This window comes from Novosphingobium sp. (assembly GCF_040398825.1).
Lineage (GTDB): Bacteria > Pseudomonadota > Alphaproteobacteria > Sphingomonadales > Sphingomonadaceae > Novosphingobium.
This window is the reverse complement of sequence record NZ_JBBATI010000035.1, coordinates 1-43,784: the sequence shown is the minus strand read 5'-3', so window position 1 is coordinate 43,784 and position 43,784 is coordinate 1. Positions and strand designations below refer to the sequence as shown.

39 protein-coding genes are annotated in these 43,784 nt (G+C 63.8%); 24 read left to right on the top strand and 15 right to left on the bottom strand.

The window, feature by feature from the left end; genetic code table 11:
• Positions 1–268: 268 nt before the first annotated feature.
• Both ABWP89_RS15260 and ABWP89_RS15255 read left to right on the top strand, forming a co-directional pair.
• Entirely contained in the window at positions 269–499 is a 231-nt protein-coding gene (locus ABWP89_RS15260; RefSeq protein ID WP_353230342.1) for a hypothetical protein, read from the top strand.
• On the top strand, positions 496–879 hold the full coding sequence (locus tag ABWP89_RS15255; RefSeq protein WP_353230341.1) for a type II toxin-antitoxin system death-on-curing family toxin: 384 nt from the start codon (positions 496–498) through the stop codon (positions 877–879). Before ABWP89_RS15260 ends, ABWP89_RS15255 begins: the two co-directional genes overlap by 4 nt.
• 86 nt (positions 880–965) lie before the next feature.
• Here ABWP89_RS15255 and ABWP89_RS15250 read toward each other — a convergent pair whose 3' ends face one another.
• The 5 genes from ABWP89_RS15250 to ABWP89_RS15230 all read right to left on the bottom strand — a co-directional run bounded on the left by ABWP89_RS15250 (position 966) and on the right by ABWP89_RS15230 (position 7,731).
• A complete protein-coding gene (locus tag ABWP89_RS15250) occupies positions 966–2,360 on the bottom strand; it encodes a hypothetical protein (RefSeq protein WP_353230339.1) in 1,395 nt (464 codons plus the stop codon).
• A gap of 94 nt (positions 2,361–2,454) precedes the next feature.
• Positions 2,455–3,150 (bottom strand): carboxypeptidase regulatory-like domain-containing protein, encoded by a 696-nt coding sequence (locus ABWP89_RS15245; protein WP_353230338.1) that lies wholly within the window; start codon positions 3,148–3,150, stop codon positions 2,455–2,457.
• A gap of 321 nt (positions 3,151–3,471) precedes the next feature.
• Complete coding sequence (locus ABWP89_RS15240) at positions 3,472–4,455, bottom strand: DUF4238 domain-containing protein (RefSeq protein WP_353230337.1); 984 nt, start codon at positions 4,453–4,455, stop codon at positions 3,472–3,474.
• 130 nt (positions 4,456–4,585) lie between these two features.
• Positions 4,586–6,475 carry an ATP-binding cassette domain-containing protein gene (locus ABWP89_RS15235; RefSeq protein ID WP_353230336.1) on the bottom strand — a complete coding sequence of 630 codons (1,890 nt, stop codon included), beginning with the start codon at positions 6,473–6,475 and terminating at the stop codon, positions 4,586–4,588.
• 233 nt (positions 6,476–6,708) lie between these two features.
• Positions 6,709–7,731 (bottom strand): adenosine deaminase, encoded by a 1,023-nt coding sequence (locus tag ABWP89_RS15230; protein ID WP_353230335.1) that lies wholly within the window; start codon positions 7,729–7,731, stop codon positions 6,709–6,711.
• A gap of 277 nt (positions 7,732–8,008) precedes the next feature.
• Here ABWP89_RS15230 and kdpF point away from each other — a divergent pair, with 277 nt between their 5' ends.
• The 7 genes from kdpF (at position 8,009) to ABWP89_RS15195 (ending at position 16,915) form a co-directional block, all read left to right on the top strand.
• A complete protein-coding gene (gene kdpF, locus ABWP89_RS15225) occupies positions 8,009–8,098 on the top strand; it encodes a K(+)-transporting ATPase subunit F (RefSeq protein WP_353230334.1) in 90 nt (29 codons plus the stop codon).
• Between the two features lie 33 nt (positions 8,099–8,131).
• On the top strand, positions 8,132–9,835 hold the full coding sequence (kdpA, locus tag ABWP89_RS15220; protein WP_353230347.1) for a potassium-transporting ATPase subunit KdpA: 1,704 nt from the start codon (positions 8,132–8,134) through the stop codon (positions 9,833–9,835).
• 139 nt (positions 9,836–9,974) lie between these two features.
• Positions 9,975–11,981 (top strand): potassium-transporting ATPase subunit KdpB, encoded by a 2,007-nt coding sequence (kdpB, locus tag ABWP89_RS15215; RefSeq protein WP_502915303.1) that lies wholly within the window; start codon positions 9,975–9,977, stop codon positions 11,979–11,981.
• Between the two features lie 18 nt (positions 11,982–11,999).
• Positions 12,000–12,581 (top strand): potassium-transporting ATPase subunit KdpC, encoded by a 582-nt coding sequence (kdpC, locus tag ABWP89_RS15210; RefSeq protein ID WP_353230331.1) that lies wholly within the window; start codon positions 12,000–12,002, stop codon positions 12,579–12,581.
• A complete protein-coding gene (locus ABWP89_RS15205; protein WP_353230330.1) occupies positions 12,578–15,301 on the top strand; it encodes a DUF4118 domain-containing protein in 2,724 nt (907 codons plus the stop codon). The genes kdpC and ABWP89_RS15205 overlap by 4 nt, the downstream gene beginning before the upstream one ends.
• The gene (locus ABWP89_RS15200) at positions 15,298–15,978 is read left to right on the top strand and encodes a response regulator (protein WP_353230329.1); all 681 of its coding nucleotides are present in this window, start codon (positions 15,298–15,300) and stop codon (positions 15,976–15,978) included. Before ABWP89_RS15205 ends, ABWP89_RS15200 begins: the two co-directional genes overlap by 4 nt.
• A gap of 316 nt (positions 15,979–16,294) precedes the next feature.
• Complete coding sequence (locus ABWP89_RS15195) at positions 16,295–16,915, top strand: hypothetical protein (RefSeq protein ID WP_353230328.1); 621 nt, start codon at positions 16,295–16,297, stop codon at positions 16,913–16,915.
• Positions 16,916–16,976: 61 nt separating this feature from the next.
• Here ABWP89_RS15195 and ABWP89_RS15190 read toward each other — a convergent pair whose 3' ends face one another.
• Positions 16,977–17,642 (bottom strand): TetR/AcrR family transcriptional regulator, encoded by a 666-nt coding sequence (locus tag ABWP89_RS15190; RefSeq protein ID WP_353230327.1) that lies wholly within the window; start codon positions 17,640–17,642, stop codon positions 16,977–16,979.
• A gap of 143 nt (positions 17,643–17,785) precedes the next feature.
• On the opposite strand from ABWP89_RS15190, the gene ABWP89_RS15185 reads away from it, so the two are divergent.
• From ABWP89_RS15185 to ABWP89_RS15155, 7 genes are read left to right on the top strand one after another with little or no spacing between them, the layout of a single operon-like run.
• Positions 17,786–18,976: an amine dehydrogenase large subunit gene (locus ABWP89_RS15185; RefSeq protein ID WP_353230326.1), complete on the top strand. Its 1,191-nt coding sequence runs from the start codon at positions 17,786–17,788 to the stop codon at positions 18,974–18,976.
• A complete protein-coding gene (locus ABWP89_RS15180) occupies positions 18,976–19,479 on the top strand; it encodes a MauE/DoxX family redox-associated membrane protein (RefSeq protein WP_353230325.1) in 504 nt (167 codons plus the stop codon). Before ABWP89_RS15185 ends, ABWP89_RS15180 begins: the two co-directional genes overlap by 1 nt.
• On the top strand, positions 19,479–20,069 hold the full coding sequence (locus ABWP89_RS15175) for a redoxin family protein (protein ID WP_353230323.1): 591 nt from the start codon (positions 19,479–19,481) through the stop codon (positions 20,067–20,069). Before ABWP89_RS15180 ends, ABWP89_RS15175 begins: the two co-directional genes overlap by 1 nt.
• A gap of 3 nt (positions 20,070–20,072) precedes the next feature.
• On the top strand, positions 20,073–20,621 hold the full coding sequence (locus ABWP89_RS15170; protein WP_353230322.1) for a methylamine dehydrogenase light chain: 549 nt from the start codon (positions 20,073–20,075) through the stop codon (positions 20,619–20,621).
• The gene (locus tag ABWP89_RS15165) at positions 20,618–21,100 is read left to right on the top strand and encodes a c-type cytochrome (RefSeq protein WP_353230321.1); all 483 of its coding nucleotides are present in this window, start codon (positions 20,618–20,620) and stop codon (positions 21,098–21,100) included. The genes ABWP89_RS15170 and ABWP89_RS15165 overlap by 4 nt, the downstream gene beginning before the upstream one ends.
• A gap of 2 nt (positions 21,101–21,102) precedes the next feature.
• Positions 21,103–21,576, top strand: a complete 474-nt coding sequence (locus ABWP89_RS15160; RefSeq protein WP_353230320.1) for a cytochrome C — start codon at positions 21,103–21,105, stop codon at positions 21,574–21,576.
• Between the two features lie 32 nt (positions 21,577–21,608).
• Complete coding sequence (locus tag ABWP89_RS15155; RefSeq protein ID WP_353230346.1) at positions 21,609–23,249, top strand: AMP-binding protein; 1,641 nt, start codon at positions 21,609–21,611, stop codon at positions 23,247–23,249.
• Here ABWP89_RS15155 and ABWP89_RS15150 read toward each other — a convergent pair whose 3' ends face one another.
• Genes ABWP89_RS15150 through ABWP89_RS15140 form a run of 3 tightly spaced genes read right to left on the bottom strand, consistent with a single transcriptional unit; the run spans position 23,250 to position 27,761 of the window.
• Positions 23,250–24,557, bottom strand: coding sequence for an ABC transporter ATP-binding protein (locus ABWP89_RS15150; RefSeq protein ID WP_353230345.1), 1,308 nt, complete (start codon positions 24,555–24,557; stop codon positions 23,250–23,252).
• A 37-nt stretch (positions 24,558–24,594) separates the two neighbouring features.
• Positions 24,595–26,340: an ABC transporter permease gene (locus tag ABWP89_RS15145; protein ID WP_353230319.1), complete on the bottom strand. Its 1,746-nt coding sequence runs from the start codon at positions 26,338–26,340 to the stop codon at positions 24,595–24,597.
• A gap of 47 nt (positions 26,341–26,387) precedes the next feature.
• The gene (locus ABWP89_RS15140; protein ID WP_353230318.1) at positions 26,388–27,761 is read right to left on the bottom strand and encodes a carbohydrate porin; all 1,374 of its coding nucleotides are present in this window, start codon (positions 27,759–27,761) and stop codon (positions 26,388–26,390) included.
• A 518-nt stretch (positions 27,762–28,279) separates the two neighbouring features.
• On the opposite strand from ABWP89_RS15140, the gene ABWP89_RS15135 reads away from it, so the two are divergent.
• The 3 genes from ABWP89_RS15135 to ABWP89_RS15125 are packed head-to-tail and all read left to right on the top strand — an operon-like array spanning position 28,280 to position 32,230.
• Positions 28,280–29,497, top strand: coding sequence for an FAD-binding domain-containing protein (locus ABWP89_RS15135; protein ID WP_353230317.1), 1,218 nt, complete (start codon positions 28,280–28,282; stop codon positions 29,495–29,497).
• Positions 29,497–30,834 carry an ABC1 kinase family protein gene (locus ABWP89_RS15130; RefSeq protein ID WP_353230315.1) on the top strand — a complete coding sequence of 446 codons (1,338 nt, stop codon included), beginning with the start codon at positions 29,497–29,499 and terminating at the stop codon, positions 30,832–30,834. The genes ABWP89_RS15135 and ABWP89_RS15130 overlap by 1 nt, the downstream gene beginning before the upstream one ends.
• A gap of 58 nt (positions 30,835–30,892) precedes the next feature.
• Positions 30,893–32,230, top strand: coding sequence for an amidohydrolase (locus ABWP89_RS15125; protein ID WP_353230314.1), 1,338 nt, complete (start codon positions 30,893–30,895; stop codon positions 32,228–32,230).
• A gap of 22 nt (positions 32,231–32,252) precedes the next feature.
• Here ABWP89_RS15125 and ABWP89_RS15120 read toward each other — a convergent pair whose 3' ends face one another.
• The 3 genes from ABWP89_RS15120 to ABWP89_RS15110 are packed head-to-tail and all read right to left on the bottom strand — an operon-like array spanning position 32,253 to position 34,964.
• Entirely contained in the window at positions 32,253–32,732 is a 480-nt protein-coding gene (locus ABWP89_RS15120) for a M15 family metallopeptidase (RefSeq protein ID WP_353230313.1), read from the bottom strand.
• A gap of 31 nt (positions 32,733–32,763) precedes the next feature.
• Positions 32,764–34,146 carry a deoxyribonuclease II family protein gene (locus ABWP89_RS15115; protein ID WP_353230311.1) on the bottom strand — a complete coding sequence of 461 codons (1,383 nt, stop codon included), beginning with the start codon at positions 34,144–34,146 and terminating at the stop codon, positions 32,764–32,766.
• Positions 34,146–34,964 (bottom strand): hypothetical protein, encoded by an 819-nt coding sequence (locus ABWP89_RS15110; protein ID WP_353230310.1) that lies wholly within the window; start codon positions 34,962–34,964, stop codon positions 34,146–34,148. Before ABWP89_RS15110 ends, ABWP89_RS15115 begins: the two co-directional genes overlap by 1 nt.
• A gap of 602 nt (positions 34,965–35,566) precedes the next feature.
• On the opposite strand from ABWP89_RS15110, the gene ABWP89_RS15105 reads away from it, so the two are divergent.
• A complete protein-coding gene (locus ABWP89_RS15105) occupies positions 35,567–36,034 on the top strand; it encodes a heme NO-binding domain-containing protein (protein WP_353230343.1) in 468 nt (155 codons plus the stop codon).
• Positions 36,004–38,109 (top strand): putative bifunctional diguanylate cyclase/phosphodiesterase, encoded by a 2,106-nt coding sequence (locus tag ABWP89_RS15100; protein ID WP_353230309.1) that lies wholly within the window; start codon positions 36,004–36,006, stop codon positions 38,107–38,109. The genes ABWP89_RS15105 and ABWP89_RS15100 overlap by 31 nt, the downstream gene beginning before the upstream one ends.
• On the opposite strand, the gene ABWP89_RS15095 is transcribed toward ABWP89_RS15100, so the two are convergent.
• The 3 genes from ABWP89_RS15095 to ABWP89_RS15085 form a co-directional block, all read right to left on the bottom strand.
• Complete coding sequence (locus tag ABWP89_RS15095) at positions 38,110–39,039, bottom strand: L-lactate dehydrogenase (protein WP_353230308.1); 930 nt, start codon at positions 39,037–39,039, stop codon at positions 38,110–38,112.
• A gap of 100 nt (positions 39,040–39,139) precedes the next feature.
• Positions 39,140–40,519 carry an L-serine ammonia-lyase gene (locus ABWP89_RS15090; RefSeq protein ID WP_353230307.1) on the bottom strand — a complete coding sequence of 460 codons (1,380 nt, stop codon included), beginning with the start codon at positions 40,517–40,519 and terminating at the stop codon, positions 39,140–39,142.
• 28 nt (positions 40,520–40,547) lie between these two features.
• Entirely contained in the window at positions 40,548–41,057 is a 510-nt protein-coding gene (locus tag ABWP89_RS15085) for a prolyl-tRNA synthetase associated domain-containing protein (RefSeq protein WP_353230306.1), read from the bottom strand.
• 139 nt (positions 41,058–41,196) lie between these two features.
• Between ABWP89_RS15085 and ABWP89_RS15080 the strand changes: the two genes are divergently transcribed.
• The 3 genes from ABWP89_RS15080 (at position 41,197) to ABWP89_RS15070 (ending at position 43,619) form a co-directional block, all read left to right on the top strand.
• Positions 41,197–42,150 carry a LysR family transcriptional regulator gene (locus ABWP89_RS15080; RefSeq protein WP_353230305.1) on the top strand — a complete coding sequence of 318 codons (954 nt, stop codon included), beginning with the start codon at positions 41,197–41,199 and terminating at the stop codon, positions 42,148–42,150.
• Positions 42,151–42,377: 227 nt separating this feature from the next.
• Complete coding sequence (locus ABWP89_RS15075; protein ID WP_353230304.1) at positions 42,378–43,034, top strand: hypothetical protein; 657 nt, start codon at positions 42,378–42,380, stop codon at positions 43,032–43,034.
• Positions 43,035–43,052: 18 nt separating this feature from the next.
• Positions 43,053–43,619, top strand: coding sequence for a DUF4410 domain-containing protein (locus ABWP89_RS15070; RefSeq protein ID WP_353230303.1), 567 nt, complete (start codon positions 43,053–43,055; stop codon positions 43,617–43,619).
• Positions 43,620–43,784: the final 165 nt, after the last annotated feature.

The following is a 43,784-nucleotide window of genomic DNA, read 5'->3' as shown; positions in this document are numbered from 1 at the left end:
CGCGCGACCTCCTCGGAGCCCAACGCAATGTGTGAATCTGCTAGCCCCTGAGGGGAGGGGTTGGGGAGGGGTGTCCCGCGCCCGAAGTGTTGCGCACCATCGCAGCGTCAGACACCCCCACGCGGGCCCTCCCCCTGAGGGGGCGGGCTTTCAGGGCATTACGAACCAGTCCGCAAATGCAGCTTGCGCGCTATTGCGCGCAAATCGGGCCCTTGATCCATCTTGATGCATCATGATATGTCATGATGCATCAAGATGGAGGTATGTCATGGCGTCCCAGCCGCGCGAAAAATTTGCGACCCAGGTCGATACCGAAATCCTGCGCGAGGTCCGCGATCTGGCCAGGTCCGAAGGCCGGCAGATTCAGGCGCTGATCGAAGAAGCGCTGACCGATCTGGTGGAAAAGCGCAAACAGGCGCGCCCCCGCGCGCATGTCATGGCGGCCTATCAGGCCAGCCATGACACTTTTGCGCCGCTGTATAAGAAGCTGGCTGAATGACGGACTATCTGACCGCCGTCGAAGTGCTCACTATCCACGAAGACCAGATCGCGCGCTATGGCGGCGGCCAGGGCGTGCGCGACCACGGCCTGCTGGATGCCGCGCTGTTCCGCCCCCAGACCGGCTATTACGCCGATCTGATCGAGGAAGCGGCGGCGCTGTGGGAAAGCCTGTCGCAAAATCATCCCTTCATCGATGGCAACAAACGCACCGGCTTTGCCGTCACGTACACCTTCCTCGCCATCAACGGCGCGCGCCTGAAGGCAAGCGCAGCGGCCACCGAAACGTTCATGCTCGGCCTTTACACGACCGGCACATTCAACTTTGAAAACCTTGCGCCGTGGTTGCGGGCCCATGTGACATTTGATGCCCAGGCATAGTTCATTGGGCGGCGGGAGTTCATTAAGAGGTTTACGCACCTTTGACGGTAATTCCACCACGGTAATTTCCACGGTAATTCCGGAGCTCAGGTCGATGGCTGTGGCGTTGACGGCGGCAAAGTGGTTGACGGTCGCGCATCTGTGGGGGACCCAAAAACGCCGTCAGGCAGCCACCCTTGCAACAGTTTCTCGGTGATTGACTTGTCCTCCCGAATAACGATGGGCTTGCCTGTCCTCATGTCGCGCATCCCGAGGCCGTCACTGTCCAGGTCCACGCCTCGTCCAAAAACTATGCCATGCCCTGTGGCGAAAGCGTAAGCCCGAGAAATCAACTCATCGCGGCGATGGACGCCAAGCCTCGACTTGACAAGGTTAGCAAGCAACAGCAGCTTTTCTGCTTCGTCAGGGTCGCGGCCGAACTTCTCGCGGAACCCCCCGAAGGCTGCCTTTACGCGTGCGTATTCGGCAACACGTCCTCTGGAGTAGAGGACATCATACACAAAAGCGAAGCCGCGTTCCGACCGAAGGCCGTATTGCGCAGTCACCGCCCGCGCCTTGTCAACCCAAGGCTGCAGATTCTGGAATTGAATGTGTTGGAACGTCGGATTGGACCCGAGTTGGCCAAAGCGCTCATTCCACAGCGCCTTGATGCGGGAAGACGAGCCTGAATCAACTAACTCCCTGTTCGCCATGTCGATTGCGTCTGTACCCGAGGCGGCAATGAGTTTCTCGATAAATGGTAGCCCGTCGCCCATCGCGGCATCAAACTGCGCGCGGTCAGCGTTTCGCATCTGCTGGAGAAGCGTTTGCAATGTGCCACGACGTAGACCCCACCAGCCAATGCCAAATTCAACGTCGGTTTTGCCGAACGAAAGTATGGTGCTAAACGGATCATGATTTCCAAAATCGATTTGGGCGGTCAGCAGGACGGATTTCCACGTCAACGGGTCCGAGGAAAACGCCGCCATGGCTGCCTCAATCTGTGCCACTGAAAAGCCGACCCGATCCGCAGCCGCGGAATTGATGAGACCAAGCGGAGCAGCCTGATTTTGCTCATCAGGACTGAAAGCAGCCAGTTGGAAAAAGGTTGGTGAAGTCGATCGGCTGTGGTGTGGTGCTGTAGCGCGATGCGAAGCGAGGGCCATGACACCTGCCAAGCAAGCGGCATTTTGAAGCATAGTCAAATCACGTGTCCGGATGACATGCATCTCGACATAGTTTCCGGCACCGGAGGGGATATGCTCGCCTTCACCACGCAAGGGGAAAAGCAGCACAACATCAGTTGGATCATAGACCTCAAGCGAGACCGGATCACCCGCTTTCATCCCGCGTGGCAACGGGATGCTGGCATGGCCATGGATCTCGGAGATTCCCGATCCCCCATTCTTTGCGCCTACCGTGACGCCTGGCATCGCTGCGTTGCGCATGCAGTTCTGCACAACAACCGGCAGCATCGTGACCGCCTGCGCATGGGCGCGCATTGGAACGAGAATCGATACAATAAGTGCGCCAAAGAGATACGCTGGCGAAAGGAGCTGCGTCGAATTTTTGGTGGATAGGCGCCTCATGATCGACTCACCTCACCTTGCTGAACCTGACTGATTGATTGCTGGCCCCCGCAAATAGATCCTGATCCAGGTTGAGCCCCGCATTCGTTTCGAAATGCAGCCTGACCGGCGAGCCTGCTGGGAAACCGCGCAGGGTGAATTTGCCTTGTGCGTCTGTTAAAGTTGAAGCTTTTCCCTGCGGCGTGCTTACCGACACATTTGCCAGCGCCCGGCCCTTGCTGTCGAAAACCTGGCCACTCACACTTGCACTTTGATCCTCAGCGAGACGCACGGTTGTGGCAGGGTTCAGATCATCACCCAGCACAACCGAGGCTTTACCTTTCCAGAACGCGCCTGGGTCCTGGGCATAGACCGTCACTTTTCCATCACCCCGGGTGGACGCCGGGATATCGAATTGCCACCCGCCAGCCACAGCCTTAGCTTCGCCACCGCGGTCGTTTGTCACTTTTGCGTTGTCGACCGGGTTATCGGACGGATCAACTACAGTTACCCGGAGACGATAGATCGAATCGCCCGAGTGAAGCTTGATAAACGCATCGGCAAGGATCGGAAGAGCGCCAAGAAATGCAATGACTATCGCGCCCACGACCGCCACCCGAAATTTAACCCGGCGGTTCAGAAGAAAGAACAGCATTGCCATTGCGAAAGCAGCCAGGCTCCAGCCTGACGAAACTTGCGCCGCCTCCTTGAGAATCGGTTCCAATCCTGATACCACCCCAAATCAATTAAGTCGGAAAATCGCCCTCTGTAAAGCGATGTAAAAACGAGTCTTCGGCCGGACGGATATTGCCACCAAAGTGCGGTGTCCGCCAAATTGCATCAATGGCCGACTGCCCTCGCGCAAGCCCATCCACCGCCTGCCCCCTGCCCAGTACCAGATGCAACCACGCACCCGCTGCCTGCCGCCAGCCATTAAATCGTGTCATCCACTCCATCGTCCCAGCCTTGAGCCGGGAGCCCACTGCTTTTGAGCATCTAATTGCAAAGACTAGCCCCGGATCTCCGCCAGTTAGCCTGCATCCTGTCACGCAATATGCCGCTCTGCGAATAAACCGAAGGGTTCAACATTAGATCCGATAACGTCAAGATTGGTCTCAATGAAGGCACGGCCCTCATGCGCGTCGGCACCCCAGATGCGGTTCGAAGCGGAGGCGAGCGCCGCCCGATTGACGCGACGAATCAACTCGGCGCTTGGAACGTTCAAGAGTTTCGCCTCGGTCTCCGTGCCGGCAGTTCCGAAAAAGATCCGATCAGGCGCGATCGGCATCTGGATAAAGAACTTGTCAGTATCGACTCCGCCTTCCCAATGAATGGGCAGGTCTGACAGGAGCAGCTTAGGCGCCTCCGGCTTGAATGCGAGCACCCACCAGTTGAGCGTTTCGAACCGTTCAGTCATCTTATCGTCGCACACCATTTGAGGAAGCCAAGAGGTAAGTGCGTGGGCTTCCATCATGCCCGGATGATGAGTTTCGAGCCACCTTTCGGTGCTTGGCCAACCGGACGGAAGCGCGGCATCGCGTTCAGCAAGACTCCTCCGCAACTTCTCCATGCCCTCTGTCCGCAAATGGGCAAGGACATCGGGCTGGCGCATACGCAAGGAACTCAAGAAAAAGGCCCAGGCAATTTTGTCGTCCTGGCTGATCACCTCTTGCCGTTCGATCTTGGCGAGCGCGACCGCAGCATTACTGTCTATGGGGCTGAAGAATTTTTGCTCAAGATGGTCCTCACCGATGCCAAGCGCATTGGCGACAATAGCATAGAGTGCATGCTCGTAGCCGGTATATTCCGGTGCAACTGCCTTGCAAGCGACTCGCCCGTTCACAATTTTATAGCTTTGGAGTTTACCCCCATCATTACACCAGCGGCGCAGCAGGAATTGGGGGACGTAATGGTGCTTCACGAAAATAAGAATGCCGTTTTTGGCGCCTCTTCTCAAGCCAAGAGCGGGTGATTCCCACAGCTTAGCGATGGTGCCAATGACTGAACGCCCCTTGGAAAATATATACAATTGCGAGGCAAAACGGCCCGAAGATGCTTTTCGAATAGATGGACGTTAATCCCACTTGCCGAATTATTTGAAAGTGTACCGGAGTGTTCGCAAAATTTGCAGCGCGATTGGAAGCGAATTTCCCGCTTCCCTACCCCTGCCCCTCCGCAAACGCCGCCTCATACACCTCGCTCGCGGCCATCCACCCCGCCTCAACCTCCTGCAACTTCGCCGCGGCAATGCCGCGCTGGCGCGACAGTTCGCCCATTGACAGTTTGGCCAGGTCGGCGCGTGCTCGCGCCGGTTCGAACATGGCGAGGTCAAACGCGCTGATTTCGGCGCTCAGTTTGGCCATTTGTGATTCGGCGTCGATCACTTTCTTTTTCAGGCCACGCAGCTGCTCGCGCAATTGGGCGCTGGCCTTGCGGTCGGCCTTGCTGCCACTGCTGCCTTTGGCCTTGTCGCCATCGCCCTTGGGCTGGTTGCGGCCCAGCACGAAATCGATGTAGTCTGACATCGCGCCATCAAACGTCTTGGCGGTGCCATCGTCCACCAGCACCAGGCGGTCGACCGCCAGTTCCACCATGTGGCGGTCATGGCTGATCAGGATCACCGCGCCTTTATAGGTGTTCAGCGCCTGCACCAGCGCTTCGCGCGCATCGACGTCCAGGTGGTTGGTCGGTTCGTCCAGGATCAGCAGGTGCGGCGCGTGGCGGGTGACCAGCGCCAGCGCCAGCCGCGCGCGTTCGCCGCCTGACAGCGTGCCGATTTTCGATGTGGCCCGCCCGCCCGAAAAGCCGAAGCGACCCAGTTGCCCGCGCACCGCCTGTTGCGTGGCGCCGGGCATTGCGCGGGTCATATGTTCCAGCGGGCTGTCATCCCCCGCCAGCTCCTCCACCTGGTATTGCGTGAAATAGCCGATGCGCATTTTCGCGCTGGCGTTCATCGATCCTTCCATCGCCGGCAATTGCGCCGCCAGCAGGCGCGCCAGCGTGGTTTTGCCATTGCCGTTGCGGCCCAGCAGCGCCAGCCGGTCATCGGGATCGATCCGCAGGTTCAAACGCCGCAGTACCGGTTTGTCGGCATAGCCGACGCTGGCCAGATCGAGCGTGATCAGCGGCGGGCGCAGTTCATCGGGATCGGGAAAATCGAAACTGAGCGAGGGATCTTCGCTCACCGCCGCGATCGGCTGCATCTTGGCCAGCATTTTCGCGCGCGCCTGGGCCTGCCGCGCGGTGGAGGCGCGGGCGCTGTTGCGCGCGACATAGTCGGCCAGTTTGGCGCGCTGCACATCCTGCGCTGCGGCAAACGACGCCAGTTGCGCCGCGCGTTCCGCACGCTGGCGTTCGAACGCATCATAGGCACCGGGGTACAGCGTCAGCTTCCCCCCCTGCAGGTGCAGGATATGATCGACCACGGTGTTCAACAGATCGCGTTCATGGCTGATCACCAGCAGCGTGGCGGGATACGATTTCAGAAAGTTTTCCAGCCACAGCGTCGCTTCAAGATCGAGGTGGTTTGACGGTTCGTCCAGCAGCAGCACATCGGGCTGCGAAAACAGCAGCGCCGCCAGCGCGACGCGCATTTTCCACCCGCCCGAAAACGAATCGAGCGGTTGGCCCTGCATGCCTTCGTCAAAGCCCAGGCCAGACAGGATGCGCGCGGCGCGGGCCGGCGCGGCATAGGCATCGATCGCGATCAGGCGTTCGTGAATATCGCCCAGCTTGTGCGGATCATGCTCCACCTCTGACTGCGCCAGCAGGGTCGTGCGTTCGGCATCGGCGGCCAGCACGGTTTCAAACGGAGTGACCGTGCCGCTGGGTGCATCCTGCGCGATATAGCCCAGCCGACAGCCGCGCGGCATATCGACCGACCCGCCATCGGGCTCCAGTTCCCCGATCAGGGTTTTCACCAGCGTGGATTTGCCCGCGCCGTTGCGGCCGACCAGCCCAACCTTGCTGCGCGGGGGGATCGCCGCGCTCGCGCCGGAAATGATATCGCGCCCGCCAAGGCGCACGGTGAGATTGGAAATGGACAACATGGATTGGGCGCCTAAAGCATTGCGCCGAAAAGTGGGAACGGCTTTTTTGGTAAATCTGCTGCGGGGGCAAAAAAGCGGGATGGTGCGCCGGGTTTGCAGCGTCGACGATCCGCCCGCCCACAATACTTCGTCATTCCTGCGAAGGCAGGAATCCAGTTTACCTGGTGCAACAAGTGAAAAAAGAAGCTGGATTCCTGCCTTCGCAGGAATGACGAAGCGTATTTGTGCTTATGTCACCGTGTACCTTCCCCACCCACAAATGCGTCCAGCGCGGCGCAGTGCCGCGCGATCGCGTCGGCCGGCAGGAACGACCCGGTCAGGCTGTTGCGCGCCAGCGTGGCCAGATCGGCGCGTGACAGTCCGCGCGCCGCCGCCACCGCGTGGTAATTGTCCGCCACATACCCGCCGAAATAGGCCGGATCATCAGAACTGATCGTCGCGCGCAGCCCCAGCGCCAGCATCCGGTCGATCGGATGCGCATCCAGCGATGCCACCACGCACAGTTTCAGGTTGGACAGCGGGCACACCGTCAGCGTCATGCCCATGTTCACCAGCCGATCCACCAGTCCTGCGTCTTCCAGCGATCGGTTGCCATGATCGATGCGATCGACGTGCAGCACATCCAGCGCCCCGGTCACGTATTCCGGCGGACCTTCCTCCCCGGCATGCGCGACCAGCCGCAAACCGCGCGCGCGCGCGGCGGCGAACACCCGGGCAAACTTTTCAGGCGGGTGGCCCAGTTCGGATGAATCGAGGCCCACGGCGGTGATCCGGTCCAGCCACGGTTCCGCCTCATGCAGGGCGGCAAAGGCGTCCGCCTCGGTCAGGTGACGCAGGAAACACAGGATCAAACAGCTGGTCAGGCCCCACTGCGCCTCTGCCTGCGCCATGGCCGACAGCAGCCCGGCCATCACTTCGGACATTGGCACCCCGCGCGCAGTGTGCGTCTGCGGGTCGAACATGATCTCTGCATGCACCACGCCATCGGCCGCGGCGCGGGTGAAATAGGCCATGGCAAGATCGTGAAAATCCGCCGCGGTCAGCAGCACCGCCGCGCCAGCGTAATAGATATCGAGAAAATCCTGCAAATTCCCAAACGCATAGGCCGCGCGCAGTGCATCGACATCGGCATACGGCAACGCCAGCCCGTTGCGCCGGGCCAGCGCAAACATCAGCTCCGGCTCCAGGCTGCCTTCGATATGCAGGTGCAGCTCGGCCTTGGGCAGGGCGGTGATGAATTGGTCGAGATCGGTCATCGCAGCATTATGCCTGCGGGCACCGGATCAATCCACCGCAATGTGGTGCCGGCTTTACGCGTTCTTAACGCGCCCCCCCGGCTTTGCCGTGGAACCTTAACGGCACATCGGCCCACAGCGCATCCGGGTGGCGGCCTTTCACGGCCCGCCATCACCCTTTTGCAATCGAGGTGCCTTGTGACCGATCTTGCGTGGCTGGCGGTGCTGGCCGGCCTGACTTTCCTGACCCTGGGGTTCGTTCGCCTGTGCGACGTTTCGTGATGGAGGGCCAACAGCCATGACCCCCCCGCTCATCCTGGCCGGCGTGACCGCGCTTGGCCTGCTTGGCTATCTCATCGTCGCGCTGCTGCGGCCTGAAAAATTCTGATATGAAAAAGGAACCTGTCCGATGACTGCGGGCATGACACTTTCCGGCTGGGCGCTGATCCTGGTCTTTGTTGCGGCCTGCTTTGCGATGGCCAAACCGGTCGGGCTCTGGCTGTTTGCGCTGTACGAAGGGCGCGATACCGTGCTGACTCGCGTGCTGGGCCCGGTCGAACGCGGGTTTTACCGCCTGTCCGGCGTCGATCCCCAGCGCGAACAGACCTGGCGCCAATATGCGCTGGCGATGCTGCTGTTTCAGGTGGTGACCGCGCTGGCCACCTTTGCCGTGTTGCGGTTGCAGGGCGTGCTGCCGATGAACCCGCGCGCGCTGCCCGGGCTGTCGTCCGATCTGGCGATGAGCACCGCGATCAGCTTTGTCACCAACACCAACTGGCAGGCCTATGCGGGGGAATCGACGCTGTCGAACCTGTCGCAGATGCTGGCGCTGGTGCCGCACAATTTCCTGTCCGCGGCCAGCGGCATTGCCGTGGCGTTTGCGCTGTTTCGGGGCTTTGCGCGGCGGCAGACGCCGTTTGTGGGCAATTTCTGGGCCGATATGACGCGCGTCATGCTCTATCTGCTGTTGCCGATCTCGCTGGTCTATGCTGGGGCGCTGGTCGCCGGCGGTGTGCCGCAGACCTTTGCCAGCAGCGTGGATGCCACCACTGTCGAAGGCGCGCACCAGACACTGGTGCTGGGGCCGATCGCGAGTCAGGAGGCGATCAAGATGCTGGGCACCAACGGTGGCGGATTTTTCAACGTCAATTCCGCGCATCCCTATGAAAACCCCACCGCGCTGATCAATCTGCTGCAAATGCTGTCGATCTTTGCGATCGGCGTCGGGCTCACCTGGTGCTTTGGCAAGGCGGTGGGCGATACCCGCCAGGGTTGGGCGGTGTTGACGGCGATGATGGTGCTGTTCGTCGCCGGGGTCAGCGTCGTCTATTGGCAAGAGGCGGGCGGCAATCCGCTGCTGCACCACATCGGCCTGCCCGGCCCGAATATGGAGGGCAAGGAGGTGCGCTTTGGCGCGGCCGCCAGCGCGCTGTTCGCCACCATTACCACCGCGGCCAGTTGCGGCGCGGTCAATGCCATGCACGACAGTTTCATGCCGCTGGGTGGCCTGATCCCGCTGTTCAACATCGAACTGGGTGAAATCGTCGTCGGCGGGGTTGGTTCGGGCATCTATGGCTTTTTGCTGTTCGCGCTGCTGGCGGTGTTTATCGCCGGGCTGATGGTCGGCCGCACGCCCGAATATGTCGGCAAAAAGATCGAAGGGCGCGAGGTAAAGCTGGCGGTGCTGGCGATTGTCGTGCTGCCGCTGTGCATCCTGGGCGGCACCGCGCTGTCCAGCGTGCTGGCGGCGGGCCTAGCCGGGCCGCTCAACAAGGGCCCGCACGGGTTTTCCGAAATCCTGTACGCCTTCACCTCCGCCACCGGCAACAATGGTTCGGCGTTTGGCGGGATCAGCGCGAACACGCCGTATTACAACGGGGCGCTGGCGGTGGCGATGTGGATCGGGCGCTTTTTCATGATGGTGCCGGTGCTGGCGATCGCCGGATCACTCGCCCAGAAAAAGCACACGCCGGAATCCGCCGGATCGTTCCCCACCACCGGGCCGCTGTGGATCGGTCTGCTGATCGCGGTGATCCTGATTGTCGGCGGCCTGACCTTTCTGCCCGCGCTCGCGCTTGGCCCCATTGCCGAACACATGGCGATGCTGGCCGGCACCACGTTCTAGAGCGCTTTTGGCTCCGATTGCATCGGAGCAGCGCTCTAGATTCTTGTTTTGCCGCATTTTTCGAATCGGCAGGTTCCACCAGCCTCGAAAATGCTCTGAAAGGGATCAGACTTTCATGTCCTCCACCACACCCACATCGATGTTCGCGCCCGCGCTGGTGTTTCCCGCCATGGGTGAAGCGGTGCGCAAGCTTCATCCGCGCGATCTGATCCGCAACCCGGTGATGTTTACCACCGCCGTGGTCGCCACCCTGCTGACCGTGCTGCTGTTCGTCGGCAACAGCGGCCTGGCCATCAGCTTTCAACTGCAGCTGATCGTCTGGCTGTGGCTGACCGTGCTGTTCGGCACCTTTGCAGAGGCGCTGGCCGAAGGGCGCGGCCGCGCCCAGGCCGCCAGCCTGCGCGCATCGCGCAGCGAACTGGCCGGCAAACGGCTGAAAGGATCGGGCGATGGCTTTGAACTCGTGCCCGCCAGCAAGCTGGCGCGCGGTGATGAAGTGCTGGTGGAAACCGGCGATCTGATCCCCGCCGACGGCGAAGTGGTGTTCGGCGTGGCATCGGTGAACGAAGCCGCGATCACCGGCGAATCCGCCCCCGTCATCCGTGAGGCCGGCGGTGACCGCAGCGCGGTGACCGCCGGCACCCGCGTGGTGTCAGACTTTGTGCGTGTGCGTGTGACGCAGGAACCGGGTCAGGGCTTTCTCGACCGCATGATCGCGCTGGTCGAAGGGGCGCAGCGGCAGAAAACCCCCAACGAAATCGCGCTGACAATCCTGCTGGTGGGGCTGACAATTATCTTTCTGGTCGCAGTATCGACCGTGCCCGCGTTTGCCGGCTATGCCGGTGGCGGGATTGCGGTGGCGGTGCTGGCCGCGCTGCTGATCACGCTGATCCCGACCACCATCGCCGCGCTGCTGTCGGCCATCGGCATTGCCGGGATGGACCGGCTGGTGCGGTTCAACGTGCTGGCCAAATCGGGCCGCGCGGTGGAGGCCGCCGGCGATATCGATGTGCTGCTGCTCGACAAGACCGGCACGATCACCGTGGGCGACCGCGCCGCATCGGAATTCCGCCCCTTGGCAGGCGTCGCCATGGCCGAACTGGCCAGTGCCGCATTGTATGGCAGCCTGGCCGATGAAACCCCCGAAGGCCGCAGCGTGGTCATCCTGGCCCGCGAACGCCATGGCCTGTCTGCCGAAATGCCCGCCGGGGCAGAGGTGATCCCGTTCACCGCACAGACGCGTTTGTCGGGGCTGAAAACCGGCGACCGCCTGATCCAGAAGGGCGCGATCGATTCCATCATCCGCGCCAATCCGCAGGCCAGCGACGCAGCCCGGGCTGAACTGGTGCGCAATTCCGATGAAATCGCGCGGTTGGGCCAAACCCCGCTGGGCGTATCGGAAAACGGCCGGCTGCTGGGCGTGATCGCGCTGAAAGACGTGATCAAGGCCGGGGTGCGCGAAAGGTTCCTGGAACTGCGCCGCATGGGCATCCGCACGGTGATGATCACCGGCGACAACCCGCTGACCGCCGCGGCGATCGCGGCCGAGGCCGGGGTCGATGATTTCCTGGCCGAGGCCACGCCCGAAGACAAACTGGCGCTGATCCGCAAGGAACAGCAGGGCGGCCGGCTGGTGGCGATGTGCGGCGATGGCACCAACGATGCCCCGGCGCTGGCGCAGGCCGATGTTGGCGTGGCGATGAACACCGGCACCCAGGCCGCGCGTGAGGCGGGCAACATGGTCGATCTTGACAGCGACCCGACCAAGCTGATCGAAATCGTGGGTCTGGGCAAACAGCTGCTGATGACGCGCGGCGCGCTCACCACGTTTTCGGTGGCCAACGACGTCGCCAAATATTTCGCGATCATCCCGGCGATGTTCGTGGTGCTGTACCCCGGCCTGCGCGCGCTCAACGTGATGCACCTGGCCAGCCCGCAAAGCGCGATCCTGTCGGCGATCATCTTCAACGCGCTGATCATCCCGGTGCTGGTGCCGCTGGCGCTGAAGGGCGTGGCCTATCGCCCCGCAGGTGCCGGCGCGCTGCTGGCGCGCAACCTGGCCGTCTATGGCGTGGGCGGGCTGATTGCCCCGTTCATCGGCATCAAGGCGATCGATCTGGCCGTTTCCGCGCTCCATCTTGCCTGAATCAAGGGACATTTTGCCATGTTAAATGATATTACCCAGGCCGCGCGTCCGGCCATCGTGCTGACCGTGCTGATGTTCGCGCTGACCGGCCTGGCCTATCCGGCGGTGATCACCGGGCTGGCGCAAGTCATCGCCCCCGATCAGGCCAATGGGTCACTGGTAACGCGCCATGGCCAGGTGATCGGTTCCACCCTGATCGCCCAGGGGTTTTCCGGGGACCGCTATTTCCACCCGCGCCCGTCGGCCGCCGGCAAGGGGTATGATCCCACCGCGTCAAGCGGATCGAACCTGGGCCCGACGGCAAAACCGCTGATCGACCGGGTGACCGCCGATGTGCGCGCCAATCCCGGCGCCCCCGCCGACATGCTGACCACATCGGGGTCGGGGCTGGACCCTGACGTGACCCCGCAATCCGCGCAGTGGCAGGTGACACGCGTGGCCGCCGCGCGCCACCTGGCGCCGGCAGCGGTGGCCGCACTGGTCGATCACGCGACAGTCATGCCGTTGCTGGGCTTTATCGGCGAACCCCATGTCAATGTGCTGCAGCTGAATCTCGCGCTCGACAATTTGCCGGCGTCTGGCACACACACCGCACCATGAACGACGCCGCCCGTCCCGATCCCGATGCCCTGTTGCGCACACTCGCGCTGGGCACCGGATCGGCCGGCCACGCCGGGCGCGGGCGGCTGAAAGTGTTTCTGGGCGCGGCGCCTGGCGTTGGCAAAACCTGCGAAATGCTCGACAGCGCCGCCGGCCGCCGCACAGCCGGCGTCGATGTGGTGATCGGCCTGGTGGAAACCCACAACCGTGCCGAAACGGTCGCGCGCACCACGGGTTTCGAAATTATCCCGCGCAAGGTGATCGACCACAACGGCCGCAGCCTGGAAGAAATGGATATCGATGCCGTGCTGGCGCGCAAACCCGCGCTGGTGCTGGTCGATGAACTGGCACACACCAATGCCCCCGGCAGCCGCCACGACAAACGCTATCAGGATGTCGAAGAAATCCTGAACGCCGGGATCGACGTCTATTCCACGCTCAACATCCAGCATCTGGAAAGCCTGAACGATGTCGTCGCCTCGTTCACCCGCGTCCGCGTGCGCGAAACCCTGCCCGATCGCGTGCTGGAATCCGCCGAAATCGCGGTGGTTGATCTGCCGCCCGATGAACTGATCGAACGGCTGCGTGACGGCAAAGTCTATGTTCCCGAAGAGGCCAGCCGCGCGCTGGCGCATTTTTTCTCAAAATCAAACCTTTCGGCCCTGCGTGAACTGGCGCTGCGCCGCGCGGCGCAGGCGATCGATGCGCAAATGCTCGACCATGTGCGCGCGCATGCGCTGGGCGGCAAATGGGCCGCGGGCGAACGGCTGGTGGTGGCGGTTTCCGAACACCCGGGCGCGGCCGGGCTGGTGCGTAGCGCCAAACGCATGGCCGATGCGCTGGGCGCGCCGTGGACCGCGCTGCATGTCGAAACCGTGCGCGACCTGGGCCTGGCCGATCGCGATGCGCGCGCGCTGGCCACCACGCTGGAACTGGCGCAGCACCTGGGCGCGCAGACCGCGTCGATCCCCGCCGAAACGATACCTGAAGGGCTGACGACATTTCTGGACCAATCGCGCGCGACGCAGCTGATCCTGGGCAAGGCCAGCCGGTCGCGCTGGCACGAATGGCGCCATGGATCGGTGGTCGATCACATGGTGCGGCACACATCGGGTGTGGCGGTCCATGTGCTGACGCTGGACGACGCCGGCACCGACAGCAAGACGGACCGGCCGCATGCGGGCAAGGCCACCCGGCCGGTGGCCGGCCGCTGGGGCACGCCGGCGGGCTATGCCATCGCGCTGGCGTTGGTGACGCTGGTCACGCTGGTCGGGTATTCGATCGCGGCGCTGGGCAATGTGACCAATGTCGCGCTGTTGTATCTGCTGCCGGTGCTGGTCGCGGCCACCCGCCATGGCCTGCGCACCGGGCTGGTGACAGGCCTTGCCAGTTCGCTGGCCTACAATTTCTTTTTCATCCCGCCGCTCTACACCTTTACCATCACCGATCCGCAAAACCTGATCACGGTGATGGTGCTGCTGGGGATTGCCGTGCTGGTCAGCCAGATGGCATCGCGGGTGCGCGATCATGCGCTGCTGGCGCGGCGCAGCGCGGCGCAAAACAGCGCGCTGGCCGGGTTTGCCCGCCACCTGACCGCGATCACCACCGACGCGGAGCTGGGCCAGGTGCTGTGCGCCGAAGTCGCGCGGATGATCGATGTGCGCGCGGTGCTGATGCTGCCCGAAGACGCCAATCTGGTGGTGCGCGCGGCGATCCCGCCCGAAGACCGCATGGACACGCTGGAATACGCCGCTGCACGCTGGGCGGTGGACCACAACCGCCGCGCCGGGCGCGGGTCCGACACGCTGACCGCGTGCGAATGGCTGTTTTCGCCGATCAACGGTGGCGGCCGCGTACTGGGGGTGCTGGGCATTGCGCGCGATGACACCGCCGCGCCGCTGCGCACCGATCAAATGCCGCTGCTGTCCAGCCTGCTTGATCAGGCCGGCCTGGCGCTCGAACGCATCACGCTGGAACGTGAAATGGCCAGCGTGGGCAAATTGCGCGAACAAGACCGGCTGCGCACCGCGCTGCTGTCATCGGTCAGCCACGATCTGCGCACGCCACTCACCGCGATCATCGGCAATCTGGATGCGATCACGCCGGTCGATGCGGTACAGGCCGGCCAGCTGGCCAGCGCGCAGGCAGAGGCGATGCGGCTGCGTGGCTTTGTGGCCAATCTGCTCGACATGGCGCGGATAGAGGCCGGCGCGCTGATCCGCAGCAGCGAACCGGTTGATCTGGCCGATGCCATCGCCAGCGCCGCGCACGATCTGCGCCGGCTGCTGATCGCCAATCCGATCGACATGGCGGTGTCGCCCGATTTGCCGTTCGTGCTGGTCGATGCGCAACTGTTTCACCAATGCCTGATCAATCTGATCGACAATGCGGCGAAATACGGCGATCCCGGCACCCCGATCACCATCGCCGCACGGCGCGATCCGGGCCACCTGGCGCTGATGGTGATGGACCACGGGCCCGGGCTGCCGGCCGGAGACGAAACCAAAGTGTTTGAAAACTTTGCCCGCATCGCCGGGTCCGACCGCAAGCACGGCACCGGACTGGGGCTGGCCATCGTGCGCGGATTTTGCGCCGCGATGGGCCTGACCGTGACCGCCAGCAACCGCACCGACCTGCCCGATGGCCAGACCGGCGCCTGTTTCACCATCCATTTCGATGAAACCCATCTGCGCGTCATGGATGCAGGGGATGCGGCGTGACCCAGCTGCGCGTGCTGGTGGTGGAGGATGACGCGGCGATCCGACGGCTGTTGCTGGCCGCACTCACCCGCGCCGGCTATGACGTGATCCAGGCCACCGATGCGCGCGCCGCACTGGCCGCGCTGGCGATCGACAAGCCCGATGCGGTGCTGCTCGATCTGGGCCTGCCCGATCGCGACGGGCTGGAACTGGTGCCGCTGATCAAGGCGGCGGGACCCGCGCTGATCGTGGTGTCGGCACGTGGCGAAACCGATCAAAAGGTTGCCGCGCTGGACCTGGGCGCCGATGATTACCTGACCAAACCGTTCGACAGCGAGGAACTGCACGCACGGCTGCGTACCGCACTGCGCCACCGCCGGCACGCGACCACCACCACCGACACGGTCGCACTGGGCGATGTCACCATCGATCTGGCCAAACGGCTGGTGTTCCGCGCCGGCGCCGAAGTGCACCTGACGCCAAAGGAATACGCCATGCTGGCCGAACTGGCGCGCTATCCCGGCCGGGTAATCACCCATGCGCACCTGTTGCGCGCCGTCTGGGGCCCTGGCCACGAATACGATGTGGAATATTTGCGCGTCGCCGCACGCGGTATCCGTCGAAAGCTGGAGGCCGACCCCGCCACACCCCACTTGCTGCGCAACGAACCGGGGGTTGGATACAGGTTGGTCGGATGATCGATCCGACAAGTAAGGCGCGCAAATATTAGTCCAAATCGGATGAAAAACATGTCCGAAATTTAATGAATATCTTGGTTCGGGCCATTGTGATGGCAATTACCCGCGTACAATAATTGCAATTGCACGGTGCGCACGTCCGGCGCCGTGCAAACAACCCTCTTGCACAGCCGTTTTTTGCAATTGGTCTTTTCCAATCAAAATGGCGCGGGATATTTTCAGGTTTTTTTGATCGTTTGACGCAAGACCGGTTGAAAGGTTGAAAACCTTTGCTTATCCCCGGTCCCGGAATGGTTGGATAACACCTGGGGGTCAAATGCGTAAATTGTGGAATGGTGCGGTGCTGTTGGCGTCGTTGGCGATCGCTGTCCCCGCTATGGCGACGGAAACCACCCCGGAACAGGTGGTTGTGCCCACTCCGCCGGCGGGCAAGGCCGAAGTGGTGTTTTTCCGCAAGGCGGGCTTTGCCGGATCGGCCATCAGCTGTGCGCCGTCGGAAAATGGCACAAAGATCAGTTCGTTGCCCCCGGGGCGGTTTGCCATTCTGGTCGCTGAACCTGGCCCGCACACCTATGCCGGTGGCAGCAACGTCAAGGACGGCGTGGCGCTCAATCTGAAACCGGGGTCGATCACCTATGTCCAATGCAACATCCGCGTCGGGTTCTGGGCAGGCATGCCGGTGTTCGATATCGCGCACGATGATGATTTTTCGACCAAGTTGTGGAAATCATTGACCAAGGAACAGTTGGGTCCCAACATCCTGACCGACGAACAGATCAAGACTGCGCTGGCCGCGCAGGCCGCACAACCGGCGGTTACGCCCGCGGCAGCACCAGTGGCGACACCCGCCCCGGCGACCGAACCAACCGTGGCAGCACCGGCAACCACCGCCGCACCGGCAATGCCCGCTGCCACCGCAACCCCGCCAGCGCATTGATTGCCGATGGTTCCGCCGGGTCCGATGCAACGGGCCCGGCGGAAACGCGCGGCATTCGCGATCAGCATGCCGCCGGGCGATAATCGCGCACCAGATCGGCAAACCCGCGCAGCGCGATCTGTTTGATCATCCCCATCTGGCCGGTGAACGGTTTGCCATGGCCGGCGAACACGGTTGACCCTTCCATCGCGAACGAAATGAACAGCGCCAGCGTTTCGCATATGCCACGCGCCAGATCGGGGCGCATGTCGGCGATGATATCGTTCAGCGGGGCGCGCGCGCGGGCATACAATTCGTGCATGCGGTCGTGGACAAACGCATCATGGTTCGACAGTGCCCACAATTCGGGGAACAGCCGGGTGGTTTTCAACGCCGGGATATCATCCAGCACCAGCGTGCAATAGCGTTCCAACCGCTGCGCCGGGGTCAGCCCTTCTTGCCGCAAAAAGGCATCGAATTCGTGTTCATAGGCGGCGGTCACCGCATCCAGCAGCGCGCGCACCAGGTCTTCGCGGGTGGGGTAATGATAGGTCAGATTGCCCAGTTTTATCGCGCAGGCGGCCGCCACCCGGCGCATCGACATCGCGTGCCAGCCTTCATCGATCAGGATCGCCAGCGCAGTGCGCAGGATCATTTCGCGCGTGTCATGCCCCTTGGTATAGCCACTGGTGCGTTCGGGCATAATCAGATCGGGCACTTGCGCCACGGCGGCATCGGTCTGCTGCATCGGTATCCCCAGCGTGATTATCCCGGAGTGCGATAATTGAATTTAGGTCGGTTGACAAGTTTGATCGACTTTGCGCATCCTGTGGCCCAGAGTGCGGCCCGCAACCGGGCCGCGCGCCGATGTCAGGGTGGAGACGCGTTGTGATGCGCCAGGGGCCAACGGGAATTTTCAGGCGGGTTTCAGCCGGGCTGTTGCTGGGGGCCATACCGCTGGCAGCATTGGCTGCGCCTGCCACGCCTGCGCCGCTGCCGGCCGAGCCGATGCCGGCGGTCACCGCCCTGCCAGCGGTCTGGCCAAAAAGCTGGGTGCTGATCAACGATTTCAATTTCAACGCGATCATCGATGGCCGCGTGGTGGTGGTGGATACCGCGTCGGACAACCAGCCGTTAAAGGGGCTGATCCGCAATTCGCAATTCGGCAGTTCGCTGCTGTCGGTGAAGCGCGGCGAAATCCTGACCGCCGAAACATTTTATCCCCGGCTCACCCGCGGTGAACGCACCGATGCCATCACGCTGTGGTCGATGGCCGATCTGCAGCCAAAGGGCGAAGTGGTGCTGCCCGGCGGCAAGCGTCAGCAGTCGGTGACTTATCCGCAGCTGTTCCAGTTCACCAATGGCGAAAAATGGGCGCTCATCGCCAATTTCACCCCGGCGCAATCGGTCAGCGTGGTTGATCTGGATGCGCGCAAGGTGCTGAGCGATATCGACCTGCCCGGCTGTTCCCAGATCTACCCGACCGGCACACGCGGCTTTTCCAGTTTTTGCGCCGATGGATCGCTGTTCAGCGTGGCGCTGGACGACCAGGGCAAGGTGGCCAGCTCCGCCACGATCAAGGCTGTGCAGGATATCGACCACCAGGCGCTGTTCAGCACCCCGGCCTGGGTGGGGCAGACGGCATGGTTTGTCGGCCAGCGCGGGCTGATCCAGGGTTTCGATTTTTCGGCAACAATGCCCAAGGTGATCCCCGGCCCGTTCAGCGTGGGCACCGCCCCCGGCGCCGCGCCCGAATGGCGCCCGGGCGGATGGCAGGTGATCAATTCCGATGCCGCCGGGCACCTGTATATCCTGATGAGCCCCAATGGCCGCGAAGGCAGCCACAAGGATGGCGGCAGCGAAGTGTGGGTGTTTGACCCGGTGAAAAAGGCCCGCATCGCGCGATTCGCGCTGAAAGCGACCTCAACCGCCATCGCCGTAACGCGCGAAGATCATCCGCATTTGGTGGTGGCGCGCGCCGATGGCGTCGTCGATATCTATGATGCGGTGACCGGTGCGTTTGTGCGCACGCTGGGCGCGACACTGGCGTTCAGCCCGATCGTGATCACCCCGGTACCATGATGTTGGCGATTACCCTGTTTCTGGCGGCCGTGCTGGCGCTGTCTGCGGCGCACAAGCTGCAGGCGCCCGACCGCATGATCATGGCGACCGGCCGGCTGGCGGGCGTGACCGGGCCATCGGCGCTGATCCTGACCGTGCTGGCCGGCGCGGTGGAGGCGATTGCCGCGCTGTGCCTGGTGTTGCCGGGTGCGACGGTGATTGGCGCGGCGACGGCGGCAGGCCTGTGGGCGGTCTACGCCGGGGCGCTGTGGCGCCGGCGCGGTGCGGTGCTCGATTGCGGATGCGATCTGGTGGCGCGGCCGCGTGCGGTGGGCACGGCACAGGTTGCGCGGCCGCTGGTCCTGGCCGTGCTGGCGCTGGCCTCCATCGTGGTGCCGCAATTTGTTGTGCAGGATGACGGCATGCTGGCCATCGATGTGCTGGCCGCGTGCGGCGGTCTGGCGCTCTATCTCGCCGCCACGGAAATTCTGGCGATCCCGTATCCCCGGTGGAGGACGTCGTAATGGTAGTGTCGCAAGTTTTGCTGTGGGCGGCCGTAATCGTGCAGGCGCTGCTGATTGCCGCGCTGGCGCGCCAGATCGGCGTGCTGCACGAACGCATCGCCCCAGCGGGCGCGCTGACCCTGCCGCAAAGCGCAAAAGTGGGCGAAGCTGCCACCACCATGACGCTGACCACCACCAGCGGCGCACAGATCGCCATCGGCGGCAAACGCGATGGCCGCAGCCAGCTGCTGTTCTTTGCCTCACCCGATTGCCCGGTGTGCAAATCGTTGTTGCCGGTGGTGCGGTCGGCCGCGCGGGCCGAACAAGGCTGGCTGGATATCGTCATCGCCGGTGATGGCGCAGCGCCCGCCTATGCCCAACTGGCGCGCGCGCACGGCATTGACGATATGCCGATGGTGCTGTCCGAAGCATTGGGCCGCGCGTTCGGCGTATCAAAGCTGCCCTATGCAGTGCTGCTGGACGAGCTGGGGAAAGTCGCGTCAACCGGGCTGGTCAACAGCCGCGAACATCTGGAAAGTCTGTTTGTCGCCAAGGAACACGGGGTCGCGTCGATCCAGGAATTCCTTGCCAAACGCAATGGGGAAGCCTGAGCCATGGCCGGATTGGATACCATCGCCGAACGCCTGACGCGCGGCATCGCGCGCGGCACATCGCGCCGCAGCCTGCTGGCGAAACTGGGCCTGGGGCTGACCGGGGCGGCGGCATTCCCGGTGCTGCCGGTGGCGCGCGCCGCCACCCATCCAGAAGGGCCGGCGCATCAGCCGGTGACATCGGGTAATATTCAGGACCCGGGTGATCGCACATCGTGCGATTACTGGCGCTATTGCGCGATCGACGGGTTTTTGTGCACGTGCTGCGGCGGCGCGGTCAATGCCTGCCCGCCGGGCACCGAAATGAGCCCGATCACATGGATTGGCACGTGCACCAACCCCGCCGACAACCGCGCCTATATCATCAGTTACAACGATTGTTGCGGGACGAGTTCGTGCGGGCAATGCCTGTGCAACCGCAACGAAGGCGACCGCCCGCAAGTGCGCACGCAATCCAACAACGATTACAACTGGTGCCTGGGCACCCAGAGCAGCATCTACAACTGTTCGACAGCGGTCATTGTCGGCGTGGCGCTGGACACCCCGCGATGAAAATCGCGCTGGCGCTGATCGTCCCGGCGCTGATGATGGGCGCAATGGCGTCGGCGCAGGATGCTGCGCCAGTTGCGGCCCCGGACGGCGCATCGCTGTATGGCCGGTGTTCGGCCTGCCATACCGCGACCGGCGCAGGCCTGCCTGGCGCGTTTCCCGCGCTGAACCGCGATGTGCGGGTCATGGCGTCAAAGCCTGCGGGGCGTCGCTATCTGGCGCTGGTGGTCCGGGTCGGGATGATGGGCCCGCTGACGGTCGATGGCGTGGCCTATCGCAACGTGATGCCTGCGCAATCAGGCTTGGATGCGAAGGACATCGCGGCGGTGCTGAACCATATCGGCACACGCATCAGCCACGATGGCCCGCCGTTCAACCTGTTTACCGCTGCCGAAGTCACCGGTTATCTGGCTGATGCCGCCAAAGTCGCCCCGACCGATCTGTCGGCATTGCATGCCACGTTGTCCGCAACGGGCGGCTGACCATGATCGTGCGCCCGGCCCTGCTGATCCCGGCCCTGCTGATCCCGACCCTGCTGATCCCGGCCGCGCTGGCAGGCGCTGCACCGGTTGCTGCCGGTTCACTGCCCGGGGTCAGCGATGATGCACAGGCGCATGTCGATTACATGCTGAAATGCCAGGGCTGCCACCGCCCCGATGGCAGCGGCGATGACCGGTCGAACCCGCCGTTGCGCGGGGTGGTGGCGCGGTTTTTGTCGGTGCCGGGCGGGCGCGAATTTCTGGGCCGGGTGCCGGGCGTGGCGACCACCAATCTGGATGACGCGCGGTTGGCCAATCTGCTCAACTGGACGCTGTACCGGTTTGACACCGCGCACGTACCGGCGCATTTTCGGCCCTACACCCCGGCAGAACTGGGGCAATTGCGGCAAATCCCGCTGCGTCTGGACCGGGTGGAAACGCGGACACGGCTGGTCGCAGGATTTGCGCCCGCACGCTGACAGACCGATAAATGGGGGGCGAACAGGCGATGATGAGCGGGCTTTCGATCGCCCATGGACCGACCGATGTGCCGCTGATCGATCACACGATCGGCGCGGCATTGCGTCGTGCGGCACAGGACTGGGGCGACGGGCTGGCGCTGGTATCGCGGCACCAGAATCTGCGCTGGACCTGGGCCGAACTGGATGCGCAGGTTGACCGCATCGCCACCGGGCTGATCGCGCATGGTGTGGGCCATGGCGACCGGGTGGGCATCTGGGCACCCAATTGTGCCGAATGGGCGGTGATCCAGCATGCCACTGCGCGGATCGGCGCGATCCTGGTCACCATCAACCCGGCCTATCGCACCAGCGAACTGGCCTTTGCGCTGACCAAGGCCGGCTGCTGCGCGCTGGTCACCGCCACTGCGTTCAAGACCAGCGATTACCTGGCAATGCTGCGCGACATCTGGCCCGCGCAGACCCATCAACTACGGCTGGTGGTGACGCTGGGCGATGCGGTGCACGATGGATGCCTGCGCTGGGCAGACCTGGGCATACCCGCCGATCCGGCCGCGATCGCGGCGGCAGAGGCGCGTCTCAACCCGCACGATGCGATCAATATCCAGTTCACCAGCGGCACCACCGGCCTGCCCAAGTGCGCCACGCTGACGCACCACAACATCCTCAACAACGGCTATTTCACCGCGCGCACGCTGAAACTGTCGCCCGCTGACCGCATTTGCGTGCCGGTGCCGCTGTACCATTGTTTCGGTATGGTGCTGGGCAATCTGGCCAGCGTGACCAGCGGCGCGGCGGTGGTCTATCCGTCCGACGCGTTTGACCCTGCTGCCGTGCTGGCGGCGGTGGCGGCAGAGCGCTGCACCGCGCTGTATGGCGTGCCGACGATGTTCATCGCGCTGCTGGGCCATCCGGCGCTGGCGCAGACCGAAATCGGCTCGTTGCGGACCGGGATCATGGCCGGATCAACCTGCCCGATGGTCACCATGCGCGCGGTGATGACCCAACTGGGCATGGATCAGGTGACCATCGGCTATGGCATGACCGAAACCAGCCCGCTGACCACGCAGACCGCCACCGACGATCCGATCGAAGCCCGCGTGGGGTCGGTCGGGCGGGTGCACCCGCATGCAGAGGCGAAGATCGTCGGGCTGGACGGGCAAACGCTGCCGCTGGGCGAACAGGGCGAATATTGCGCACGCGGCTATGCGGTGATGCAGGGGTATTGGGACGATCCGCAGCGCACCGCCGATGCCATCGATGCCGACGGCTGGATGCATTCGGGCGACCTGGCGACGATCGATGCAGACGGCTATGTGCGGATCACCGGGCGGATCAAGGACACCATCATCCGTGGCGGCGAAAACATTTCCCCGCGCGAGATCGAGGAATTCCTGCTCGACCACCCCGATATCGCCGATGCGCAGGTGTTCGGCGTGGCGGATGAGCGTTTTGGCGAAGAAGTATGCGCCTGGATCATCGCCCGCGCCGGGGCCGTGCTCACCCCCGATCACGTGCTGGCGCATTGTCGCGGCCGCATCGCGCACTACAAGGTTCCGCGTCACATTCGCGTGGTCGAAGCGTTCGTGATGACGGTCACCGGCAAGGCGCAAAAGTTCGAGATGCGCAAAATGATGGAGGCTGAACTGAAAGCCCGGACACTCACGCCCTGATCAATGCGCATCCTCCAGGCTGAACCGGTCGGCGTCTTCGTCATAGGCGAACACTTCGGCATAGCGGCCCCACAGTGTGACCGTGCGCAGCGTTTCGTCGGCGTAATCCTCGCTCATATAATCTTCCAGCTCGTCGCGGAAGCGGCGCGCTGGCGCTTCGTGGCTGGCGCGTTCGTCCAACACGCGGCGGATATGCTGCACCAGCGGCACGTGTTGCGCCAATGCCTGCGCAAACAGCGCCTTGCGCTGGTCAACGTCGCCCTGGGCATAGCGCCGCGCCACCGGGGTCAGCACCAGTTCCGCCCCGCGAAATTCGGCAAAGCGCAACAATTGCAGCGTTTCGGCCATCGGGAACAGTTCGTCCGCCTCTAACTGCAGCGAATCCGCCAGTTCCGACATGCTGGCCTTGCCGTCAAACGGCGTGCCATCAACCTCTTCGATCAGGCCGGCGAGTGAATTGGTCGATACGCGCGGCAGCACCATGGCAATGCCGTTGGCGGGCACCAGCCCGTCGCGCATCGGCGCGTTGATTTCGGTGCGCGCGGTCATCCGCGCATAGATATCATCGACCAGCACGCGGAACGCCGGGTCCAGCCGGTCGCGCGGCTGCGGCAGATCGACACGGATTTCGGCGACCACGCGCCCGGGGTTGGAACTGAACACCAGGATGCGGTCGCACATCAGCACCGCTTCTTCGATGTTGTGCGTGACGATCAGAATCGATTTGATCGGCACCCGCGCCTCTGCCCACAGATCGAGCAAGTCGGTGCGCAGCGTTTCGGCGGTCAGCACATCGAGCGCGGAAAAAGGCTCATCCATCAGCAACAGCGACGGATTGACCACCAGCGCGCGCGCCAGCCCGACGCGCTGGCGCATCCCGCCCGACAGTTCTTTGGGATAGGCATTTTCAAACCCGTCGAGCCCGATCAGGTCGATCGCCGCGATCGCGCGGGCACGCGCCTGCGCGGTAGGCACCTTCATCGCCTCCAGCCCCAGTTCGACGTTTTCCAGCACGGTCAGCCAGGGAAACAGCGCAAAGGTCTGGAACACCATCGCCACCGACGGATCGGGCACATCGGGCCCCGGCACCAGTCGTGCCACGCCTTCGCTCGGCCGGATCAGCCCGGCGATCGATCGCAACAGCGTCGATTTGCCCGACCCCGACCGGCCCAGCAGCCCGACGATTTCGCCCTGCGACAGTTCCAGATTGACATCGTCGAGGACCAGATGTTCCTCACCCGTGTAAAAATGGCGCAGGCCCTTGACCTCTACCAGCAGGTGCTTTTCGGCGGGTGCGGCACTGGCCATCATCGGATCATTCCTGCAATCAACGGACAAAACACAATCATGTCAACCGCATGCGGCGTTCGCCATAGGCATACAACGGCCGCCACAACAGCCGGTTGAACCCCAGCACAAACACGCACATCACGCCGATGCCCAGCCCCACGCGGGCATAGTCGCCCGCAGTGGTCGCCTCGGCAATATAGCTGCCCAGGCCGCGCGCGACCAGCTTGTGGTTGCCCCAGCTGGCCACCTCCGCCACGATTGACGCGTTCCACGATCCGCCGCTCGCGGTCAGCGCGCCGGTCACATAATAGGGGAAAATCCCCGGGATCGCGACCTGCCGCCACCATTGCCAGCCGCGCACATGAAACATGTCGGCCGCTTCGCGCAGATCGGTGGGAATGGCGCTGGCCCCGGCGATGACATTGAACAGAATGTACCATTGCGTGCCCAGGATCATCAGCGGTGACAGCCAGATATCGGGCGTCAGATTCCACCGCACGATGCCGATCACCACAAATGGAAACAGCACGTTGGCGGGAAACGCGGCCAGGAACTGCGCCAGCGGCTGCAACCGTTCGGCCCAGGCCGGGCGCAGCCCGATCCACACTCCGATCGGCACCCACAGCGCGCTGGCCAGCACGATCAGCACCAGCACACGGATCATCGTCAGGCACGCCAGCAGCACCGCCGTCACCACATCGTGCCATTCCAGATAGCGCATCACGCTGCGCCCGGTCAGCAGCAGAGCGCCCAGCACCGCCGTGACCACAAACGCCTGCCACAGCCATTCAAACGCCGGGTGGCTGCGCCTGCTATCCACCGCGCGGCGGCGGGCCACGCGCGGTTCGAACGCCAGCAGCAGGCGCCCGATCGCGCCCAGCGGCGCCAGCAGCACCGGCAGCAACCGCGTGCGGCGCAAGATATCGAACACCCACGATTGCGGGCGTTCGGTCGATGCCACCATTTCAAAGCGGAACCGGTCGGCCCAGGCCACGATCGGGCGGAAAAACAGCTGGTCATAGGCCAGGATCACCAGCGCCATCGCGCCCACCGCCTGTGCCACCGCGCGAAAATCCTGCCGTTCGATGGCCACCGCCAGATACGATCCGATACCCGGCAGCGTGACCGTGGTGTTGCCCACCGTGATCGCTTCGGATGCGACGACAAAGAACCAGCCGCCCGACATCGACATCATCGCGTTCCACACCAGCGCCGGGGTGCCATAGGGCAGATCAAGCTTCAGGAACCGGCGGATCGGCGACAGGCCATAGACTTGCGTCGCTTCCTCCAGATCGACCGGGATCGATCGCAGCGACTGATAGAAACTGAACGCCATGTTCCACGCCTGGCTGGTGAAAATGACGAAAATCGATGCCGCCTCTACCCCCAGCACGCTGCCCGGAAACAACCCCATGAAAAACGTGACGGTAAAGGTCAGGAACGCCAGGATCGGCACCGATTGCAGGATGTCGAGCGCGGGCACGATCAATTGCCCGGCGCGGCGGCTGCGCGCGGCCAGCGTCGCCACCACCAGCGTGAACACGGTTGAGGCCAGCAGCGCGGCAAACATCCGCAACACCGTGCGCAGCGCGTAATAGGGCAGATATGATGCGTTCAGCTGCACCGGTTCCAGCCGCAGCGTTGACAGCGGTGCAACCGCGCCCTCGCCCGCGCGAAAAAACAGCACGCCCAGGCCAGCCAGGATGACCAGCGCGATCACGTCTTCGCGGTTGGGCCGGGTCAGCCGCAACATCCGCGAAAACGCCGGCAGCGGGCGCGCGCTGTTGCGATCAGGGCTCATGGCGCATCCGCTTCCTCAATGTCTGCCACCCGCCCCGGTGGCCCTGCTCACACCGCCGCATGCAGCCGAAATCCGAACACGTGCACCGGCCCGCGATCGCGGTTGTAGGCCGGGTTGGCGATCACCTGATAGTCCGCCGTCAACGTCACCCCCGACAGCACGCCCAGCTGGTACCAGCCTTCGCCAATCCATTCGTGGCCCGGGTGCGGCAGACGGCCATCCCCCACCAGCGTGCCCAGACCGCCAAGGTTGAGGAAAATCTGGCGCGTACGGGAAATCCCGTTGGCCAGCGCGACCACGCCCACCTTGTCGGTGGTGCGGCGCCAGGCCGACCCGGCGATCTGCGCGCCGATCGACACGCTGCGGTCGATATCGGTGAAATCATCCGCCTCGGTCACGCCATCGCCGGCGCTGGCGCGGACAAAGACGCCGACTGTCGCGCTCAATTCCTGATCGATCGACAGATACCCACCGCCGTGGCCATTCATGTGCCGCAGCGACGCGTTGTCGGGCATCACGCCGGTGCGGTCATGCGCCGCGATCAGATCGCGCAACAGCGCCAGATTGCCGTGGGTGTAATAGCCGCCCAGCCGGATCGCGCCAGGGTGCCCGTGCAACGACTGGCGGTGTTCAACCTCTCCCACCAGCTGATACTGCTGAAACCCGGTTTCCAGCGAAGGCTGGTTGGGCTGTTTCGACAGGTTGAACAGCCCGCTGCGCACTGTCCACGCGGCGTGATACCATTCCACCGCGCCGCCAAAGGTATAGCCCCAGGCATTCGCCGCATAATCGAATGCACCGGCATCGATCGCCGCCCAGTTGAGGAAATCGGTGCGCGGATCATGCCCGTAACGGTTGGTATCGAACACATCGACCACGCCGAACTTGCCCAGCGTGATCACCAGCCGGTTGGCCGTTTGCGCGCCTGCCAGCTGGTTGGCGCCGGCCGCAACCGGCGCCGCATCCCCGCCCAGATCGATGGTCTGGCGCAGAAACAGCCGCGGCAGTTTGAAATAGGGCGCGCGGCTGCCGACCTTATAGGCCTCTGCACTGGGAAACCCGGCAACGCCCAGCGTGTTTGACAGTCCAAAGCCCTGATCGATTTCGGGGTTGACCCACAGCTCTGCCCCCCGCCACGGTCGCACCCCGGCATAGACCGTGACATCGGCGGTTTCCTTTGCCTGGTGCGGGGTCAGGCTTTGCGCGCCCACATACGGCGAAGGAAAGCCGGGCGTGGCCTGAACGGTAAAGGTGCCCTGCGCATGCACGGCAAATCGCTGCGGCCCGGCTTCGGCAGGTGGTGCGGGCGGGGTATCATCAGCCGCGCGCGCCAGACCGGGCGCCGCGACGGCACACCACAGCGCCAGCGTTACCCGCGCGCGGGCACGCCGACGGTCAAGCGGGGCGGCCGGTTCGCGCAACTCTCGCCCTCGCAGGACGTTTGATCGGAATTGCGCGTCATGGGCAGGTCCGTGATCCCGGTGGTTGCCAGCGCAGGGTGCGTGCGATGGCTGGGGTGAAAGCGCGAAGGCGGTGAAAGGGACGCAGCAGCTTTGCGAAAAAGCCAGCAATCCGGATGGTTTGAACTGCAGAACGATGGAACGGTTTCATGACAATCGCGTGTCACCATGGCGCCGATTCGATCGCCCCGCCCTATACCGCTCGCCGCTGTCCAGCAACCCCGGGCAGACCGTCGCCAGCGGTCGCCGCACCAACCGCATCCGCACCGCGCGCGTGCCCCTTCAGGCAGGTTGAGCAGCCGGCGCCAACCCAGCAAAGGGGATGCCGTTGTTCTTCCCCACTACCCATGGGATGCGCAACATGCATCCCCGGCGCGGGCCGGCGTCCTTCCCCTTCCCTTCGACGCTGATCCGCGCCGGTTTCCACCGCTCCGGCGTAAACCGACGGGCGCCCCCACCCCGTTTGAGGCCACAACGGTTTGTCCACGCCCACATCCCCACCCCACCCGGTCACCCGCGCAGACGCGCTGGCCCGGCTGGATGCGTTTGTGCCACGCGCCGGCGCGGCCTATGCCAGCGGGCGCAACGCCGATCACGGCCCCGGCCATCATGACGCGGTGTCGCGGCTGTCAGCGGCACTGCGCCGGCGCAGCGTGTCCGAAACCGAAGTGCTGGCGCCGGTGCTGGCGCGCCATGGCGCCGCCGCCGACAGCTTTGTCAGCGAGGTGTTCTGGCGCACCTATTTCAAAGGGTGGCTGGAATCGCGCGCTTCGGTCTGGCACGACTGGCTGGGTGCGCTCGACCGCATCGATGCGCGGCTGGTGCACGATGATGAACTGGCGGCGCGGCACCTCGCGGCCATCCGCGGTGAAACCGGCATCGACTGTTTCGACCACTGGATAGGCGAGCTGGCGGCGACCGGCTATCTCCACAACTGGGCGCGCATGCAGGTTGCATCGATCTGGACCTTTACGCTGGGGCTGCCGTGGGAACTGGGCGCGCGGCATTTTCATGACACGCTGATCGATGCCGACCCGGCATCAAACACGCTGTCGTGGCGGTGGGTGGCCGGGCTGCACACCCGCGGCAAAACCTATCTGGCTGATGCCGACCGCATCGCGCGGATGACCGGCGGGCGTTTCTCTCCCGCCGGCCTCGCCACGCGGGCGCTCGTTCCCGACGGCCCTGAACCACCGGCCGCCGCACGCCCGCGCGAACCTTTGGCCGCGCTGGCCGATCTGCCGACGCTGTTGTGGATCACGCCAGAGGATTGTTCGCTGGAAACCGAACCGGCCATCGCGCACCTGCCGATCCGCGCGGTGGTGGTCTGCGATGATCCCGCGCGTAGCGACCGCGCCGCATGTGCCGATCGCGCCGCCACCGATGATGCGCTGGCCCGTGCCGCCGCAAACTGGGGCGTGCCGGCCTTGCGCGTCACCGGGCCGGTGGCGCTGGCCGCGCTGGCGATAGAGGCCGGATGCGGCCAGGTGCTGACAGGGCGCGCTGCGGTCGGCCCGGCGCTCGATAGCGTGATCGCCGCACGCGGGGCATTGCGGCGCGATGGCATTGCGCTTGCCGAACATGTGCGGGTATGGGACCGCAACGCCTGGCCCCACACCACGCGCGGATTTTTCGCCCTGCGCACGCGTATCCCCGAACTGATCGCAGCCGCCGGGCTGAAGCCAAGGAACAGCTGATGACAGGCGATGCGCGCAAGGTTCCCGCCGGACGGCTGGCCCGGCTTGGTGCCTTTGGCCAGCTCGCCGCGGGTGTGGCCGGCGGGGTCGTGGCCGCAGGTGCGCGGCGGCTGGCCGCGGGCGAACGGCCACGCATGGCCGATCTGCTGCTGACCCCGGCCAATGCCGTACGCGTTACCGACCAACTGGCGCGGCTGCGCGGCGCGGCGATGAAGCTGGGGCAGATGATCTCGCTCGACGCGGGCGACTTGCTGCCGCCCGAATTGACGCAGATCCTGGCGCGCCTGCGCGAATCCGGCAGCACCATGCCCCCGGCCCAGCTGGAAAAAGTGCTGACGCAAGCATGGGGACTGGGCTGGCGACGCAAATTCCGCCGGTTTGATGCGCGCCCGCTGGCGGCGGCATCGATCGGCCAGGTCCACCGCGCCGAACTGCCCGACGGCCGCGTGCTGGCGATCAAGGTGCAATACCCGGGCGTGGCGCGCAGCATCGATGCCGATGTCGACAATGTCGCCACGCTGTTGAAGGTTTCCGGCCTGCTGCCCGCCGGGCTGGACATCGCCCCGCTGCTGGCCGAGGCCAAACTGCAATTGCACGAAGAGGCGGACTATCTGCGCGAAGCGGCGCAGATGACCCGCTATGCCGATTTGCTGGCTGATGATGCGCGCTTTGTTGTGCCGCGCCCGCTGCTGGAACTGACCGGGCCCAACGTGCTGGCGATGGATTTCATCGATGCGCGGCCGATCGACCTGCTGGATAGCGCGCCGCAGGGTGTGCGCGACCGCGCGATGCAGGCGTTGCTGGAACTGGTGCTGCGCGAATTGTTCGTGTTCGGCTTTATGCAGACCGATCCCAATTTTGCCAATTACCGCTGGCAACCCGACAGTGGCACGATTGTCGCGCTCGATTTTGGTGCGGCACGCAGCGTGCCGCCACAGGTACAGCAGGGTTATGCCGCGCTGTTGTCGGCGGGGTTTCACGGCGATGCCGCCGGGGTGCGCGCCGCGCTGATCGAGGTCGGCTTTATGTCGGCGGCGCAATTCGAACGCCACGGCCCCGCGCTCGACCGGATCATCGCGGTGATCCTGGAACAGATCGACCGCGCCGACGATTTCGATTTTGCCGATCGCAGTTTTGTCGATCGTATCCGCGCCGAAATCCCCGAAATCGCGCAGGATCGTGCCAGCTGGCATGTGCCCCCGGCCGAGGCGCTGTTTGTGCAGCGCAAGATCAGCGGCACCGTGCTGCTGGCGGTCCGGCTGGCCGCGCACATGCCGCTAAAGGCGATGGTTGCGCCATATGCCGGGCAAGCGGTGGGACACACCGACAACGATTGACCGGTTTGGTTTGTGCGGGCACCTTTCGCCCCAGCCTCACCCGACGAAAGACTTATCCATGCCTGTCCGCCCGATATGTGTTGCCGCCGCCCTGCTTGCATCGTGTGCGACGGGTACGGCCGCGGTTGCCGCCGATGCGACGGCATACCGCGCCGCCATCGATGCACAGATCGACCGGCAAACGCCCGATCTGGATGCGTTGTATATCGATCTGCACACCCATCCGGAGCTGGGCTTTCAGGAACAGCGCACCGCCGCGCTGCTGGCGGCGCGGATGCGCAAACTGGGCTTTACGGTGACCGAACAGGTCGGGAAAACCGGGATTGTCGCGGTCTATCACAACGGCAACGGCCCGGTGGTCATGGTGCGCACAGAACTGGATGCGCTGCCGGTGGAGGAAAAGACCGGCCTGGCCTATGCCAGCCGCGCCACCGCCACGGGGGAGGATGGCCGGCAGACGTTCGTCGCGCAGGCCTGCGGGCACGATACGCATATGGCGGCGTGGATCGGCACCGCCACCACGTTGATCGTGCTGAAGGACCGCTGGCACGGCACGCTGGTGTTCGTCGGGCAACCGGCCGAAGAAATGGTGTCGGGCGCCGCGGCCATGCTGAATGACGGGCTGTTCACACGCTTTCCCCGCCCCGATTTCGGCTTTGCCGCGCATGTTCAGGCGGGCCTCGCCGGGACGGTATCGGTCAAGCAGGGCCCCGCCACATCTGCCGTCGACACCATCCAGATCCGCTTCAACGGCGTCGGCGCGCACGGATCGATGCCCGACAAAGGCATCGATCCGATTGTCGAGGCGGCGCATTTTGTGACCGATGTGCAAAGCGTGATCGCGCGCGAAAAAGACCCGTGGAAATTCGGCGTGGTCACGGTCGGGTCGTTTCATGCCGGCACGGTGTCGAACATCATCCCCGACCATGCCGACCTGCAACTGACCTTGCGATCGTATGACGCCGATGTGCGCAAGATCATCAACGACGGCGTCGAACGCACCGCGCGCGCCGCGGCCGAAACCGCGCGTGCCCCCGCGCCCGACATCCGCCACACCTTTACCGCCAGCCCGGTGGTCAACGATCCCGCGCTGGCGGCAACCACCGCCGCCACGCTTAAGGCGGCCCTGGGCAATGACAAAGTCACGCTGGTGCCCGAAACCGCCCCCGGCTGGACCGCCAGCGAGGATTATTCCGAACTGGTGCGCGCTGGCATGCCGCATTCGGTGTATTTCGGGCTTGGCGGTTTTGCCCAGGCAACCATCGACCGCGCACAGGCCGATGGCAAAGCACTGCCGGTCAATCATTCACCGCTGTTCGCCCCCGATCACGCGCCGGTTATCCGCACCGGGATCGAAGTGCTGACGCTGGCGGTGCTGGGCGTGACCGGGAATTGAGCCGGGCGCGGCACGCTGATTATCATCCGGCATAGGGATCATATTGATCATCGGGATACCACGTCCCGGCAAACAGCCCGGCCTGATGCGCCAGCGAGCAGCGCTGGACATGGTCGGCGTCGACAAAGCCATGGTGGACGCCCGGCTGTCCCCAATCGCCGCCCCAGATCAACCCGTGCGCTTTGGCCAGCGCGCGCAGAAAGGTGAAATCGCCCTTCCACGACGGCGCGCCGCCGACCGATTTGACGATGTCACACGCCAGGCCATAGTGATGGACACCGACGTTTTTCAGCTTTGATGCGCCCTGGTTGAATAACATCAGCTGCCGTTCGCGGCTGCGGAAGGTTTCAAAAACCATCAGTTCGATGCCGTGGTGGCCCGCATCGGCAATGATCGCCGTCACCGCCGCGCGGGTCACCGGTTCCAGCAGGGCCAGATCAGCCACCGCAGCGGTACTGTGGAATTTCGGGCTTTTGGCGATGACGTCGGTGTAAAAGCTCATGACATGGCCTTTCGTGAGGTGCTTCAGAAAATCAGCCGGCGGGAAAAGGTGCGATTTTGCCGGTCAGCAGCGGAGCGATGCCATTGGCCAGCGCGGCATTGTCGATGACAAAGAACATGCCGCCGCGTCCGTTCTGACTGCTGTCGCATCTGGAACTGGCGGTCCCGCCCAATTGCCCCTGCTGGTTCAGGTCACCGAAAATGGCATAACGGTGCTGGCTGCCGGGCAACGACACGCCGATCTTGGCATGGTTCGGCCCACCGGTGAACGTGACCGGCACGGTGTTCCAGGTACCCGCCAGCGCAACATCCACCTCACCCGGGGGGGTTGGCAGCGACGCGTCCCAGCAATGCACATCCGCAGCGTTGCGGGTCGATGTGATCGTCGGGTATGCCCACCAGGTCGCGGTCAGCAGCGGCTCACCACCCAGCACCGACGACACAAATTGCCAGGGCGGCACATGCAATTCCGATGGTTTGGCAATCAGCCGCACGCCCGACGACAACTGCGCATCCAGATAGGTCTTTTCCTTTGAAATCCGGCCAAGCGAAACCACCAGAGTGTCGATATCATCGGCCGGTCGCGTCCCGTCTGCCCCGCTCTGCACGATCTGCGCATTGGCAACATCGGTCGATACGCTGGCCATCGCCAACGCGTGCAACACCACTTTGACATCGTCACGGTTGAGCCGCAGCGCAAAGAAATCCTGGGCGTTTTCAATATTGTTGTCGGTCACACAGCCCAGCGTATTGCCATCCTTGCGCGGATGGCTGGCGCTGCCGGCGCCGGGCCATGACGGCGTGGTGACCTGCAGGACCATGCCGACGCCCGCGTCATTCCACGCCAGAATCCCTTTGGAATGGCCCCACGGGCTGCCGCATTGTTGTCCGTCGCAATGGGCTGCTTTGCGTGCCGGATCACCATAGAACTGGTCGTTCCACGTCACGAACCGATATTTGCCGTTGTAGATCTGCGCAAACGTCGCACCCAGCGGATCGGCCGGGCTGCTGCCGATCAGGCCGGGCCCATCGGTCAGCACCGGATTGATGCTGCTGGCGACGGCATATTTCTGGCTGTAACTGCCATGCTGCACCGTCCCGCCGAACGCACATCCCCGTCCCGGATCGGCATCATTGCCGGGAAACGAACTTGAATTGAATTTGTAGGCGACCCACCAGTCGACCGGATGGTTGGTGGCCAGCAGCGGGACCGGCGCCGGGGAACCGGCTACGGCGGGTGCAGTGGCGGCCGACGGGGCCGGATTCACGCCCGGCACCAGCGGGTTTCCGGTGATCAGCGATATGGCGCCAAGCGCAACCAGCGGCAATGCGGCCGGCAGCAGCGCCGTGCTGCGCGACCGGGGCGCCGGGCTGGGCGATTGTTGCAAAGACCGGTTTTGGGGTTCGTCCGCCATCAGACCTGCTCTGATCCGGTCTGCGGCGCGGGTTTCCCGGTCCCGGTATGTGGCACCGCTTTATAGGCCAGATAGGTCCCGTGGCTCAGCGCCAGCAGCCCGACAAACGACGTGTCGAGCAATGGCAGACTGTGGATCGCCAATGTCGTCGTTCTGGAAAAGGCCGTATAGATGTAGGCGGTGTAACACCCCAGCAGCAGCGCGGTGATCAGAACCTGCTGAATTTTGCCCAGATCCGGATAACCGACATTGCCAACCTCTTCGCCGGTCACCAGATCGGCCCATGACGCTTCGCTTGCCAGGGCCTTCATGGCGACTTTGCCATTGGCCGGGACGTCAGTACCATCGGTGCGGTTCATTTTTATCGCAGCCTGATCGACCGCCTGGGTCGAAGGGGTTTCGCCCGCCTTCAGGCTTAACAATGCGGGAGAGGCCACCAGCGACGTTGCCGATATCCCCATCGCCAGCAACAGATCGCCCGGGATCGTCACCGCCAGCGCGGTAACATAACCCGTGCCATTGTCCGGCGCGACCATGTTGAATGCCGCCGCCGTCGCCAGTGCCGCCAGCACGACCACGGTCCAGGCCCCGGCCTGCAATTTCGACAGGCTGATGCGGTTGCGATTGTCGATAAACGCGCCGATCGGGCGTCCATTGACCAGCGCGCCGATCACGGCCAGCTCGACGGCCACAATCACCATCACGCCCACAAACGTCACGCCGCGATACCCGACACCCCATTGCGGGGCAAAGGTCAGCAGCCCGATTGTTGCCAGGATCGGCAATCCGGCCCAGCCCCATGACTTTGCAACTGCCACACCCAATACCCCCGGATCGACAGACCACCCTATTCATACGTGCGAACACCATCCACGAACAATGTTCGTGAAGTGATCTGAAACACCAATCATACCAGATTTGGCGTTAATGACAAAAATTATAACACCGCCGTTTTTTGTCAACGATTCTCCGGCTCTGTCGGAATTTGTTTGGTGACTGACATGATAACTATTCGGATAATCATTTCAAAACGGATAAGAAATTCCACAATTGCTTGGTTTTATTTAATTTTAATTTCGGAAATATCCCGTTCCCGCCAAAACATGACTGAATCATGATGAATGCTAACACAGATAGGCATATTCATTACCCATCCATTGTCGGCAATTGGCGCGCCAACCGGGTTGCCACTGGCATGGTACAGACCGCCCCCGGCACAATCATGGTTAAACCATCGCCGGTCCAACCTCCGCAGAGATGCGCTGCGGCGCGTTAAGCCGGTTGCGACCCGCCTGCGCGCACAAGGTGCCCTGCCGGCCCACCGCTGGGCAGACAGGGAACGGCGCGATGAAAGGCATTATTTTCAATCTGCTGGAAGAGGTGCTGACCGCAGAACACGGTCCGCACGCCTTGGCCCGATCTGGTCGACGCGGCGGGCGTCGGCGGCGTCTATACCTCGCTCGGGTCCTATCCCGATGCCGATGTGCTGGCGCTGGTCGATACCGCCGCTGCCGCCACCGGGCAATCCGCCAGCCAGGTGCTGCGCTGGTTCGGCCGCCAGGGCCTGCCCGTGCTGGTGGAACGGTTTCCGCAATTTGTGGCCGGGCACAACCATGCGCGCGGGTTCATCAGCAGCCTGAACACCATCATCCACCCCGAAGTGCGAAAATTGTACACCGGTGCGGTCTGCCCGCATTTCCATTTCAACGACGGGCCCGATGGCGCGTTGCTGATGGGGTACCAATCACCGCGCCGGATGTGCGCACTGGCCGAAGGGATGATCACCGGGGCGTCGGACCTGTTTGACGAAACGGTGCATATCGAACATCTGGCTTGCATGCTGGACGGGCAACCGCTGTGCCGGTTGGCCGTGCGGTGGCCGGCATGAAGGCGATCCGCATCGCGATCCCGGAAACCACGGGCGCCGCCGATAGTGGCCTGGCCGATCACGGCCGGATCGCGCAACTGGAACGCCAGCTGGTGCGTGAACGCAAGGCCCGCCACGCTGCAGAGGCAATCGCCGAAAACGGGCTGCGCGCGCTGTATGAAAGCAAACAGTACCTTGCGCTGCTGCAACGCATTACCGAACGCGCCAACAAGGCCGACACCCTGACAGAGGCGCTGTCGTTCGCGCTCGGCGAAATCTGCGCGGAAATGGGGTGGGATTTCGGCAACGCCTATCAGGTACGATCCATGGCAGAGGCGGTGCCGTGTAACTGCTGGCATGTCGCCAACCCCGATCATCTGATGCCGTTTGTCGAGGCATCGCACCATATCAGCTTTGCCCGCGGCATAGGCCTGCCGGGCCGGGTGCTGGCGGATTCGCGCGCGCACTGGATCACCGATGTGCGCCAGGATGATAATTTTCTGCGCCGCGACGTCGCGATCGCCTGCCGGGTGGTGGCTGCTTGCGCGTTTCCGGTCATGACCGGCAGCGAAGTGGTCGCAATCTATGAATTCTTTTCGCGCCGGTCGATCGATGCCAGTGACGCGGTGCTGGAAACCATTGCCCAGATCGGCATCCAGCTGGGCCGCGTGGCCGAACGCGAACTGGCGCGCGAAGCGCTGCTGCGCGACGCGTTGCATGATCCGCTGACCACCTTGCCCAACCGCGTGCTGTTGCACGAACGCGCCAGCAGCGCGTTTGCCCGGTTGCCCGCCAGCGCGCGCGGGCTGGCCGTGCTGGTGATCGATCTGGACGGGTTCAAGGCGGTCAACGACAAATTGGGGCACCACGCCGGCGATTGCCTGCTGGTCGCGACCGCCGCGCGGTTGCGCGATGCGATCGACGAATGCGTCGGCGGGGAAAGCGTGATGCGCGGGCCCACGCGCGGCGGTGATGGTGGCGCAGTTGCCAGCCAGCGTACGCGCGCGACATTGGCGCGCACCGGGGGCGATGAATTTGTCGTGCTGCTGGAAAACGTACGCGACAAACGCCTGCCGAAAACCATCGCCACCGCTCTGCATGCCGAAATGGCGCTGCCATTCCTGATCGGCCGCGATGAAGTGACCGTGGGCGCATCGATCGGCATTGCCCACAGCAACCCGTCATATCGCGATTATGACGAAGTGCAGCGCGATGCCGATCTGGCGATGTACGAGGCCAAGGCATCGGGACGCGGCAAGACCGTGACCTTTAACAACGCGCTGGGCGCGGCAGTACGCATGCGCATGTCGCTGGAACGCGATTTGCGAGAGGCGATCAACCACAATCAGTTTGTCCTGCACTATCAGGCGATTATCGATCTTGCCTCAGGCCGGATCGAAGGTTTTGAGGCGCTGGTACGGTGGAACCGGCCCGATCAGGGCCTGGTCGCGCCGGGTGATTTCATCCCCACGGCCGAGGAAACCGGGCTGATCGTGTTCATCGGCGATTGGGTGCTGCGTGAGGCATGCCGGGCGATCGCGCGGTTGCACACGCTGATCGCGAATGGCGCCACACCGCTCGCCGATCTGCCGTTCGTCGCGGTCAACATCGCGCCGCAGCAGTTTCTTCAGCCCGATTTCGTCACCTATCTGCGCGGGGTGATCATGGAAACCGGGGTCCCGCCATCGGGCCTGAAGCTGGAAGTGACCGAGGGCGTCGCCGTGCTCGATGCCGATCGCACGCGCAGGGTGCTGGAACAGTGCCGCGATATCGGCATCCGCGTCGGGCTGGATGATTTCGGCACCGGCTATTCGTCGCTGTCCTATCTCCATTCGCTGCCGTTCGACACGATCAAGATCGATCGCGCGTTTGTCGCCGCGATGGATCAGCCCAAAAGCCGCAAGATCGTGCGCACGATCCTCGATCTGGCGGGCAATCTCGATCTGATGGTGGTGGCCGAAGGGATCGAAACCGCCGACCAGCAGGCCGCACTGACCGCGATGGGCTGCGGCATGGGGCAGGGTTTTCTGTTGAGCACGCCGCTGGATGAAACGGCGGCATTCATGCTGGTCAGCGCCGCAGCGGCGGCCAGCTGATCACCACAGGTCGCCTGCCGCATCTTTCAACACTTGCGCGGAATGGCGCAGCGCGGCGGTTTCATCGGCAGTCAGATCGGGCATGAGCGTGGCGATCACCCCGCCTGCACCAATCACGCGCGGCAGGCTTAACGTGACATCAGCCATGCCCGCCACCAGCGCGGTATGCGCCGACACCGTCAGCACCGCGCGCTGGTCATCGCGCACGGCCTGCACAATCCGCGCGAGGCCCGCGCCGATGCCGTACCAGGTCGCGCCTTTGCCGGCCATGATACGCGCGCCGGCCCAGCGCACACCGTCATCGATCCGCGCGCGATCCCCATCGGTCAATGGCCGCCCCAGCTTGGCCGCGGCACTGCCCACCGGCTCCCCGCCGACATGCGCCAGCGACCACGCCAGCACCTCGCTATCGCCATGTTCGCCCAGCACAAAGGCATGCACCGATTGCGGCGCAATGCCGAAATGATCGGCCAGCAAGGTGCGAAACCGCGCAGTATCCAGAATGGTGCCCGACCCGATCACGCGTTCGGGCGGCAGCCCCGACACCCGCCGCGCGATCCCGGTCATCACATCGACCGGGTTTGACGCAACAACCAGCAGCGCCTGTGGCGCCGCGGCCAGCACCCGGCCCACCACATCGGCAAACACATCGGCATTGCGCGCCAGCAGGCTCAGCCGGCTTTCGCCCGGCACTTGCGCCACCCCCGCCGCCAGGATCACCACATCGGCGCCGGCCAGCAGGGCATAATCGCCCGCGCTGACCCGGCACGTGCCCACAAACGGCACGGCATGGGCAATATCCTCCGCCTGGGCGATGGCCAGTTCGGGCTTGTGATCAACCAGCACCACTTCCGACGCCGCGCCCAGCAGGGCAATGGCATAACCCGCCGCCGAACCGACCATGCCGACCCCGACAATTCCAACTTTCACGGCCCGACTTTCCTGTATCGCCACGCAGCGTTACGGCGCGTGCGTCAGGCCGTCCCTACCAGACACGCGCGCCAATGCTGCCCTGCGGAATATACGCGCGTCAGCATTCCACGACATTGACAGCAAGGCCGCCTTGCGAGGTTTCCTTGTACTTGTCGCGCATGTCATAGCCGGTCTGGCGCATGGTTTCGATCACCTTGTCCAGGCTGACCATATGCGTGCCATCGCCCAGCAGCGCCAGGCGCGATGCATCGATGGCCTTGACCGCGCCCATCGCGTTGCGTTCGATGCACGGGATCTGCACCAGTCCGCCGACCGGATCGCAGGTCAGCCCCAGATTGTGTTCCATCGCGATTTCGGCAGCGTTTTCAATCTGGCCATTGTTGCCACCCAGCGCAGCCGTAAGCCCCCCGGCGGCCATCGAACAGGCCACGCCGACTTCGCCCTGGCAGCCGACCTCGGCACCCGAAATCGATGCATTGCGTTTGTACAGCGCGCCGATTGCCGCCGCGGTCAGCAGGAACGTGTGGCGCCCTTCGCGGGTGCCGCGATAACAGCGGTCGTAATAGCGCAGCACCGCCGGGATGATCCCCGCCGCGCCATTGGTCGGCGCGGTCACCACTTTGCCCCCGGCGGCGTTTTCCTCGTTCACCGCCATCGCCCACAGGTTGATCCAGTCGAGCACCACCAGCGGATCACCCAGCGCCGATTGCTGCCGCAACGCCAGTTCGCGCGTCAGCACCGCGGCGCGGCGCGGCACTTTCAGCCCGCCCGGCAACACGCCTTCATTGCGGCAACCGCGATCGATGCATGCCGCCATGGTGTCGGCAATCAGGTCCAGCCCCGCTTCAATCTCGGCCAACGGGCGGCGCGCACATTCGTTGGCCAGCATGATTTCGGCAAAGCTGATGGCATCGCGGGTGCCGATCGCCAGCAGCGCATCGGCACTGGCGAAATCATGGGGCACGGCCGGGCCAGTATCGCCTGCGCGTTCGTTGCCCAGCGCCTCATCCTCATCCAGCACAAACCCGCCGCCGATCGAATAATAATGCCGCTGGTCAAGCACCGTGCCACCCGCATCGCGCGCGGTGATCACCATGGCGTTGCTGTGAAACGGTTTGCGTTCGCGTTGCCAGAAATGAATGTCGCGGGCCGGGACAAATTCGATTGGCTGCGCGCCCATCAGCAACAGCCGCCCGGCCTGGTGCACTTGCGCGACAATCACCGGCACCTGTTCAGGATCGACCAGCGCGGGCACTTCGCCCGACAGCCCCAGGATTACCGCGCTGTCGGTGGCGTGGCCCTTGCCGGTCAGCGCCAGCGAGCCATACAGCGCAACATCGACATGCGCGACCTGTGCCAGCACGCCATGGTCGTGCAATCGCTGGCCAAACCGCCGCGCCGCCACCATCGGGCCGACCGTATGCGAACTCGACGGGCCGATGCCAATCTTGAACAGATCAAAAACACCCGAAATCATGGCTGCGCGATCCTTTGTCGGGTGTTGCTCAATTGCGTTGCGGGATTGCCACGATCAGCGGCGCATGCCCCCAAAGCGCCAGCACGCGCACCAGATCGGCCCCACCCAGGCCGATCGTGGCGGTGTTGCGCAAGGGGTGCACATGCACCGCCACGGCCTGTGCCAGCGTTTCATCCAGCACCACCCGTACCGTGCCGGGGGCTGCATTGATCGCGGCCAGCGGCGTAACCGCACCGGGCGACACCCCCAGCAGCGCCGCCATATCCTCTGCCTTGCCAAAGCTGAGCTTTTTGGCGCCGATCGGTGCCGCCAGCGCCTTCAGATCGACACGCGTGGCGTGATCGACGGTGACCAGGAAATAGCCACCCGCGCTGTCCTTCAGAAACAGGTTTTTGGTGTGCGCGCCGGGCATGGCGGCGTGGATCACTTCGCTTTCCTCGACCGTAAACACCGCCACGTGTTCCAGCGCGGTCCATACGATACCCAGCGCGGCCAGATCGGCATAGAGGCGCTGTTCGCTATCGACATATTCGCTCATCACCGGTCATCCCTCGTTCGCGCCGACCGCCTTTGTAAGCATGCTAGCCTATTGCAGGGCGCCGTGCGCGGGAATTCCCCTTGGCATCAAATAAGAATGAATGATACATAGGTTAAGGGAGCATAATTGAGGGGTCACCATGCTGCGCTTGCCGGCGGAATTCGATCTTCACGCGCTAGAAGTGTTCGTGGTCACTGTCGAACTGGGCGGGATGACCGCCAGCGCCACGCAATTGCGCATTACCCAGTCGGCGGTGTCGCAGACGATCACCCGGCTGGAGGCCGGGATCGGCACCCCGCTGTTTGATCGATCGCTGCGCCCGCTGGGGCTGACCCCGGCCGGGCGCGCGCTGTATGAACGCGCGCGCCGCCTGTTGACCACCGCGCGTTCGGTGATCGACGAAGTGCGCGAAGGCGCCAACCTGCCGGTGGACCAGATGACCATCGCCATGTCGGAAACCTTTGCCACGCTGCTGACCGCGCCGTTGCTGCACCGGTTCGGCATGCGGGTCGGGCGCTGGCGCATCCGGTCGGGCATATCGCTGGTGCAGCAGCAGGATTTTCTCAACCGCCGCGTCGACATGCTGGTGACCGGCAGCAACACGCTGGAAAAACACCCGGGCATCGAACACCACGATGTGATGGACGACCCGTTCGTGCTGATTTTCCCGCGCGATTACACCGGCAGCGCCGAACCGGCCGAGGCCGCCACCCGCCTGCCATTCGTGCGCTATTCACTCGACCACGGCATGGGGCAACGCATCGAAAGCCAGCTGACGCGGATGAAACTGCGCCCCGCCAATGTGGTAGAGGTTGATATCATCCATCAGCAACTGACCTCGGTCGCGCTGGGCATCGGGTGGAGCGTGACCTCTGCCCTGTGCCTGGCGGCGATGCCTGCGCTGGTCGATCAGCTGCGCATCGAACCCCTGCCCCGCGCCCGTTTTTCGCGCCGGGTGCAAGTGGTGGCGCGGATCGGCGAACTGGGCAACCTGGCCGAACAAACCGCACAGATGGCGCGTGAAGTGATGACCGTAACCCACCTGACCCCGCTGATCCAGAAACTGCCGTGGATCGAAGAACTCGTGCGATAAAACCCAAATTCTGCTTGGTCCGCATGCCCGCAGCTGTGAAAATCTTGTGCGGAATACTCGATATTCATTGATGACATTTCGGTAATAATTTATTTATCCAATTTGGTGAAAATTTTTTTAACTGCCCGCCACCAAGTCTTGCCAACCTGAATCGAATATGAAAAGCCTCTGCATTATCGAAATTCGGAACCGTTAACGGGACCGGTTTCACAGGGGGGTATGGTTTGATGCGTTACGTTACTCTTGCGTTGTTGCTTTCGTCTGCCGGTGCTGCCGCAACCGCCGCTGGTACTGCCTTTGCCGAACCGCCGGCCGCAACCGCTACCCCGACCACCACAGCCGCCCCGACCACCACAGCCACCCCGGTCGCGGCGCCCGCGCCAGCCATGGATGCCCCGGCCCCGCAAACCCGTCAGATCGTGCTTGCCGCCCATTCTGACATTCCGGTCACGCCGGACACCAGCATCAGCAGCAAGACGGCCAAGCAGGGCGACACCTTCACGCTGAAAACGGTCAACGACGTGCTGCAGGATGGCCTGGTTGTGATTCCGGCCGGGACGCCGGGCACTGGCACGGTCACCGCGATCAAAAAGCCGGGCTCGTTCGGCAAGTCGGGCAAGATGGAAATCGCGTTCACCTCGCTCGATCTCATGGGCCAGTCCATACCCCTGTCCGGCAAGTTTCAGCAGCAGGGACAGGGCAATGGCGGGGCCACCGCCGGGGCGATCGTCGCCGCTGGCCTGGTCGGCGGTTTCCTTGTTTCGGGGCATTCCGCAGTGATCGAACATGGTGTGGCACTGCACGCGCAAACCGCCGCGGACCAGACCATCACACTGCAACTGGCGACTGCGCAGCCGGCGGGCACCATGGCCGCGGCCCACTGATCGCGCGGGGATAAAGACATGCGATCAACGCTGAATGCCCGTGCGGGCGCGGCCGGTCTTGCGCTCGCGCTGGCCGGTTGCGCCGCGGCAACGACCGCCCCGTCGATCGTGCAACCGTTGGCAATCGACCGCACAGCCGCGATTCACATCACGGACGTGACGGTCGACAACCTCAACGGCATCTGGATCAAAGAAGAACAGCGGTTCGAAATCCGCAACAAGATCCAGGCGGAACTGCAGAAACAGGCGCTGGCCGCTGCCCCGGTGGTCGCGGGAACCCCGGTTCCGCCGCAGACCTTTGCCATGAAAGTCATGCTGACACGGTTTGACGAAGGCAATGCCATGGCCCGGCTCGCGCTGATCGGCCTGGGGCAGGTCCATATCGAAGGCACGGTGACGCTGGCCGACGCTGCGGGCCATCCGGCGGGGCAATACAAAATCAAGAAAACCTTTGCCGCCGGCGGCATCGTCGGTGCGGTAACCAGCACGGGCAGCGTCGAAGACGGCTTTGCCAAATCGGTCGTCGCGGGCCTGACGCAAAAGCCGGGGTCCGGCGCCGACAAGGCAGAGACGCCAAAACCCTGATCGATACCTTGCGCTGCGCATGGCGGCTGTGGTCGGTTCGGACAAAAGACGGCCCGCCAGTCTGGTGAGACTGGCGGGCCGCAAGGGTGGAACGGTTCGGGGGGGGTAACCTAGAGCCAGATGACGTTAGGTTGCACCGCCGGGATTGCGTCAGGAAGCTTCTCG

What these genes read in the sequence shown, in the direction of transcription:
- ABWP89_RS15260 (WP_353230342.1), top strand. Translation starts at nt 269, where the DNA reads ATGGCGTCCCAGCCGCGCGAAAAATTTGCGACCCAGGTCGATACCGAA.
- ABWP89_RS15255 (WP_353230341.1), top strand. Translation starts at nt 496, where the DNA reads ATGACGGACTATCTGACCGCCGTCGAAGTGCTCACTATCCACGAAGAC.
- ABWP89_RS15250 (WP_353230339.1), bottom strand. Translation starts at nt 2,360, where the DNA reads ATGCGCGCCCATGCGCAGGCGGTCACGATGCTGCCGGTTGTTGTGCAG.
- ABWP89_RS15235 (WP_353230336.1), bottom strand. Translation starts at nt 6,475, where the DNA reads ATGTTGTCCATTTCCAATCTCACCGTGCGCCTTGGCGGGCGCGATATC.
- ABWP89_RS15230 (WP_353230335.1), bottom strand. Translation starts at nt 7,731, where the DNA reads ATGACCGATCTCGACCAATTCATCACCGCCCTGCCCAAGGCCGAGCTG.
- kdpF (WP_353230334.1), top strand. Translation starts at nt 8,009, where the DNA reads ATGACCCCCCCGCTCATCCTGGCCGGCGTGACCGCGCTTGGCCTGCTT.
- kdpA (WP_353230347.1), top strand. Translation starts at nt 8,132, where the DNA reads ATGACACTTTCCGGCTGGGCGCTGATCCTGGTCTTTGTTGCGGCCTGC.
- kdpB (WP_502915303.1), top strand. Translation starts at nt 9,975, where the DNA reads ATGTTCGCGCCCGCGCTGGTGTTTCCCGCCATGGGTGAAGCGGTGCGC.
- kdpC (WP_353230331.1), top strand. Translation starts at nt 12,000, where the DNA reads ATGTTAAATGATATTACCCAGGCCGCGCGTCCGGCCATCGTGCTGACC.
- ABWP89_RS15205 (WP_353230330.1), top strand. Translation starts at nt 12,578, where the DNA reads ATGAACGACGCCGCCCGTCCCGATCCCGATGCCCTGTTGCGCACACTC.
- ABWP89_RS15195 (WP_353230328.1), top strand. Translation starts at nt 16,295, where the DNA reads ATGCGTAAATTGTGGAATGGTGCGGTGCTGTTGGCGTCGTTGGCGATC.
- ABWP89_RS15190 (WP_353230327.1), bottom strand. Translation starts at nt 17,642, where the DNA reads ATGCAGCAGACCGATGCCGCCGTGGCGCAAGTGCCCGATCTGATTATG.
- ABWP89_RS15185 (WP_353230326.1), top strand. Translation starts at nt 17,786, where the DNA reads ATGCGCCAGGGGCCAACGGGAATTTTCAGGCGGGTTTCAGCCGGGCTG.
- ABWP89_RS15180 (WP_353230325.1), top strand. Translation starts at nt 18,976, where the DNA reads ATGTTGGCGATTACCCTGTTTCTGGCGGCCGTGCTGGCGCTGTCTGCG.
- ABWP89_RS15175 (WP_353230323.1), top strand. Translation starts at nt 19,479, where the DNA reads ATGGTAGTGTCGCAAGTTTTGCTGTGGGCGGCCGTAATCGTGCAGGCG.
- ABWP89_RS15170 (WP_353230322.1), top strand. Translation starts at nt 20,073, where the DNA reads ATGGCCGGATTGGATACCATCGCCGAACGCCTGACGCGCGGCATCGCG.
- ABWP89_RS15165 (WP_353230321.1), top strand. Translation starts at nt 20,618, where the DNA reads ATGAAAATCGCGCTGGCGCTGATCGTCCCGGCGCTGATGATGGGCGCA.
- ABWP89_RS15160 (WP_353230320.1), top strand. Translation starts at nt 21,103, where the DNA reads ATGATCGTGCGCCCGGCCCTGCTGATCCCGGCCCTGCTGATCCCGACC.
- ABWP89_RS15155 (WP_353230346.1), top strand. Translation starts at nt 21,609, where the DNA reads ATGAGCGGGCTTTCGATCGCCCATGGACCGACCGATGTGCCGCTGATC.
- ABWP89_RS15150 (WP_353230345.1), bottom strand. Translation starts at nt 24,557, where the DNA reads ATGGCCAGTGCCGCACCCGCCGAAAAGCACCTGCTGGTAGAGGTCAAG.
- ABWP89_RS15145 (WP_353230319.1), bottom strand. Translation starts at nt 26,340, where the DNA reads ATGAGCCCTGATCGCAACAGCGCGCGCCCGCTGCCGGCGTTTTCGCGG.
- ABWP89_RS15130 (WP_353230315.1), top strand. Translation starts at nt 29,497, where the DNA reads ATGACAGGCGATGCGCGCAAGGTTCCCGCCGGACGGCTGGCCCGGCTT.
- ABWP89_RS15125 (WP_353230314.1), top strand. Translation starts at nt 30,893, where the DNA reads ATGCCTGTCCGCCCGATATGTGTTGCCGCCGCCCTGCTTGCATCGTGT.
- ABWP89_RS15120 (WP_353230313.1), bottom strand. Translation starts at nt 32,732, where the DNA reads ATGAGCTTTTACACCGACGTCATCGCCAAAAGCCCGAAATTCCACAGT.
- ABWP89_RS15115 (WP_353230311.1), bottom strand. Translation starts at nt 34,146, where the DNA reads ATGGCGGACGAACCCCAAAACCGGTCTTTGCAACAATCGCCCAGCCCG.
- ABWP89_RS15090 (WP_353230307.1), bottom strand. Translation starts at nt 40,519, where the DNA reads ATGATTTCGGGTGTTTTTGATCTGTTCAAGATTGGCATCGGCCCGTCG.
- ABWP89_RS15085 (WP_353230306.1), bottom strand. Translation starts at nt 41,057, where the DNA reads ATGAGCGAATATGTCGATAGCGAACAGCGCCTCTATGCCGATCTGGCC.
- ABWP89_RS15080 (WP_353230305.1), top strand. Translation starts at nt 41,197, where the DNA reads ATGCTGCGCTTGCCGGCGGAATTCGATCTTCACGCGCTAGAAGTGTTC.
- ABWP89_RS15075 (WP_353230304.1), top strand. Translation starts at nt 42,378, where the DNA reads ATGCGTTACGTTACTCTTGCGTTGTTGCTTTCGTCTGCCGGTGCTGCC.
- ABWP89_RS15070 (WP_353230303.1), top strand. Translation starts at nt 43,053, where the DNA reads ATGCGATCAACGCTGAATGCCCGTGCGGGCGCGGCCGGTCTTGCGCTC.